The organism is Pseudonocardia sp. OZ21, from assembly GCF_059359135.1.
On the sequence record NZ_JCADBN010000012.1, the window covers coordinates 1 to 56,815 of the forward strand.

The 56,815-nt window shown below is 73.0% G+C and carries 51 protein-coding genes and 2 pseudogenes (1 of these 53 cut by a window edge); 22 read left to right on the forward strand and 31 right to left on the reverse strand.

What is annotated here, in order from left to right:
* A pseudogene (locus AC5L35_RS25175) lies at window positions 1–206 on the forward strand (hypothetical protein); the annotation flags it as partial.
* A 48-nt stretch (window positions 207–254) separates the two neighbouring features.
* Here the strand turns inward: AC5L35_RS25175 and AC5L35_RS25180 are convergent.
* Both AC5L35_RS25180 and AC5L35_RS25185 read right to left on the reverse strand, forming a co-directional pair.
* A complete protein-coding gene (locus AC5L35_RS25180) occupies window positions 255–1,937 on the reverse strand; it encodes a glycoside hydrolase family 13 protein (RefSeq protein ID WP_495062164.1) in 1,683 nt (560 codons plus the stop codon).
* Window positions 1,938–2,074: 137 nt separating this feature from the next.
* Window positions 2,075–2,872 carry an enoyl-CoA hydratase-related protein gene (locus AC5L35_RS25185; protein ID WP_169398856.1) on the reverse strand — a complete coding sequence of 266 codons (798 nt, stop codon included), beginning with the start codon at window positions 2,870–2,872 and terminating at the stop codon, window positions 2,075–2,077.
* Window positions 2,873–2,917: 45 nt separating this feature from the next.
* Between AC5L35_RS25185 and AC5L35_RS25190 the strand changes: the two genes are divergently transcribed.
* A complete protein-coding gene (locus AC5L35_RS25190) occupies window positions 2,918–3,676 on the forward strand; it encodes an SDR family NAD(P)-dependent oxidoreductase (protein WP_495062165.1) in 759 nt (252 codons plus the stop codon).
* 28 nt (window positions 3,677–3,704) lie between these two features.
* Window positions 3,705–4,103, forward strand: coding sequence for a RidA family protein (locus AC5L35_RS25195; protein ID WP_495062389.1), 399 nt, complete (start codon window positions 3,705–3,707; stop codon window positions 4,101–4,103).
* 4 nt (window positions 4,104–4,107) lie between these two features.
* On the opposite strand, the gene AC5L35_RS25200 is transcribed toward AC5L35_RS25195, so the two are convergent.
* Window positions 4,108–4,563 carry a MarR family winged helix-turn-helix transcriptional regulator gene (locus tag AC5L35_RS25200; protein WP_495062166.1) on the reverse strand — a complete coding sequence of 152 codons (456 nt, stop codon included), beginning with the start codon at window positions 4,561–4,563 and terminating at the stop codon, window positions 4,108–4,110.
* A 64-nt stretch (window positions 4,564–4,627) separates the two neighbouring features.
* On the opposite strand from AC5L35_RS25200, the gene AC5L35_RS25205 reads away from it, so the two are divergent.
* Complete coding sequence (locus AC5L35_RS25205; protein ID WP_495062167.1) at window positions 4,628–5,140, forward strand: hypothetical protein; 513 nt, start codon at window positions 4,628–4,630, stop codon at window positions 5,138–5,140.
* A 4-nt stretch (window positions 5,141–5,144) separates the two neighbouring features.
* Here the strand turns inward: AC5L35_RS25205 and AC5L35_RS25210 are convergent, their stop codons facing one another.
* A complete protein-coding gene (locus AC5L35_RS25210) occupies window positions 5,145–6,008 on the reverse strand; it encodes a PaaX family transcriptional regulator (protein ID WP_495062168.1) in 864 nt (287 codons plus the stop codon).
* Window positions 6,009–6,099: 91 nt separating this feature from the next.
* On the opposite strand from AC5L35_RS25210, the gene AC5L35_RS25215 reads away from it, so the two are divergent.
* Window positions 6,100–7,695 carry an AMP-binding protein gene (locus tag AC5L35_RS25215; RefSeq protein WP_495062169.1) on the forward strand — a complete coding sequence of 532 codons (1,596 nt, stop codon included), beginning with the start codon at window positions 6,100–6,102 and terminating at the stop codon, window positions 7,693–7,695.
* Between the two features lie 4 nt (window positions 7,696–7,699).
* On the forward strand, window positions 7,700–10,060 hold the full coding sequence (locus AC5L35_RS25220) for a bifunctional salicylyl-CoA 5-hydroxylase/oxidoreductase (protein WP_495062170.1): 2,361 nt from the start codon (window positions 7,700–7,702) through the stop codon (window positions 10,058–10,060).
* A gap of 13 nt (window positions 10,061–10,073) precedes the next feature.
* Here the strand turns inward: AC5L35_RS25220 and AC5L35_RS25225 are convergent, their stop codons facing one another.
* Window positions 10,074–10,454, reverse strand: a complete 381-nt coding sequence (locus AC5L35_RS25225; RefSeq protein ID WP_495062171.1) for a hypothetical protein — start codon at window positions 10,452–10,454, stop codon at window positions 10,074–10,076.
* 88 nt (window positions 10,455–10,542) lie between these two features.
* Here AC5L35_RS25225 and AC5L35_RS25230 point away from each other — a divergent pair, with 88 nt between their 5' ends.
* From AC5L35_RS25230 to AC5L35_RS25240, 3 genes are all read left to right on the forward strand, one after another.
* Window positions 10,543–10,779: a DUF397 domain-containing protein gene (locus tag AC5L35_RS25230; RefSeq protein WP_495062172.1), complete on the forward strand. Its 237-nt coding sequence runs from the start codon at window positions 10,543–10,545 to the stop codon at window positions 10,777–10,779.
* Window positions 10,780–10,928: 149 nt separating this feature from the next.
* Window positions 10,929–11,876 carry a Sco1979 family transcriptional regulator gene (locus AC5L35_RS25235; protein ID WP_495062173.1) on the forward strand — a complete coding sequence of 316 codons (948 nt, stop codon included), beginning with the start codon at window positions 10,929–10,931 and terminating at the stop codon, window positions 11,874–11,876.
* Between the two features lie 60 nt (window positions 11,877–11,936).
* Complete coding sequence (locus tag AC5L35_RS25240; RefSeq protein ID WP_495062174.1) at window positions 11,937–12,905, forward strand: RluA family pseudouridine synthase; 969 nt, start codon at window positions 11,937–11,939, stop codon at window positions 12,903–12,905.
* Between the two features lie 237 nt (window positions 12,906–13,142).
* Here the strand turns inward: AC5L35_RS25240 and AC5L35_RS25245 are convergent.
* Both AC5L35_RS25245 and AC5L35_RS25250 read right to left on the reverse strand, forming a co-directional pair.
* Window positions 13,143–13,316 (reverse strand): annotated as a pseudogene (locus tag AC5L35_RS25245) (response regulator transcription factor); the annotation flags it as partial.
* Complete coding sequence (locus tag AC5L35_RS25250; RefSeq protein ID WP_495062175.1) at window positions 13,289–14,113, reverse strand: AAA family ATPase; 825 nt, start codon at window positions 14,111–14,113, stop codon at window positions 13,289–13,291. The pseudogene AC5L35_RS25245 and the gene AC5L35_RS25250, both read right to left, overlap by 28 nt.
* A gap of 152 nt (window positions 14,114–14,265) precedes the next feature.
* Between AC5L35_RS25250 and AC5L35_RS25255 the strand changes: the two genes are divergently transcribed.
* The 7 genes from AC5L35_RS25255 (at window position 14,266) to AC5L35_RS25285 (ending at window position 24,146) form a co-directional block, all read left to right on the forward strand.
* Entirely contained in the window at window positions 14,266–15,288 is a 1,023-nt protein-coding gene (locus AC5L35_RS25255; protein ID WP_495062176.1) for a LacI family DNA-binding transcriptional regulator, read from the forward strand.
* 135 nt (window positions 15,289–15,423) lie between these two features.
* Window positions 15,424–16,725, forward strand: a complete 1,302-nt coding sequence (locus AC5L35_RS25260; RefSeq protein WP_495062177.1) for an ABC transporter substrate-binding protein — start codon at window positions 15,424–15,426, stop codon at window positions 16,723–16,725.
* A 329-nt stretch (window positions 16,726–17,054) separates the two neighbouring features.
* The gene (locus tag AC5L35_RS25265) at window positions 17,055–18,362 is read left to right on the forward strand and encodes an extracellular solute-binding protein (protein ID WP_495062178.1); all 1,308 of its coding nucleotides are present in this window, start codon (window positions 17,055–17,057) and stop codon (window positions 18,360–18,362) included.
* Window positions 18,363–18,365: 3 nt separating this feature from the next.
* On the forward strand, window positions 18,366–19,355 hold the full coding sequence (locus AC5L35_RS25270) for a carbohydrate ABC transporter permease (protein ID WP_495062179.1): 990 nt from the start codon (window positions 18,366–18,368) through the stop codon (window positions 19,353–19,355).
* 5 nt (window positions 19,356–19,360) lie between these two features.
* A complete protein-coding gene (locus AC5L35_RS25275; RefSeq protein ID WP_495062390.1) occupies window positions 19,361–20,242 on the forward strand; it encodes a carbohydrate ABC transporter permease in 882 nt (293 codons plus the stop codon).
* Between the two features lie 76 nt (window positions 20,243–20,318).
* A complete protein-coding gene (locus AC5L35_RS25280; RefSeq protein ID WP_495062180.1) occupies window positions 20,319–21,758 on the forward strand; it encodes a GH1 family beta-glucosidase in 1,440 nt (479 codons plus the stop codon).
* Window positions 21,759–21,857: 99 nt separating this feature from the next.
* The gene (locus AC5L35_RS25285; RefSeq protein WP_495062181.1) at window positions 21,858–24,146 is read left to right on the forward strand and encodes a hypothetical protein; all 2,289 of its coding nucleotides are present in this window, start codon (window positions 21,858–21,860) and stop codon (window positions 24,144–24,146) included.
* A 264-nt stretch (window positions 24,147–24,410) separates the two neighbouring features.
* On the opposite strand, the gene AC5L35_RS25290 is transcribed toward AC5L35_RS25285, so the two are convergent.
* The 10 genes from AC5L35_RS25290 to AC5L35_RS25335 form a co-directional block, all read right to left on the reverse strand.
* The gene (locus AC5L35_RS25290; RefSeq protein WP_495062182.1) at window positions 24,411–24,806 is read right to left on the reverse strand and encodes a cupin domain-containing protein; all 396 of its coding nucleotides are present in this window, start codon (window positions 24,804–24,806) and stop codon (window positions 24,411–24,413) included.
* A gap of 43 nt (window positions 24,807–24,849) precedes the next feature.
* Window positions 24,850–26,550: a sodium/solute symporter gene (locus AC5L35_RS25295; RefSeq protein WP_495062183.1), complete on the reverse strand. Its 1,701-nt coding sequence runs from the start codon at window positions 26,548–26,550 to the stop codon at window positions 24,850–24,852.
* Window positions 26,547–26,918: a hypothetical protein gene (locus tag AC5L35_RS25300; protein ID WP_495062184.1), complete on the reverse strand. Its 372-nt coding sequence runs from the start codon at window positions 26,916–26,918 to the stop codon at window positions 26,547–26,549. Before AC5L35_RS25300 ends, AC5L35_RS25295 begins: the two co-directional genes overlap by 4 nt.
* A gap of 13 nt (window positions 26,919–26,931) precedes the next feature.
* Window positions 26,932–27,726 (reverse strand): LytR/AlgR family response regulator transcription factor, encoded by a 795-nt coding sequence (locus tag AC5L35_RS25305; RefSeq protein WP_495062185.1) that lies wholly within the window; start codon window positions 27,724–27,726, stop codon window positions 26,932–26,934.
* Complete coding sequence (locus AC5L35_RS25310) at window positions 27,723–28,730, reverse strand: sensor histidine kinase (RefSeq protein WP_495062391.1); 1,008 nt, start codon at window positions 28,728–28,730, stop codon at window positions 27,723–27,725. Before AC5L35_RS25310 ends, AC5L35_RS25305 begins: the two co-directional genes overlap by 4 nt.
* Before the next feature lie 145 nt (window positions 28,731–28,875).
* Window positions 28,876–29,883, reverse strand: coding sequence for a sugar phosphate isomerase/epimerase family protein (locus AC5L35_RS25315; protein WP_495062186.1), 1,008 nt, complete (start codon window positions 29,881–29,883; stop codon window positions 28,876–28,878).
* A 27-nt stretch (window positions 29,884–29,910) separates the two neighbouring features.
* Window positions 29,911–31,083, reverse strand: coding sequence for a Gfo/Idh/MocA family protein (locus AC5L35_RS25320; RefSeq protein ID WP_495062187.1), 1,173 nt, complete (start codon window positions 31,081–31,083; stop codon window positions 29,911–29,913).
* A 5-nt stretch (window positions 31,084–31,088) separates the two neighbouring features.
* Entirely contained in the window at window positions 31,089–32,159 is a 1,071-nt protein-coding gene (locus AC5L35_RS25325) for a substrate-binding domain-containing protein (RefSeq protein WP_495062188.1), read from the reverse strand.
* A 37-nt stretch (window positions 32,160–32,196) separates the two neighbouring features.
* Complete coding sequence (locus AC5L35_RS25330) at window positions 32,197–33,285, reverse strand: ABC transporter permease (RefSeq protein WP_495062189.1); 1,089 nt, start codon at window positions 33,283–33,285, stop codon at window positions 32,197–32,199.
* Window positions 33,278–34,822, reverse strand: coding sequence for a sugar ABC transporter ATP-binding protein (locus AC5L35_RS25335; protein ID WP_495062190.1), 1,545 nt, complete (start codon window positions 34,820–34,822; stop codon window positions 33,278–33,280). The genes AC5L35_RS25330 and AC5L35_RS25335 overlap by 8 nt, the downstream gene beginning before the upstream one ends.
* Before the next feature lie 113 nt (window positions 34,823–34,935).
* Between AC5L35_RS25335 and AC5L35_RS25340 the strand changes: the two genes are divergently transcribed.
* Window positions 34,936–36,183 (forward strand): ROK family protein, encoded by a 1,248-nt coding sequence (locus AC5L35_RS25340; protein WP_495062392.1) that lies wholly within the window; start codon window positions 34,936–34,938, stop codon window positions 36,181–36,183.
* A 58-nt stretch (window positions 36,184–36,241) separates the two neighbouring features.
* Here AC5L35_RS25340 and AC5L35_RS25345 read toward each other — a convergent pair whose 3' ends face one another.
* On the reverse strand, window positions 36,242–37,396 hold the full coding sequence (locus AC5L35_RS25345; protein ID WP_495062191.1) for a serine hydrolase domain-containing protein: 1,155 nt from the start codon (window positions 37,394–37,396) through the stop codon (window positions 36,242–36,244).
* Between the two features lie 31 nt (window positions 37,397–37,427).
* Window positions 37,428–41,399: an efflux RND transporter permease subunit gene (locus AC5L35_RS25350; protein WP_495062192.1), complete on the reverse strand. Its 3,972-nt coding sequence runs from the start codon at window positions 41,397–41,399 to the stop codon at window positions 37,428–37,430.
* Between the two features lie 103 nt (window positions 41,400–41,502).
* Between AC5L35_RS25350 and AC5L35_RS25355 the strand changes: the two genes are divergently transcribed.
* Window positions 41,503–41,964, forward strand: a complete 462-nt coding sequence (locus tag AC5L35_RS25355) for a MarR family winged helix-turn-helix transcriptional regulator (RefSeq protein ID WP_495062193.1) — start codon at window positions 41,503–41,505, stop codon at window positions 41,962–41,964.
* Between the two features lie 16 nt (window positions 41,965–41,980).
* Here the strand turns inward: AC5L35_RS25355 and AC5L35_RS25360 are convergent, their stop codons facing one another.
* The 9 genes from AC5L35_RS25360 to AC5L35_RS25400 all read right to left on the reverse strand — a co-directional run bounded on the left by AC5L35_RS25360 (window position 41,981) and on the right by AC5L35_RS25400 (window position 51,542).
* A complete protein-coding gene (locus AC5L35_RS25360; RefSeq protein ID WP_495062194.1) occupies window positions 41,981–42,886 on the reverse strand; it encodes a 2-hydroxy-3-oxopropionate reductase in 906 nt (301 codons plus the stop codon).
* Window positions 42,883–43,659 carry a hydroxypyruvate isomerase family protein gene (locus AC5L35_RS25365; protein ID WP_495062195.1) on the reverse strand — a complete coding sequence of 259 codons (777 nt, stop codon included), beginning with the start codon at window positions 43,657–43,659 and terminating at the stop codon, window positions 42,883–42,885. The genes AC5L35_RS25360 and AC5L35_RS25365 overlap by 4 nt, the downstream gene beginning before the upstream one ends.
* 85 nt (window positions 43,660–43,744) lie before the next feature.
* On the reverse strand, window positions 43,745–44,770 hold the full coding sequence (alc, locus tag AC5L35_RS25370; RefSeq protein ID WP_495062196.1) for an allantoicase: 1,026 nt from the start codon (window positions 44,768–44,770) through the stop codon (window positions 43,745–43,747).
* Entirely contained in the window at window positions 44,767–46,080 is a 1,314-nt protein-coding gene (gene allB / locus AC5L35_RS25375; RefSeq protein ID WP_495062197.1) for an allantoinase AllB, read from the reverse strand. Before allB ends, alc begins: the two co-directional genes overlap by 4 nt.
* The gene (locus AC5L35_RS25380; RefSeq protein WP_495062198.1) at window positions 46,077–46,454 is read right to left on the reverse strand and encodes an allophanate hydrolase-related protein; all 378 of its coding nucleotides are present in this window, start codon (window positions 46,452–46,454) and stop codon (window positions 46,077–46,079) included. Before AC5L35_RS25380 ends, allB begins: the two co-directional genes overlap by 4 nt.
* A 69-nt stretch (window positions 46,455–46,523) precedes the next feature.
* Window positions 46,524–48,845 carry a xanthine dehydrogenase subunit D gene (gene pucD / locus AC5L35_RS25385; RefSeq protein WP_495062199.1) on the reverse strand — a complete coding sequence of 774 codons (2,322 nt, stop codon included), beginning with the start codon at window positions 48,843–48,845 and terminating at the stop codon, window positions 46,524–46,526.
* 3 nt (window positions 48,846–48,848) lie between these two features.
* Window positions 48,849–50,198: an 8-oxoguanine deaminase gene (locus AC5L35_RS25390; RefSeq protein WP_495062200.1), complete on the reverse strand. Its 1,350-nt coding sequence runs from the start codon at window positions 50,196–50,198 to the stop codon at window positions 48,849–48,851.
* The gene (locus tag AC5L35_RS25395) at window positions 50,195–50,668 is read right to left on the reverse strand and encodes a (2Fe-2S)-binding protein (RefSeq protein WP_495062201.1); all 474 of its coding nucleotides are present in this window, start codon (window positions 50,666–50,668) and stop codon (window positions 50,195–50,197) included. Before AC5L35_RS25395 ends, AC5L35_RS25390 begins: the two co-directional genes overlap by 4 nt.
* 1 nt (window position 50,669) lies before the next feature.
* Window positions 50,670–51,542, reverse strand: coding sequence for an FAD binding domain-containing protein (locus AC5L35_RS25400; protein WP_495062202.1), 873 nt, complete (start codon window positions 51,540–51,542; stop codon window positions 50,670–50,672).
* 93 nt (window positions 51,543–51,635) lie between these two features.
* Here AC5L35_RS25400 and AC5L35_RS25405 point away from each other — a divergent pair, with 93 nt between their 5' ends.
* The 4 genes from AC5L35_RS25405 (at window position 51,636) to AC5L35_RS25420 (ending at window position 54,867) form a co-directional block, all read left to right on the forward strand.
* Window positions 51,636–53,192 carry a PucR family transcriptional regulator gene (locus tag AC5L35_RS25405; protein ID WP_495062203.1) on the forward strand — a complete coding sequence of 519 codons (1,557 nt, stop codon included), beginning with the start codon at window positions 51,636–51,638 and terminating at the stop codon, window positions 53,190–53,192.
* A 117-nt stretch (window positions 53,193–53,309) separates the two neighbouring features.
* Window positions 53,310–53,906, forward strand: coding sequence for a TetR/AcrR family transcriptional regulator (locus AC5L35_RS25410; RefSeq protein ID WP_495062204.1), 597 nt, complete (start codon window positions 53,310–53,312; stop codon window positions 53,904–53,906).
* Window positions 53,907–53,979: 73 nt separating this feature from the next.
* The gene (locus AC5L35_RS25415; RefSeq protein ID WP_495062205.1) at window positions 53,980–54,519 is read left to right on the forward strand and encodes a GNAT family N-acetyltransferase; all 540 of its coding nucleotides are present in this window, start codon (window positions 53,980–53,982) and stop codon (window positions 54,517–54,519) included.
* A gap of 147 nt (window positions 54,520–54,666) precedes the next feature.
* Entirely contained in the window at window positions 54,667–54,867 is a 201-nt protein-coding gene (locus tag AC5L35_RS25420; RefSeq protein ID WP_495062206.1) for a hypothetical protein, read from the forward strand.
* Window positions 54,868–55,182: 315 nt separating this feature from the next.
* Here AC5L35_RS25420 and pucL read toward each other — a convergent pair whose 3' ends face one another.
* The 3 genes in view from pucL to uraD are tightly spaced (at most 3 nt apart) and all read right to left on the reverse strand, a layout consistent with a single transcriptional unit that may run on beyond the window.
* The gene (gene pucL, locus AC5L35_RS25425) at window positions 55,183–56,055 is read right to left on the reverse strand and encodes a factor-independent urate hydroxylase (RefSeq protein ID WP_495062207.1); all 873 of its coding nucleotides are present in this window, start codon (window positions 56,053–56,055) and stop codon (window positions 55,183–55,185) included.
* A 3-nt stretch (window positions 56,056–56,058) separates the two neighbouring features.
* Complete coding sequence (gene uraH, locus AC5L35_RS25430; protein WP_495062393.1) at window positions 56,059–56,385, reverse strand: hydroxyisourate hydrolase; 327 nt, start codon at window positions 56,383–56,385, stop codon at window positions 56,059–56,061.
* Window positions 56,382–56,815 carry the 3' portion of a 2-oxo-4-hydroxy-4-carboxy-5-ureidoimidazoline decarboxylase gene (uraD, locus tag AC5L35_RS25435; RefSeq protein ID WP_495062208.1) on the reverse strand. It continues 52 nt past the right edge of the window, so only the last 434 of its 486 coding nucleotides appear in the window; its start codon lies beyond the right edge, outside the window — the gene reads right to left on this strand; it ends in the stop codon at window positions 56,382–56,384. Before uraD ends, uraH begins: the two co-directional genes overlap by 4 nt.

The following is a 56,815-nucleotide window of genomic DNA, read 5'->3' on the forward strand; positions in this document are numbered from 1 at the left end:
TGGCCTTCCGGCATCGGGGGTTCTGGCAGCCTGCCGACACGGTCAAGGAGCGCACCGCACTGGAGGCCGCCTACCAGGGCGGCATCCGCCCCTGGATGGTGTGGGAGGACCCGGGCTCGGGAGAGCGCGACCCGCTGCAGGCCAAGATCGCCGAGATGGACGCCGGCGCCGCCGAGGAGACGATCACCATCTCGGTGGCGCGGTAGCCCGCGCCGCGCCCGGCGACCGGTCGGCCGGCCGCCGGGCGTCCCGCGTCAGACGCTGAGCCAGGCCGCCGCGTCCGACGGGAGCTCACTGTCCGTGATGTCCGGGTCGCTCGCGAGCAGCACGGTCGCCCCGGCCGGGAGCGGCACGGGCGCGTCCGACAGGTTCACCACGCACACGAAGCCGGCGCCGCGGGAGAACGTGAGCACGTCCGGCCCGCTCGGCATCCACGTGAACTCCCCCTCGCCGAGAGCCGGGTGCTCGTGGCGCAGTGCCAGCGCCGCCCGGTACAGGCTCAGCATCGACCCGGGATCGCTCTGCTCCGCCTCCACCGTGACGGAGGCGAAGTCGGCGGGCTGGGGCAGCCACGGCGCGGCCTGGGCCCCGGCCGGGCTGAACCCGAACGGCGGGGCCGTCCCGGACCACGGCAGCGGCACCCGGCAGCCGTCGCGCCCGCGGTCGGTGTGCCCGGAGCGCTCCCAGGTGGGGTCCTGCAGCACCTTCTCCGGCAGGTCCTCCACCTCCCACAGCCCGAGCTCGTCGCCCTGGTAGACGTACGCGCCGCCGGGCAGGGCGAACATCAGCAGGGCGGCTGCGCGGGCGCGCCGCCGCCCGAGATCGAGGTCCAGGGTGGTGGCCGGGGCCAGGTCCGACAACGAGTGGCCCGCCCCGTTGGTGGCCGGCCTGCCCAGCCGCGAGACGTGCCGGACCACGTCGTGGTTGGACAGCACCCAGGTGGGCGGCGCACCGACCTCGGCGACGGTGGCGAGCGAGTGGTCGATCGCCTTGCGCAGCGCCGGGGCGTCCCACGGCGTGCGCAGGAAGTCGAAGTTGAACGCGGTGTGCAGCTCGTCGGGCCGCAGGTAGCGCGCGAGCCGTTCGGGCGAGTCCACCCACGCCTCCGCGACGAACACGCGCCCTTCGGGATAGGAGTCGGCGACCCGGCGCCATCCGCGGTAGATCTCGTGCACGCCGTCGCGGTCCCAGTGCGGATGGTCGGTGCGCTCGACAGGGGCCAGCATGTTCTCGTCGTCCCCGCCCAGGTCGGGCAGGCCGTCCGACTTGACCAGGCCGTGCGCCACGTCGATCCGGAACCCGTCGACGCCACGGTCGAACCAGAACCGCAGGATCGACTCGAACTCCTCGCGCACGCGCGGGTCGGCCCAGTTGAGATCGGGCTGCGCCGCGTCGAACAGGTGCAGGTACCACTCCCCCGGTTCGCCGCCGTCCGTCACGCGGGTCCAGGCCGTGCCGCCGAAGACGCTGCGCCAGTCGTTGGGCGGCTCGGCGCCGCCGGGGCCCCGGCCGGGCCGGAAGTGGTAGCGGGCGCGCTCGGGAGAACCCGGGGCCGCGGCCAGCGCCTCCTGGAACCAGACGTGCCGGTCGGAGCTGTGGTTGGGGACGATGTCGAGGATCACCCGCAGCCCGAGCGCGTGCGCCTCGTCCACCAGCGCCGCCGCTTCCTCCTCGGTGCCGAACACCGGCTCGACGGCGCGGTAGTCGGCCACGTCGTAACCGCCGTCGGCCATCGGCGACGGGTACCACGGGTTGATCCACACCGCGTCGACGCCGAGGTCACGCAGATGCCCGAGCCGGGCGCGGATGCCGGCGATGTCGCCGATCCCGTCGCCGTTGCCGTCGGCGAAGCTGCGGATGTAGAGCTGGTAGACCACGGCGTCACGCCACCACGTGCCCACCCCGGTCCGCCTCGTAGCGGCCTCGGCCGTAGCCATGCGTTCTCCCCCCACCTCGCGCGCAGAGCTGCGCCCATCACGTCGGCGTCATCCCACCAGGGACCGCAGCCCGGCACCCGAGGCCCCCGGGTGCGTCCTCGCGGCGTCGCCGTGCTCCCGGCGCGGCGGCGCTCCTCTCAGCGGAAGCGGGAGAAGTCCGGCGGCCGCTTCTCGGCGAACGCTCGTGCGCCCTCCATACCCTCCTCGCCGTGGGCGTACTCCTCGAGCCCGTCGAAGGCGAGGTGGGAGATGCCGCTGATGTGGTCGCTGTCGGCGTTGAACGAGTGCTTGAGGAACTTGAGCGCCGTCGGCGAGTACGAGCCGATCTTGCGGGCCCAGGCCCGTGCCGTGTCGAGCAGTTCGGCGGCCGGCACCACCTCGTTGACCAGGCCCCAGCGCTCGGCGGTGGCGGCGTCGTAGCGGTCGAGCAGGAACCAGATCTGCCGCGCTCGCTTCTCCCCCACCACCCGGGCGAGGTAGGCCGACCCGAAGCCGGCGTCGAAGGAGCCGACGCGCGGCCCCGCCTGCGCGAACGTCGCGTGCTCCGCCGCCACGGTGAGGTCGCAGAGCACGTGCAGCACGTGACCGCCGCCGATCGCGATGCCGTTGACCGCGGCGATCACCGGCTTCGGGATGTCCCGGATGATCCGGTGCAGCCGCTCGATCTCGAAGGTCCCCCACTCGGTCTCGCCGTAGCCGCCGGTCTCCGCGCGCTCCTTCACGTCGCCGCCCGTGCAGAACGCCCGGTCACCGGCGGCGGTGAGGATCACCGCGGCCACCCGCCGGTCCGCCCACGCGTGCTTGAACGCGGAGATCAGCTCGTCCACGGTGCGCCCGCGGAAGGAGTTCATCCGCTCCTGCCGGTCGATGGTGATCACGGCGTGGTTGTCGTCCTCCACCACGTAGCCGATGTCGGTGAACTCGTCGATCCGCATGCTGCGATGTTGACGGCCGTCACCGCCGCTTGACAAGCTCCACCGGTGGACGACCCCCGATGCTGCCTGGTCACCGGAGCCGGCCGCGGGATCGGGGCGGCGGTGGCCAGGCGGCTCTCGGCAGCCGGGCACCGCGTCGCGCTCACCGCCCGCAGCGCGGGCGAGCTGGAGGCGCTGGCCGCCGAGCTGCCGGGGCCCACGCTCGCCGTGCCGGCCGACGTCACCGACCACGACGCCGCCGAGCGCGTGTTCGCCCAGGTGGAGAAGGCCTGGGGGCCGGTGGAGGTGCTCGTGCTCAACGCGGGCGCCGGCACGTCCGCCCCGCTGCACCGCACCACCGACGCCGACTGGCAGCACGCTCTCGACCTCAACCTCACCGCACCGTTCCGGCTGCTGCGCCGGGCCGTGCCCGCCATGGTCGAGCAGGGCTTCGGCCGCGTCGTGGCCGTCGCGTCCATGGCGGCCAAGCGCGGCGACCCCTACATCTCGGCCTACACGGCGAGCAAGCACGGGCTGCTCGGGCTCGTCCGCTCGGCCGCATCGGAGCTCGCCACCACCGGCGTCACGGTCAACGCCGTCTGCCCGGGCTACGTGGACACGCCGATGACCGACGCCACGGTGGCGTCGATCAGCGCGCTCACCGGTCGAAGCCCCGAACAGGCCCGTGCGGCACTGGAAGGCCGACAGCCCATCGGCAGGCTCATCACCCCGGACGAGGTGACCGATGCCGTGCTCCTGTGCGTGGCGAGCGGGGCGATCACGGGGCAGAGCATCAACGTCGACGGTGGAGCCGTGCAGTCATGAAGCACCCGACGAGAGCAGGACAGCCGTGATCGAACGCGTCAACCCGCCCGAGCTGGCGCGACCATCCGGCTTCTCGCACGCCGTGGTGGCCACCGGCCGCACGGTGTTCCTGGCCGGCCAGACCGGTCTCACCGCCGACGGCACCATCGTCGCGGGCGGGCTGGTGGCGCAGTTCGAGCAGGCGCTGACGAACCTGCTCGTCGCGCTGCGGGCCGCGGGCGGCGGCCCGGAACACCTGGCCCAGCTGACGATCTACATCGTCGACATCGACGCCTACCGCGCCCGGGCCCGCGAGATCGGCGGGGTGTGGCGGAGGCTGGTCGGCAGCGCGTACCCGGCCTCGGCGGGCGTGGGCGTCACGCGATTGTGGGACGCCGAGGCGCTGGTGGAGCTGCAGGGCATCGCGGTGCTGCCCGGCGAGGGCTGACCACTCAGCGACCGCCGTCGTCCCCGAGCCGGCGCGTCTGGCGTTCCAGCACGTCGATCGTGTTCTTGACGTAGTCGGCGATCACCGCCAGCTCACGCTCGTCGTACTTCGCCATGACGCTCGCCATGTCCCGGCCCAGCTCGGCGAACGCGTCGCCGGGCTCGAGCCGGCTGCCCGGCACCGGCGAGATGAGGACACGGCGCCGATCGCTCGGGTCGGCGCCGCGCCGGACGTGCCCGGCGCGTTCCAGCCGGTCGACGAGCCCGGTGACGGCGCCGGGGCTCAGCCCGGTCAGCTGCGCGAGCCTGCCCGCGGTGAGCGGCGCCTCCTGCCGAACCAGGGCGAGGGCCCGCTGGTCGACGGCGCTCAGCCCGAGGCGGGCGCCGACCGCCTCGTGGAACATCACGACGGCGGTGCTCAGCCGTCGACCCCACTGCGCAGGGTCGGAGATCTCGCTCATGGGTTCATCCTCCGTGACGTCGACGGGATGGACGAAAGTCTTTCAGCATGCTAAACCTTTCGGCATGCTGAAATACATCCGGACGGCACTGGCGGTGCCTCGCTGGGCACTCGGCTTCTTCGGCCGCCACGTGGTCATGGTCGTGAGCCTCGGTGCGATTCCCGCGATCGAGCGCTTCACGGGCCAACTGGGAGCGCGCGACCCGCTCCTGGGCACCACCCTGGAGGTGACCACCCTGGCCGTGCGGATCGTGTTCGTCGCACTGGTCGTCCGGCTCGCCATCACCCGCGAGCCCGCCATCAGCGCGCTCGACGGAGCCGGGATCGGGCGCAGGCTGCGGGCGTTCGCGGCACACCATCCGCGCAGCCTGCTGCTGCAGGTCATGCTGATCGCCGCGCTGTTCGCGCTGGCCGACCTCGTGCCGGAACAGCTCGTCCCGGCACTGACTCCGGTCGGCCCCCTCTACTGGGCGATCCTGCTCGCGATCAAGAACGTCACGGTCATCCCGTTCACGATGATCTGGCTGGTGGGAACCGTCCGGCAGGCCCTGCTCGCCGAGTCGCCTGCCCGGACCTGAGCAGTCACCGTCCTGCGGTGGCGGTATCACCACCCGCGATGAGCTCACGGGCGTACACGCGCGCCGGTTCGGCCAGGAGATCCGCGAGCTCCGCGAACAGTTCGGCCGCACGCACGCCGTTCCAGCGTGGGGGCAGCAGGTGCGGCGGCAGACCGGGGTCGGCGTAGGGCAGCCGTCGCCAGTCGGTCACCAGCCGCACGTAGTCGGCGAACGCAGCGGCCCCGTCCGGGGTGCGCCGCCGGGCCCAGCGCGCCCGCACCGGGCGGTGCCGGTCGAGGAACGCGGCGTAGAGGTCACGCAGCCCGTCGAGGTCCCACCACTCGCCCACGGTGGCCGACAGGGCCTCGAACGCCAGGTGCTCGCCGCGGAACACCTGGACGTACCCGTCGAGGCCGAGGCGGCGCAGCACGTCGATCACCTCGTCGGCGAGGTGACCCGGGGCGATCCACACACCGGGGGCGGCGGTGCCGAACCCGAGCCGGGAGAGCTGCGAGCGCAGCGCGTGGCGCTTCTCCCGCTCCGACTCCGGCACCGAGAACACCACGAGCACCCAGCCATCGGCCGCGGTGGCCCGGCGCCGCCCGAAGATCCGCGCGTCGCCGTCGTCGAGGATCTGTCGCGCCGCCGGAGTGAGGACGTAGCCCGCGCTGCCGTCGCGACGGTCGGGGGCGAGCAGGCCGCGCCGCTTGAGCCGCGAGATGGACGAGCGCACGGCGGCCTCCTCCACCCCCAGCCCGGCCAGCAGCCGCACGAGCGCCGCCACCGAGAGCCGTCCGCCGTCGTCGCGGGCGTAGAGGCCGTACAGCGTGACGATCAGCTGCCGCGGCTGCACGGCGCCCACAACGGGCGCGTTGTCGACGGCGGTCACGCAAACACGATATCGGCACCGTCACCCGTGCCGCTTGCTTGACTCTCGTCACCGTGCCGCCATACTCGGTCAGGGGGAGGAGGTGCCACCCATGACCGGGGTCAGCAGTGCACTCACGGACCCGTTCTGCCGGGACCACCTGCCACCTCGTGAGCAGTGGCCGCAGCTGCGGTTCGACCTGCCGGAGCTGCAGTACCCCGGCCGCCTGAACGCCGCCAGGGCGCTGCTCACCGGTCCGCCCGACGAGCAGCGCTGCGTCCGCGGCTCCGGTGAGGAGTGGAGCTACGGCGACCTGCGCCGCCACGCCACCGGGATCGCCGCCGTGCTCATCGACGACCTCGGCCTCGTTCCGGGCAACCGCGTGCTGCTGCGCGGGCCGAACGAACCGTGGATCGTGGCCTGCTGGCTCGGGGTGCTGCTCGCAGGCGGCGTCGTGGTCACCACGATGCCGATGCTGCGCGCGGGCGAGCTCGCGACGATCACCGACATGGCCCGGCCCTCGCTGGCGCTGTGCCACCACGCCTACGCCGACGCCCTGCCGCCCGGCCTGCCCGCGGTCTGCTACGCGGGCGACGCCGAGCTGACCGTGCGCAGCGCCGCGAAGGACGGCCGGTTCACCCCCGTCGACACGGCCGCCGACGACGTGGCCCTGCTCGCCTTCACCTCGGGCACCACCGGCCGCCCGAAAGCCACCATGCACTTCCATCGCGACGTCCTCGCCATCGCCGACACGTTCTCCCGCCACGTCATCCGGATGCGCCCCGACGACGTCGTCATCGGCACGCCGCCGGTCGCGTTCACGTTCGGCCTCGGCGGTCTGGTGGTGTTCCCGCTCCATGCCGGGGCGAGCTCGGTGCTGATCGACCGCACCACTCCCGACCAGCTCGCGGAGGCCGTGGCCGCGGAGGGCGCCACGGTGCTGTTCACCGCGCCCACGGCGTACCGGGCGGTGCTCGCCTCCGGCCGGATCCACCAGCTCGCGGGCCTGCGCCGGGCCGTCTCCGCCGGCGAGGCGCTCCCGGCGGCCGTGTGGCACGCGGTCCACGACGCCACCGGTCTCCGGATCATCGACGGGATCGGCTCCACCGAGATGCTGCACGTCTTCATCTCCGCCGCCGACGACGACATCCGCCCGGGCCGGACCGGCCGCGCCGTGCCCGGATTCCGGGCCGCCGTGCTCGACGACGACGGCAACCCCGTACCCGACGGCACGCCGGGCCACCTCGCGGTGCAGGGCCCCACCGGCTGCCGCTATCTCGACGGTGACCGCCAGGAGAACTACGTGCGGCACGGCTGGAACCACACCGGCGACACGTTCGTGCGGGACGCGGACGGCTACTTCACCTATCTCGCCCGCAGCGACGACATGATCGTCTCCGCCGGCTACAACATCTCCGGTCCGGAGGTCGAGCAGGCGCTGCTCGGCCACCCGGACGTCCTCGACTGCGCCGTGATCGGCACGCCGGACCCCCAGCGCGGTGCGGTCGTCACGGCCTACGTGGTGCTGCGCGACGGCGCCACCACGGGCGCCGAAGCGCTGCAGCACTTCGCCAAGCAGGTGATCGCGCCCTACAAGTACCCACGGCTCGTCGAGTTCGTGCCGGTACTGCCGCGGACCAGCACCGGCAAGCTGCAGCGCTTCGTGCTCCGTGAACGCGCCTGGCACGACGACGGCGAAGGACGGTAGGACCATGCGGATCGCGGTGGTGGGCGGCGGACCGGGCGGGCTGTACTGCGCCGCGCTGGCCAAGCAGCTCGACCCGTCCCACGAGGTGACGGTGTGGGAGCGCAACGCGGCGGAGGACACCTTCGGCTTCGGCGTGGTCTTCTCCGACGAGACGCTGGGCGGCATCGAGCACGCCGATCCGGCGGTGTTCGCCGCGATGCAGCGCCACACCGCGCGCTGGGACGACATCGACGTGCACTTCCGGGGCACGGTCACGACGTCGGGCGGTCACGGGTTCTCCGCGATGAGCCGCCGGGAGCTGCTCGCCATCCTGCAGCGCCGGTGCGTCGAGGTGGGTGTCACGGTGCACTTCCGCACCCCCGCTCCCGACCTCGACGTCCTGCGCGCCTCCCATGACCTGGTGATCGCGAGCGACGGGGCCAACTCCGCCGTCCGCGCGGCAGGCGACTTCGGCGCCGCGGTGAGCAGCGGGCGCAGCCGGTACATGTGGCTCGGCACCGACCGCGTGCTCGAGGCGTTCACCTTCGACATCCGCGAGACGCCGCACGGCGTGGTGCAACTGCACGGCTACCCCTACAGCGCCGACGCCAGCACGGTGATCGTCGAGATGCACGAGGACGTCTGGCGGCGGGCGTTCGCCGGCATCTCGGCGCTCGACCTCGCTCCGGGAGAGAACGACACCGCGTCCATCGCCGCCGTCGCCGATCTCTTCGACGACCTGCTCGGCGGCGCGAAGCTCACGGGCAACAACTCGCGCTGGCTCGCCTTCCCGACCGTGACGACCGCGACCTGGCGCAGCGGCAACGTCGTGCTGCTCGGCGACGCGGCGCACACCGCGCACTTCTCCATCGGCTCGGGCACGAAGCTCGCCATGGAGGACGCGCTGGCGCTGGTGGCCTGCCTGCACGAGCACGACGACCTCGACGCGGCGCTGGCGGCCTACGAGGAGGAGCGCCGTCCGGTGGTGCTGTCCACCCAGCGCGCGGCGCAGGCCAGCCGGGAGTGGTTCGAGGACATCGGCCACTACGTGCACCAGGACCCGGCGCAGTTCGCGTTCAACATCGTCACCCGCAGCCGCCGGGTCACCCACGACAACCTGCGGGTACGAGACCCCGACTTCGTGGCCGACACCGAGCGCTGGTTCGCCGGCGACGGGGACCACGCTCCCCCGATGTTCCAGCCGTTCCGCCTGGGCAACCTGCAGCTGCGCAACCGGGTGATCGTCTCGGCGATGGACATGTACCGCGCCGACGACGGGCTCCCCACCGACTTCCACCTCGTCCACCTGGGCAGCAAGGCACTCGGTGGAGCCGGGCTGGTGATGACCGAGATGCTCTGCGTGTCCCCCGAGGGCCGGATCACGCCGGGCTGCAGCGGGATCTACACCCCTGAGCAGGAGGCCGCCTGGGCCCGGGTGGTCGACTTCGTGCACACCGAGACCGACGCGATGATCGGCGTGCAGATCGGCCACTCCGGGCGCAAGGGCTCCACGAAGCTCATGTGGGAGGGCATCGACGTGCCGCTGCCCGAGGGCGGCTGGGACGTCGTCGGCCCGTCCCCCATCCCGTACTCCCCCGCCAACGCGGTGCCGCGCGAGCTCACCACCGCGGAGCTGGACGAGATCCGGGAACAGTTCGCCGCGGCCGCCCGCGCCGCCGCCCGCAGCGGGTTCGACGTGCTGGAGCTGCACTGCGCACACGGCTACCTGCTGTCGTCGTTCCTGTCACCGCTGGCCAACGCCCGCACCGACCGCTACGGCGGGGACCTCGAGGGGCGCCTGCGCTTCCCGCTGGAGGTGTTCGACGCCGTGCGCGCGGCGTGGCCTGCGGAACGTCCGATGACGGTGCGGATCTCGGCGACCGACTGGCACGATGGCGGCGTCGACGTCGACGAGGCGGTGGCGATCGCGCGGGCGTTCGCCGAACACGGCGCCGCCGGGATCGACGTGTCGACCGGGCAGGTGCTGGCCGCGGAGCGTCCCGCGTTCGGGCGCAGCTACCAGACACCGTTCGCCGACCGGATCCGCAACGAGGTGGGCCGCGAGCTCGGCGTGGCGGTGATCGCGGTGGGCGCCATCTCCTCGTGGGACGACGTCAACTCGATCCTGCTGGCCGGGCGGGCCGACCTGTGCGCGCTCGGCAGGCCGCACCTCTACGATCCACAGTGGACGTTGCACGCCGCGGCGGAGCAGGGCTACGCGGGCACAGCCGCCCAGTGGCCGAAACCGTTCGCGGCCGGCAGCCGCATGCCCCGGACCGGTCGCACCGATGGGCCGCGGCCCAGGCTCGAGCTCATCCGCAGGACGACGGCGAGCACCCGGCACCTGCGCTGGCGCCCCCAGGGCACGGGCCTCGGCGAGGGCTAGGCGGGTGCCCCGGCTACGACGACAGGCGGTCCGGACGGCCGGAGCCGTCGAGGTCGGCGTCGTGGCGCCGCCTGGCCATGTCGGCGATCCCGTGGATCGAACAGGGCCACGGGGAGGACGGCAGCCCGGTGCCGCCCTTCGTGCAGGTGCGGCACCGGCCGGCGCCGTCGGGAACGTGGTCGGTGAGCAGGCGCTGCCAGACTTCCACCATGGGCGCAAGCTCCACGGCCACCCGCTGGCGTTCTGCTGCCGCGGTGGTGGGCTGGACGTCCGGCGACGGCGTGACCCGAGTGTCCCGGGCGAGGAGCGGAACGCTGTCCGGCACGGCCTCGAGCGCGGCGCGGCCATGGCGACCGTCGGCTCGGGCCGCGCTCGCCCCCCAGGAGTAACTCATCGCGCTCTCCCGCCTCGCCGACCTCGCGACGTCACCCGGCCGGGTGGCGTCCCCTGACGATCGTGTCTTTTCGGCCTTGCATCCGCAAGTGCCTCTGCACAACCATCTGCACGTGCATCCAGGTTCCCGCCCCACCCATTGGCGCAAGAGCACGGTGAGCAATCCCAGCGGAAACTGCGTTGAGCTGGCCGAACTCTCCGGGGGGATGGTCGCGGTGCGCAACTCGCGGCAGCCGACCGGCCCCGTACTCATCTACACACGAGCCGAGATCGCCGCATTCATCCAAGGCGTGCGCCGCGGAGAGTTCGACGATCTCGCAGGGTGAGCGTAGGGCGTCCGGTTGCCCTGAGGGCGCAGGCTCGGCACAGTTGTTTTCTTCATCAACCTGCGCGGACGCGAGTGGCGGTACTCCTGGGGGGAGCGCGTGCAGATGAACGGTGCAGCACCAGGTTCGGCGACCCAGGTGGGTCGGCCATGAACGCGATGCGCGACGACGCCGGGCCCGAGAGCGCCGGAGCCGACGAGGGAGACGCCGGCACCGGCACGGACGCTCCGGCCGGCAGCATCATCCGGCCCGGGGGCAGCGGACCCACCGTCCTGCGCCTGGGACTCGGCGGCGAGCTGCGCCGCAGGCGCGAGGCCGCCGGTGTCACCCGCGAGATCGCGGGCGATGCGATCCGCGCCTCTCCCGCGAAGATCAGCAGGCTCGAGCTCGGCCGGGTCGGGTTCAAGGAGCGCGACGTCGCGGACCTGCTCACCCTCTACGGCGTGGGCGAGGGTGCCGAGCGCACCCAGTTCCTGGCGCTGGCGCGCCAGGCCAACGCGCCGGGGTGGTGGCACCGCTACGCCGACCTGCTGCCCAGCTGGTTCGAGACCTACATCGGACTGGAACAGGCAGCCTCGCTCATCAGGACCTACGAGCTGCAGTTCGTGCCGGGGCTCCTGCAGACCGCCGAGTACGCACGCGCCGTCACCCGGCTCGGCCACGCCGACCCCGACGAGGTGGAACGGCGCGTCGAGCTGCGGATGCGGCGCCAGGAGCTGCTCACCGCGGCAGGCGCCCCCACGCTCTGGGCGGTGATCGACGAGGCCGCACTGCGCCGGTCGCTGGGCGGTCGGGAGCTCGCCAGCGCCCAGCTCACGCACCTGATCGAGGTGAACGAGCTGCCGAACGTCTCCCTGCAGATCGCGGCGCTGCGCCACGGAGGCCACGCCGCGGCGGGCGGGGCGTTCTCCATCCTGCGGTTCGCCGAACCCGACCTGCCCGACATCGTCTACCTCGAACAGCTCACCAGCGCGCTGTACCTGGACAAACGCGGGGACGTCGACCACTACGCCGCGGTCATGGACCGGCTGTGCGCGCAGATCGACCCGCCCGACCGCACGGTCGGCATCATCTCCCGGATCCGCGCCGAGCTCTGAGAACGGAGCTCGGGTACCGGGACGGAGCTGGGGCCCGGGAGGCCGCCGTAGGCTCGGGCGATGCGGCGCAAGCTCCGGTCCCCACTCCCGCAGCGGCACGGTCTCGACGCCGTGCGGCTGCGGACGCCGGCCGAGGCGTCGTGGGCGACGATGCGCGACCACCTCGTGGAGCGGCTGCCGCGCGTCGCCCCCGCCCGCATCGACGCGATGCTGCGCGAGCAGCGGATCGTCGACCGGGACGGGCCGATCGCCCCCGACGCCCCGTACGTCCCCGAGTCGTTCCTCTGGTTCCACCGGGATCTGCCCACCGAGGTGCCCGTCCCCTTCGAGATCACCCCCGTGTATCGCGACGAGGACCTCGTCGTGGTGGACAAGCCGCACTTCCTGGCCACCATCCCGCGCGGGCAGCACGTCGTGGAGACCGCGCTCGTCCGGCTGCGCCGTCAGCTCGACCTGCCCACGCTCAGCCCGGCCCACCGGCTGGACCGCGTGACGGCCGGCCTGCTCATGTTCGTGGTGCGGCCCGAACGGCGCGGGGCGTACCAGACGCTGTTCCGGGACCGGCTGGTCCGCAAGACCTACGAGGCGATCGCGCCGTACGACCCGCAGCTGACGCTCCCCCGCACCGTGCGCAGCCGCATCGTCAAGGAGCGGGGGATCATCTGCGCCCGCGAGGAGCCCGGCCCGGTCAACGCCGAGACCGTGGTCGAGCTGCTGGAGCACCGCGACGGGCCCGACGGGGTGCGGCTGGGCCGCTACCGGCTCACCCCGCACACCGGCCGCACCCACCAGCTGCGCCTGCACATGAGCGGGCTGGGTGTGCCGATCCTGGGCGACGACTTCTACCCCGTGCTCACCGAGAAGCCCCTCGGCGACTTCAGCCGCCCCCTGCAGCTGCTCGCCTCCACCCTGGAGTTCACCGACCCCGTCAGCGGGCGGGAGCACCGGTTCCGCACCGGACTCACGCTGCGGTCCTTCACCTCCTACGCCGCGTGGGCCGAACCGGAGCCGGCCCCGGCCCCCACATGAGTCCGGCTCCGCGAGTCGCCCACTCCAGACCCGCGAGTCGCCCGTTTCGGACCCGCGAGTCGCCCGCTTCAGGTCCGCGAGACGCCCGCTTTCGCCGGCCGGTCCGGCAGGTCCGGTCGGTCGCGCGGCTCGTACGCCCGGCTCGCGCCGGGATCGTTGATCGTTGCGATCCACGGCTCGGCCCTGCCGGGGGCGGAGACCCGGATCTCGCGGTGATCACCGCCGCGGACGGGCCGGTCAGCCGTCGGGCGGGGCGTTCGCGGCGTCCAGCGCGTCGCGCAGTGCGGCACGCGAGGTGATACCGAGCTTGGGATAGATCCGGTAGAGGTGCGCACCCACGGTCCGGTGGGACAGGTAGAGCCGCTCCGCGATCTGCTTGTTGCTCAGCCCCGACGCCGCCAGGTCCGCGATCGCGCTCCTGCGAGGTGAGCGTGGACCCCCCGATGTCCGCCTGACGTGGCCCGTAGCCGCCCGCGCGCAAGCGGCTCGAGCTCGTACACGGGAAGTCCCGCCGGCTCGAAGAAGCCTCCGGCATCCGGCCGCACCGCAGCCAGGAAACCGACCCTGGTCCCCTCGACCCGGCGGGCGACGGACCCCAGCACCGAGGCGCTCGCCCGGTCGAGCCACTGCAGGTCGTCCAGGATCACGACGACCGGATCGCAGCCGGCGACCTGGCGCAGCAGCGAGAGCGTGGCCTCGACGACCACCCGCCGCTGCGGGGACGGACCCTCGCCGGACCCCATCGCCACGGAGAGCGCGGCACGGTGCATCACGGAGAGCCCGTCCAGCCCCTCCAGCAGCGGAAGCAGCGTCTGGTGCAGGCCGGCGAAGCTCACATCGGCCTCGAACTGCACGCCGGCGGCCCGCAGCACCCGCATCCCCGCCGCCGACGCCATCTCGGCGGCCGCGTCGAGCAAGGTCGTCTTGCTCAGGCCCGGCTCCCCGAGGAGAAGCAGGGAACGCCCGTCGACCGCCACGTCGGGCAGGAACGAACGGATGACGTCGGGCTCCGCGTCTCGTCCGACCAGACCGGCGCCCGGTCCGTCCGACCGACCGGTCGCGTCGCTCATCCGGCGACCTCCGCTACTCCTGTGAAAGGCCGGGGTGGACCGTGAGCAGGGCCTCGAACCCAACCCATCGGACCCGGCACCGGGCAACGAGCGTGGAGACGGTTCGGCGCGCCGCCATGACGAGCCGAATGTGATCATCGCGGCCGGTCAGGCCCTGTTTCCTCGAGCGCCGGCCCGAGCATCTCGCACCGCCGCGCCGGCGGCTCGCGACGGCCCCGGCAACGGGCGCGCACCGGCACTTCCGGGGAAGCGGATTCGCAGAACCGCCCCCACCTGCCATTCTCTTCGGCATGACGGCGAGACCTGTGGGACGAGCGGCACCGACTCTGGAGTCGGTGGCGGCACGCGCGGGCGTGTCGCGGGCGACCGCGGGGCGGGTGCTCGCAGGCTCCACCACGGTCGGCCACGACGCGCGCGAAGCAGTGCTGCGGGCCGCCGCCGAGCTGTCGTATGTGACCAACCGCGCCGCGCGCTCGCTGATGACCCGCCGGAGCGACTCGATCGCCTTCGTCGTGGCCGAGTCGGAGGAACGGTTCTTCGGCGACCCGCACTTCGCCCTCGTCCTGCGGGGCGCCCACGCCGTGCTCGCCGCGCACGACGTCCAACTCGTGTTCAGCATCCTGAGCACGGAGGCCGACCGGGACCGCTTCGAGCGCTTCGCCAGGGGCGGCCACCTCGACGGCGTCATCATCGTGTCCCTGCACGGCGACGACCCCCTGCCCAGGAGACTGCAGGAGGCCGGGGTCCCGGTGATCCTGTCCGGCCGCCCGTACACCGAGATCGACGGCCTGACCTATGTGGACGCCGACAACGTGGGTGGCGCCCGCGCGGCCGTGCGGCTGCTGGTCGACCGCGGACGGCGGCGGCTGGCGACCATCACCGGACCGCTCGACATGACGGCGGCCATCGACCGGCGCGCCGGGTTCGACGCCGAGGTCGCGGCCAGTGGCCTGTGCAGTCACGGCATCCGGGACGGCGACTGGTCGGTGGCGGGGGGACGGCGCGCGATGCTGGACCTCCTGGCCGCCGAGCCACGTCTCGACGGGGTGTTCGCGGCCAACGACCTGATGGCCTTCGGGGCACTGCAGGCCGTGGCCGAGACGGGCCGCAGCGTTCCGGGCGACATCGCGATCGTCGGCTTCGACGACTCCCCCACGGCCTCGGCGACCCATCCCGCCATCACCACCGTGCGCCAGCCCATCATCGCGATGGGAGAGGCGCTGGCCACCCGGCTGCTCACGCTGATCGAGCGGGGCGAGCCCTTGGAACCGATGGTGATGGGCACCGAACTCGTGCTCCGCGAGACGGCCTAGACGCCCGTACGGGTGGCCGCGGGCCGTTTCGGCACAGTTCGGTCACGCAGCAGGACACTGCATTGACAACTCGTCACCCGACCGAGACCCTCCTGTGCACGGTGTGAGAGCGCTCTCACACGATCTGGAGGATCAATGCAGACCCCACGGAGGACGCCGGTCGCGATCGCGGCGCTCGCGGCGTGCAGCGTTCTCGTGCTCAGCGCCTGCGGTGGCTCGGGCGACACGGACGCGCCTGCCGCGGGCGGGCCCGTCGACCTGAAGGTCAACCTCTTCGGCACCTTCGGCTACCAGGAGCTGAGCCTGTTCGAGGAGTACGAGAAGGCGCACCCCGGCGTCACGATCAGCTACGAGTCCACGCAGGACGAGGACAAGTACTGGCCCGCGCTCCAGACCCGCATGGCGTCCGGCGCCGGTGTGGCCGACGTCCAGGGCATCGAGGTCTCGCGCATCGCCGACGTCGTGGCCAACCAGCCCGACCAGTGGACCGACCTGCGCGACACCCCCGCTGCCGACGCGATCAGCCGCTACATCGACTGGAAGGAGCCGGCCGCCACCACGCCCGACGGCGCGGTACTCGGTCTCGGCACCGACATCGGCCCGATGGGTATGTGTTACCGCTCCGATCTACTGCAGCAGGCCGGCCTCCCCACCGACCCCACCCAGCTGGCCGCGCAGATTCCCACCTGGGACGCCTACCTGGCTCTCGGTGAGACCTTCAAGGCCAAGGCCCCGGCCGGCACCGCATGGGCGGACGCCGCCGGCGGGATCTACGACGCGATGACCTCGCAGCTGGCGGTGAAGAACTACGACAAGGACGGGAAGCTGATCTTCGACTCGAACCCCGACCTGCGCTCGCGGTTCGACACGGCGGCGAAGGCGGCCCAGGCCGGCCTGACCGCGAAGCTCGAGCAGTTCGCCGACCCGGGCTGGGACCAGGGCTTCTCCTCCGGCAGCTACGCCACGATCGCCTGCCCCTCCTGGATGATCGGCTACATCAAGGGCAAGGCCGGTGACGGCGGCTCCGGCAAGTGGAACATCACCTCCCTGCCGGGCGGTGCCGGCGGCAACTGGGGTGGCTCCTACCTGGCCGTCCCCGAGTCCAGCCAGCACAAGACCGAAGCCGCCGAGCTGATCTCGTGGCTCACGGCGCCCGAGCAGCAGGCCAGGCTCTTCGAGAAGGTCGGCAACTTCCCCTCCACGAAGGACGGGATCGCGAAGGTCTCCGGCACCACGGACCCGTACTTCAACAACGCCCCCATCGGCAAGATCTTCTCGGACTCGGCCAACGCCGCGCCCGTCCAGATCCTCGGCGCGCAGGACGGCGTGATCAAGAACGAGGTGTCGCAGGCGCTGCTGTCGGTGGAGACGGCCGGGGTCACCCCTGACGCCGCATGGGCCACCGCCGTCAACAACGTGAAGAACCAGGCCGGCTGACGGACGACCGGACATCGCGGCCGTCCGGTCCGTGGGTAGCCCCCAGCGACCGGACCGGACGGCCGCCTGCGCCGGTGCCCAGCACCGGCGGGCTCTACCGGCGGACGCCGGGCTCGTCCCGCAGAGCGGGGCGATGGCCGGGTCCGCCTCGGCCCGGCGGGGACCCGCGCCCGCCGGCGACCGCGTTGCGCACTGTCGGGACCCGCACGACCACGCGGTACGACCGTGGCCCGGTCGAAGCGGGAGAGCGCTCTCTTGACAAAGTCATCTCGCAACGAAGACGCTCACACAGGATCGTGAGAGCGCTCTCAGATCACTATGGAGGATCAATGCAGACCCCACGGAGAACGGCAGTCGCGCTGGCAGCCGCCGCCATGAGCGGAGTGCTGCTGCTCAGCGCCTGTGGTGGCTCGGGCGGTTCGAGCGCCGACACCGCCGCCTCCGGTGGCCCCGTCGAGCTCACGGTCGGCCTGTTCGGCACCTTCGGCTTCGACGAGGTCGGGCTGTTCAAGGAGTACGAGTCCCAGAACCCGGGCGTCACGATCAAGTACGAGTCCACCCAGGGTGAGGACAAGTACTGGCCCGCCCTGCAGACGCGGCTCGCCTCCGGCAGCGGAGTGGCCGACGTCCAGGGCATCGAAGTCGCCCGCATCTCCGACGTCGTCACCAACCAGCCCGACCAGTGGACCGACCTGCGCGACACCCCTGCCGCCGACGCGATCAGCCGCTACATCAGCTGGAAGGAACCGGCCGCCACCACCCCCGACGGCGCGGTGCTCGGCCTCGGCACCGACATCGGCCCGATGGGCATCTGCTACCGCAGCGACCTTCTCCAGCAGGCCGGGCTGCCCACCGACCCCGCCGCACTCTCCGCCGAGATGCCGGACTGGAACGCCTTCCTCGCCCTCGGCGAGCGCTTCAAGGCATCCGCGCCGGCCGGCACGTCGTGGCACGACTCCGCCGGTGGCCTCTACAACGCGATCGTCTCCCAGCAGAAGGAGATCTACTACGGCCAGTCCGGCGACCTGGTCTTCGACAGCAACCCCGCGGTCCGGTCGGCCTTCGACACCGCGTCGCGCGCCGGCCAGTCCGGGCTCACCGCCAAGCTCGAGCAGTTCGTCGACCCCGGCTGGGACCAGGGCTTCTCCTCCGGCAGCTTCGCCACGATCGCCTGCCCGTCCTGGATGATCGGCTACATCAAGGGCAAGGCCGGTGACGGCGGCTCCGGCAAGTGGAACGTGACCTCGCTGCCCGGCGGCTCCGGCGGCAACTGGGGCGGGGCCTACCTGGGCATCCCGCAGGCCAGCCAGCACAAGGACGAGGCCGCCAAGCTGATCTCCTGGCTCACCGCTCCCGAGCAGCAGGCCCGGGTCTTCCGCGAGGTCGGCAACTTCCCGTCCACCACGCAGGCCATCGCGTCGGTCACCGACACCACCGACCCGTACTTCAACAACGCCCCCATCGGCAAGATCTTCTCCGACTCGGCGCAGCACGCCCCGGTGCAGATCCTCGGCCCGCAGGACGGCGTGATCAAGAACGCGATGGTGCAGGCACTGCTGTCCGTCGAGACCACGGGTGCCACGCCGGACGCCGCATGGGGCACGGCGGTGGGCAACGTCAAGAACCAGGTCGGCTGACGCATGACCATGCAGGTAGATCGTCCGGTCGCCGGGGAGCGCGGGACGCCCCCGGCGACCGGGACACCGAGCCGGCCCTCCTGGCGCTCGCGTCTCTACGCGTTCGAGGGCCGCTCGGCGCCCTATGCCTTCATCGCGCCGTTCTTCCTGGTGTTCTTCGCCTTCGGGCTGTTCCCGCTGGTGTACACCGCCTGGATCAGCCTGCACTCCTACCGGCTCGGCGGCCGGATGCGGTGGATCGGCTTCGACAACTACGTCTGGCTGTTCTCCAACCCCAGCTTCTACAACTCCCTGTGGAAGACGATCACGATCGGCATCCTGTCGACCGTGCCGCAACTGCTGCTGGCGCTGGGCCTGGCCCACCTGCTCAACTACCGGCTGCGCGGCCGCACCTTCCTGCGCGTCGCGATGCTCATGCCCTACGCCACCTCGGTGGCGGCGGCCACGCTCGTGTTCGCGCTGATCTTCGGCCGCGACGGCGGCATCGTGAACGGGCTGCTCGGCGTGGTCGGCATCGAGCCGGTGGACTGGCGCAACGGCAACTGGACGGCGCAGATCGCCATCTCGGTGATCGTGATCTGGCACTGGACCGGCTACAACGCCCTGATCTACCTCGCTGGCATGCAGTCGATCTCGAAGGACCTGTACGAGGCCGCCGCCATCGACGGCGCGAACCGGTGGGAGCAGTTCCTGCACGTCACGATCCCGGGACTGCGCCCCACCATCATGTTCACGATCATCGTGTCCACGATCGGGGCGAGTCAGCTGTTCGGCGAGCCGCTGCTGTTCGGCGGCGGGCAGCCCAACGGCGGCTCGGTGAACCAGTACCAGACCGTGGGGCTGTTCATGTACCAGCAGGGCTGGCAGTACAGCCAGCTCGGCCGGGCGGCGACGGTCGCCTGGGTCATGTTCATCCTGATCATCGGGCTGGTGTTGCTCAACTCCTGGTTGGCCCGCAGGCGCCGCCCCGCTACCGAGGGGACTCTCTCGTGACCACCGTGGACGTGCATCACATCGCGTCGCCACTCGCGCCGCCGACGCCGAGGCGGGGCCGGGGACGGCCGCAGGACGCCGCGGGATGGCTGACCTACGGCATCCTCACCGTCACCACCCTGCTGTTCGTGGCGCCGTTCTACTACATGATCGTGGCTGCGAGCCGGCCGATGTCGGAGATGAACACCTTCCCGCCGCCGCTGGTGCCCGGCGGGGACCTGTTCAGCAACATCGGAACGGCCATCCACCAGCAGAACATCGGGCTGGCGCTGTGGAACTCGCTGGTGGTCTCGACGGTCGTCACCGTCTCGACCGTACTGTTCTGCACCCTCGCCGGCTTCGCGTTCGGGAAGCTCCGCTTCCGGGGACGCAACCTGCTGTTCGCGATCACGCTCGGCACGATGATGATCCCGCCGAGCCTCTCGGTCGTCCCGCTCTACTCGGTGATGGCCGAGCTCGGGCTGGCCGGCACGCTGAGCTCGGTGATCCTGCCGTCGCTGTGCGCGGCGTTCGGCGTGTTCTTCATGCGGCAGTACCTGATCCAGGCGCTGCCCGACGAGCTGCTCGAGGCGGCCAGGGTCGACGGCGCGACGACGCTGCGCACCTTCTGGAGCATCGTCCTTCCGATCGCGCGGCCCGGCGCCGCCGTGCTCGGCATGCTCACCTTCATGACGGCCTGGAACGACTTCTTCTGGCCGATCATCACGCTGAACTCCTCGAACCCCACCGTCCAGGTGGCGCTCAACAACCTCGGCAGCGGCTACGTCCCGGACACGGCCGTGATCATGGCCGGCACGCTCATCGGCACGCTGCCGGTGCTCGTGGTGTTCGTGCTGCTGGGACGCCAGATCGTCGGCGGCATCATGGCCGGGGCGGTCAAGGGCTGATGGGCGAGACCTCGATCACCACCATCTCGATCAGTGCCATTTCGACCAGGGCCGCAACCCGATGTGAGAGGACCAATTGACCACCACGCAGACCGCCTCGTCAACCGACGCACTGCAGTTCCCCGCGGGGTTCCTGTGGGGCTCCGCCACCGCCTCGTACCAGATCGAGGGGGCTGTCAACGAGGGCGGGCGCACCCCGTCGATCTGGGACACGTTCTCCCACACCCCGGGGCGGGTGGAGCGCGGCGACACCGGTGACGTGGCCGACGACCACTACCACCGCTTCCGCGAGGACGTCGCGATGATGAAGCGGCTGGGGCTCACCACCTACCGGTTCTCCGTCGCGTGGCCGCGGATCACCCCGCAGGTCACCGCCGACTCACTGGGGCCGGTCAACCCCGAGGGCATCGGGTTCTACTCCGACCTCGTCGACGAACTGCTCGCCGCGGGCATCTCACCGTCGATCACGCTCTACCACTGGGACCTGCCGCAGGCCCTCCAGGACGCGGGCGGTTGGACGTCGCGCACCACCGCGGAGCGGTTCGGCGAGTACGCGGAGGTCGTCGCGGCCGCGCTGGGTGACCGGGTGCCCCTGTTCATCACGCTCAACGAGCCGTGGTGCAGCGCCTATCTCGGCTACGCGAGCGGCGTGCACGCGCCGGGCCACACCGACGACGCCGAGGCGCTCTCGGCCGTGCACCACCTGAACCTGGCCCACGGCCTGGCCGCCGCGTCGATCCGGCGCGCCGCCCCCACGTCGCGGGTGGCGCTCACGCTCAACCTGGCGTGGGTCTGCCCGGAGACCGACTCGGAGCAGGACGCCGAGGCGGCACGGCGGGTGGACGGCCTGCAGAACCGGGTGTTCCTCGACCCCGTCCTGCGCGGCAGCTACCCCGCCGACGTGCAGGCCGACACCGCAGCCGTCACCGACTGGTCGTTCGTCCAGCCCGGCGACCTGGAGATCATCTCCGCGCCGCTGGACGTGCTGGGCGTCAACTACTACTCCCCCACGCGGGTGCGGCACTGGACGCGCGAGCGCCCCAAGGAGCACGCCGACGGCCACGGTGAGGGCCACGCCAGCCCGTGGATCGCGTGCGAGGACGTGGAGTTCCCGTTCCAGCACGACCGCAAGACGGACATGGGCTGGAGCATCGACCCGCGCGGCATGACCGAGCTGCTCCTGCGCATCACCCGTGAGGCGCCGGGCCTGGAGATCATGGTCACCGAGAACGGGGCGGCCTTCCCCGACGTGGTGAACGAGGACGGCCGCGTCGTCGACACCGACCGCATCGACTACCTCAAGAGCCACCTCGCGGCGGTGCACGAGGCGATCGAGGGCGGGGCCCCGGTGACGGGCTACTACCTCTGGTCCCTGCTCGACAACTTCGAGTGGGCCTGGGGCTACGCGAAGCGTTTCGGGATCGTCCACGTGGACTACGACACGCAGGTCCGGACCCCCAAGGACAGCGCTCTCTTCTATGCCGACGTGATTCGGGGAAACGCCTTGCCGAGTTGAGACGACTCCCCCTGGGACACCCCGGTCGTGTGAGCGGCCGGGGTAGTCTTGCCGCCGGTGGCTCACCGGCCGGCAGTAGCCTCAGGAACGGAGGTCGGGGTGCGGCTCGGCGACGAGGACGATCTCCGCAAGGGACCTGATCCCGAGGACCGCGACCCCATGGACAGCAACGACCACGACAGCGACGCCGAGGGCCACCCGATCGATCTCGCCGCCCTCCGGGAGGACGACGCGCTGGTCGAGGAGCTGGCTGCGGGACTTGTGGCTCTCGGCGAGCTGCCGCGCGAGTCCCACGGTACCGACGACGAGCTGGTGGCCATGCTCGCCGCCTGGGTGGCCGAGGTCCGGCCGGACGCCGAGTCCCAGGCGGCCGCCGTCACCGCCGTCACGGCCGCGGCCGGATCGGCCGACGAGAAGTCCGACTCCGCGAGCACGGTGTCCGCGCTGCGTCCCTCGTCGGGCCGCGGGAAGCACCGGGCCGTCGTGCCGTACGCCCGCCGCCTGGCCGCCGCCGCCGCACTGCTGATGCTGGGCACCTCGGGGGTGGCGGTCGGGGCGTCCGAAGCGTCACCGGGCGAGGTCCTGTGGCCTGTCTCGAAGGTCTTCTACGCCGAGCGCGCCCGGTCCGTCGAGGCCGCGGCGGAGGTCAACACCGGGCTCGAGGCAGCCCGCTCCGCTCTTCGACAGGGGCGTCGCTCCGAGGCCGCGCGCGCGATCGCCACCGCCACCTCCCGCCTCGACGAGGTGCGCCCCGCCGAGGGCCGCGCCAAGCTCGCCCAGGAGCAGGAGAGCCTGCTGGCCGACCTGAGCAGGGCCCCTTCCGCCCCGCCCGCCACGCGCACGCCCTCCGCCCCGTCCGCCGACCGGACCGAGGGGTCGGGCCCGGGCACGGCCTCACCCACACCCACCCCGTCCGGCACCACCGATCTGGCCTCCCCGCCCCCGCCCGGCGGCACGTCCGTCCCGCGCGGAGTCCTCCCGCCCGGCGCGCCGGGTAGCTCGCAGGGCTCCACCTCCCCCACCGGGCCCACCTCCCCCACCAGGTCCACGTCCCCCACCAGGTCCACGAGCCCCGGCGCGGTCCCTGCCGTTCCGCCGTCCGGCAGCGAAACCCCGGACACGGGTACGCCCTCCTCCGCCCCCGAGACCCGGCCCCAGTCGGGGCCGACCCAGCCGGAGTCACAGCCCGAGTCGGAGCCTGATTCGGAGTCGCCCCAGCCGGAGTCGGAGCCCGAGTCGCAGCCGGAGTCGCAGCCGGAGTCGGAGTCACCCCAGCCGGAGTCCCAGCCGGAGTCGGCCCAGCCGGAGTCGCAGCCTCAGGTCGCCCCGGGTCCTCCGCCCCAGTCCGAGCAGCCGCCTTCTCAGCCCGAGTCGCAGCCGGAGCAGCAGCCACAGCCTCCCGCGGTTCAGGACGAGCCCGAGTCGGGGCCTGCTGCCACCGACGGCGCCACCCCAGAGGGTGAGCAGCCGGGGGACGTCCCCGCCGACGCCGAAGAGAACGGCGGCAACCCCGGAGAGTCCCCCGCCGAAGACTCCACCTCCGATGACGGCTCCGGGCAGGACCAGTCCGGCCCGCCTGCGGCGGGCGAGCCCGGCGACAACGCCCCAGCGGACAACGGTGCCACCGCTGACGACAGCGGCTCGAACGACGGCGGCTCGAACGACAGCGGCCCGGACAACAGCGGCTCGGTCGGCGGCTCCGACGAGGGCGGTTCGGACGACAGCAACGCCGACAACGGCAGCGCGGGCAACCCCGACCCGGAGAGCGGCGGCGTCCCCGACAACGGCGGCGGGTCCGACAACAGCGACTCGGACAACAACAGCGGCCCGGACAACGGGGGCTCGGGCTCGGACAATGCCGGCTCCGGCAACAGCGGGTCCGACAACGGCAGCGAGGCCGACGAGGGCAGCTCCGGCAATGGGGGCTCCGGCTCGGACAACGCCGGCTCCGACAACGACGGCAACTCCGACAACGACGGCAGTCGCGGCGACAACGGCGGGTCCGACAACGGGGGCGGGTCTGACAACGGCGGCGGGCCCGGCGACAACAGCGGGTCCGACAGTGGCGGGTCCGACAACGGCGGCGGGCGCGACAACGGCGGCAGCTCCGACAACGACGGTGGGCGCGACAATGGCGGGTCCGACAATGGCGGGTCCGACAACGGCGGCAACTCCGACAACGACGGCAGTCGCGGCGACAACAGCGGGTCCGACAACGGCGGCGGCCGCGGCGACAACGGTGGCGGCCGCGGCGACAACGGTGGCTCGGACAACGGGTCCTCGGACAGCGGCGGCTCCGACAGAGGCGGCTCCGACTCGGGCGGGGGCGGCCGGTCCCTGCTCTCGACGGTGACCGACCTCGTCTCCACAGGCATCGAGAGCCTCTAACCCCACCCCGGCGTACGAGGGTTCCGCGCGCCCAACCTGGTCTTCACAGACCCCACAAGCCCTGCGAGGACCACACCCAGCGCGCAGAACGCGGCCAGGTGGGCGGACCGGGGGCCCCGGCCGGGGTCGAGCGCGCCCGACGGTCGCACCCCCCGACCCACCCCGTGGAGCGGTTCCGCGCGCCCACCCTGGTCCTCACAGACCCCACCGGCCCTGCGAAGACCACACCCAGCGCGCAGAACGTGCAGCCAGGCGCGCCGGGCCCTAGCCCCCTGCGGGGGGTCGGCGGGACACCGCCACCAGCACCGCGGGCTCGGCGCCCACGCTGTGCAGGGCGCGCAGGCCGAGCCCTGTCATGAACAGGACGGCGCCGGGGCGGAAGCGGCGGCGGCCGCCCGCCCCGCACTCCAGGTCGATCTCGCCGGACTCGACGGTGACCAGCGCGTCGCGCCATTCCGCCTCGTCGTAGGGCCGGGTGGTGCCGGACTCCAGGGTGATGACGGTGGTCCGGAAGCCGGGGCCCGGTGGCCGGGCGAGAAACGAGAGCGGTTCGCTGTCGAGGGGGAGCAGTACCCGGCGGCGCACGGGCGCGGGCTCGCCGGGCGCGGGCGCGGGCGCCGCGTCGGCGCCGACGTCCGGCTCGGGCGGCTCAGCGTCCACCGGTCCCTCCCAGCGTCGGGTGGACCGTCCGAGCCCACTGCCCTTATGACGACCGGGGTGGGCAGAAGTCATCGGTCGCGGCGGATCCGGACCGGTTCTCGTCGAGGTGCAGCCGCAGCATCGCCGCCGCCGCCCAGGCCGGTGGGGTGCCGCGCAAGGACACGAGCACCATCGTGGCGAACGCCAACGGCACCGACCACAGGGCGGGCTGCCCGAGCACGATCGCCGGGAGGCCGGGTGGGGCCCCGAGGATCAGGTCGACGCCGATCACGCCTGCCGAGGAGATCAACCCGACCACCATGCCCACGATGGCGCCGCGGGCCGTCAGCCGCGGCCACCAGATCCCGAGCACGAGCAGCGGGCAGAAGGTGGACGCCGCCACCGCGAACGCCGACGTCACCAGCACCCCGACGTCGATCCGCTCCGCCCGCAGCGCGAGCAGCACCACCACCAGCGCCGCGGCGATCGGGGTGAAGCGCAGCCGCCGCAGCGTGCCCGGCACCAGGTCGTGTGCGAGCGCCCCCGACACGACGAGCAGCAGCCCGAGCGACGTGGCGAGGAACGCGGCGAAGGCGCCCGCGGTGAGCAGCGCGGTGAACATCGTCCCGACCCAGCTCTGGTCGACGGTGGCCGGCAGCGCCACCACCACGGTGTCCGTCCCGCCCGACAGGTACAGCTCGGGGAGCAGTACCGCCCCGAGCAGCCCGTAGATCGCGGGGAAGAGGTAGAACATCCCGAGCAGCCCGACCGTGATCGCCGCGGTCCGCCGGGCGCCGCGGCCGTCGGCGCTCGTGTGGAACCGGACGAGGATGTGCGGCAGGCCCATCGTGCCGAGCACGGTGGCCACGAGCATCGACCAGGTCGCGAGTACCGGGTACCCGCCCGGGTCGAGCAGCGGCCGTGCCCACTCCTCACCTCCCGGCGGCCGTCCGCTTCCCACCTGCGGAACGGGCTCCCCGGCGGCGAACACCCAGGTGGTGCCGCCCTCCGCCGCGTACCGCCCCGGGCTGAGCAGCTGCTGGGGGTGGCCCGCGATGGCCGCATGGGTGGGCGCGGTGATCGTCAGTTCCGTGTCGAGGCGGAACTCCACCGGGGTGGCGACGGGGAACCGGGTGAACTCGACCGGGTCGAGGGCGGCGGCGCGGGTGGCCGGGCCGACCTGCAGCACCAGCCAGATCGCCGGGACGATGAACAGCACGAGCTTGAGCGCGAACTGGAACGCCTGGACGTAGGTGGCCGCGCGCATCCCACCGAGGGCCAGCGTGCTGCTGACGGCGGCGCCGGCGATCACCACGCCCACCCAGTACGGGCTGCCGCTGACCACAGCGAGCACCTGTCCGGCGGCGGTGAACTGCGGCACCAGGTAGAGGAACGCGATCACCAGCACCACCACGGCCGACAGCCTGCGCAGCCTGCTGGACCCCAGCCGGGCCTCGGCGAAGTCCGGCACGGTGAGCGCACCGGTGCGGCGCAGCGGCGCGGCCACGAGCGCGAGCATCACGATGTACCCCGCCGCGAACCCGACGGGGTACCAGAGCGAGCCCACCCCGTCCTTGACGACGAGACCGGCGACGCCGAGGAACGACGCCGCGGAGAGGTACTCCCCCGAGACGGCGGCCGCGTTGACGGTGGGGGAGATCCGGCGCGACGCCACCAGGAAGTCCGAGGTGGTGCGCATCGCCGCCACCCCGCGCGCTCCGATCAGCAAGGTGATCAGCAGCACGGGGACGATGGCGAGGATCACTCGCGGACTCCCGGCGGCCCGTCCGGCCGTTCGGTGCGCTCGGCCCGCCGCAGCTGCCACCTGGCCAGCAGCACGAGCACCGGGTAGGGCAGCACGGCAACGGCGAGCCAGGACACGGGGATGCCGCCGAGCCGCATGTCGTCCAGCCCGGGGGCGGCCACGAGCAGCAGCGGCAGGCCCAGCAGCAGCGCAGCCAGCAACCCGAGCACGGTCAGCGCGTACCGCAACTGCTGCCGGTGGATGCGCCGCGCCCGCTCGGCATCGGCCGGGGCGAGGTGCGGCGGGACGGCCGGAACGCCCGTCCGTCGGCCCGCGAGTGCGAGCCTGGTCTGGGGGCTCGTGACGGCGACCCGGCGCTGGCGGGTCATCGGGGGCGCCCCGTCAACGCAGCTGCCGGTTCGGCACGTCGAAGGCCCCGCGCCGAGCCGCCTCCAGCAGGTGCTCCCGCAGGTCGCGCGCGTGGCGGCGGCTCACGGGCACGTCACCGAGGTCGGTGTGGGCGAGCAGGCCGCCCGCGAGGTCGCTGCGCAGCTCCCGGACGGAGTGGACAGCCAGCAGGAAGCTGCGGTGCACCCGGACGAAGCCCGCCGCCTGCCAGTGCTGTTCGAGACGGGAGATCGGGATGCGCACCAGGTGCGCTCCCGTCGGGGTGTGCAGCCGGACGTAGTCGCCCTGGGCCTCGACGAACCGGACGTCGTCGCGGCGCACGAAACGGGTGGAGCCCGCCAGCTCCACGGGTAGCGCGGCGAGCGCGTCGATCGGTGGTGACGTCGCCGCGTCGACGCCGGCAGCGGCGGCGGCACCGAAGCGGCGCACCCTGGTGAGCGCCGCGGCGAGCCGTTCCGCGCGCACCGGCTTGAGCAGGTAGTCGACGGCGCCGATGCCGTAGGCCGCTGCCGCGTGCTCCTCGTAGGCGGTGACGAACACGACCGCGGGCGGGTCGGTCATGCGGGCCAGCAGCGACGCCAGCTCCATCCCGTTCATCGCGGGCATGGAGATGTCGAGGAACACCGCGTCGATCGGGCCGGCCTGCAGCAGCCGCAACGCCGTGATCGGATCGCCCGCCACCGCGACGGCGGCCACCCCTGGGGACTCCGTCAGCATCCTGCGCAGCTCTTCCAGCGCAGGGGCGACGTCGTCCACCGCGAGCACACGCAGACCCGGTCCCCCGGTCACGACACCACCACCCCCGGCTGGAAACGCGGCAGGCGCAGCAACACCCGGGTGCCCTCACCCACGGCCGTCTCGATCACCAGGCCGTAGCCGGCTCCGAACACAGTGCGCAGTCTGCGGTCGGCGTTCACCAACCCGAGGCTCCCTGGCGTACCGCACCCCGCCAGAACGGCGGCAGCGTACTCCGGGTCCATCCCGGGCCCGTCGTCCTCCACGGTGATCACGCAGTCGGTGCCGTCGGCTTCTCCGCTGACCTGCACGAGCCCGCTGGAGCCCGGCAGCTCCACCCCGTGCCGTACCGCGTTCTCCACGAGTGGCTGCAGCACCAGGTACGGGAGCGCGACGGGCAGGATCTCCGGCGCGATCCGCACCTGCACCCGCAGCCGGTCGCCGAGCACGGCGCGGGCGAGCGCGAGGTAGGCCTCGATGGCGCGGAACTCCCCCGCGATCGTCGTGTACTCGCCGTGCCGGGCGAGGCTGTGGCGCGTGTACTCGGCGAAGTCGAGCATCAGGTCGCGCGACCGCTCCGGGTCGGACCGGACGAAGGACGCGATCGTCGTGAGGCTGTTGTAGACGAAGTGCGGCGAGATCTCCGCCCGCAGCGCCCGCAGCTCGGCCTGGCGGGCGACGTGGGCGGACTCCTCCAGCAGAGCCCGCTCCAGCGCCTCCCCCACCCACAGCGCCGCCTCCCGCACGGCACCCGCGGGCACGGGCCCCGCCACGACCAGCACGCCGGCCAGCTCGTCACGGGCGTGGACGGGCAGCGCGACCGCGCCACCGCCCGTCGCGCGTGCGTCGCTGCGCAGCGCGCTGTCGGCGAGCTGCGCGGCGGCGGTGAGGTCGACGGGGTGACCCGCCCAGGTCAGCTCGCCGTGCAGGCCCCCGATCGCCACGGCGTCCGCGTCGAGCAGCCGGCGCAGGCCCCGGGCGGCCGCACCTGCACCAGAGCCGGTGATGCCACCGCGGAGGTCGGCGGCGATGCGCCGACCTGCCGCCAGCGCGTCCATCTCCTGCGCACCCCGGCGGGGACCGCGCCAGCGGCGAGGCCGGTCACCACCGGGAGCCAGCACAGCATCGACCTCCACCCTGCAGCCTCCGTCCGCGCAACAGCGCGACCGTAGGTCACAACCGGCCCCCTGAACCAGCCGCGGGTCAGCTGCTGCTGCTGAAAGCCGCGTCGAAGGCAGCCGACGGCGGGTCGAACGCCAGCCTGCGCACGAACTCCAGCGCCTCCGGTGCCCCGACGAGCCGGTCCATCCCCGCGTCCTCCCACTCGACGGAGATCGGGCCGGTGTAGCCGATGCTGTTGAGCATCCGGAAGCAGGCCTCCCACGGGACGTCGCCGTGGCCGGTGGAGACGAAGTCCCAGCCGCGCCGCGGGTCGGCCCACGCCAGGTGCGAGCCCATCCGGCCGTTGCGGCCGTTGCCGACCTGACGCTTCGCGTCCTTGCAGTCGACGTGGTAGATCCGGTCCTTGAAGTCCCACAGGAACCCGACGGGGTCGAGGTCCTGCCAGACGAAGTGGCTCGGGTCCCAGTTCAGGCCGAACGCCGTGCGGTGCCCGACGGCTTCGAGCGCCGCCACGGTGGTCCAGTAGTCGTAGGCGATCTCCGACGGGTGCACCTCGTGGGCGAAGCGGACGCCGACCTCGTCGAACACGTCGAGGATCGGGTTCCAGCGGTCGGCGAAGTCGCGGTAGCCGTCGTCCACCATGGACTGCGGTACCGGCGGGAACATCGCCACGGTCTTCCAGATCTTGGATCCGGTGAATCCGATGACGGTGTCGACGCCGAGCTTCGCGGCAGCGCGGGCGGTGGTCTTCATGGCCTCGGCCGCGCGCTGCCGCACCCCCTCCGGCTCGCCGTCGCCCCACACCCGCGAGGGCAGGATGTCGTGGTGGCGCTGGTCGATCGGGTCGTCACAGACGGCCTGGCCCGTGAGGTGGTTGGAGATCGCGTAGACCTCCAGCCCGTGCTTGGCCAGGATGTCGCGACGGCCCTGTACGTAGCTGTCGTCCTCGACCGCGGCCCACGGGTCGAAGTGATCGCCCCAGCAGGCGATCTCCAGCCCGTCGTAGCCCCACTCCCCGGCCAGCCGGGCGACCTCCTCGAACGGCAGGTCGGCCCACTGGCCGGTGAACAGCGTGATCGGTCGCGCCATCGCGCGGTGCCCCTTTCGCGAGCGTGATCAGGATGGGATCGGGTGCCAGCTGCCACTCTGCGCGGAGCGGACGACGGCGTCGAGCACGAGTTGCACCTGCAGGCCGTCGGCGAACGACGGAGTGGGATCGGTGCCTGCCGCGAGGTCGCGCAGCAGATCGACGACCTCGTGGGTGAACGAGTGCTCGTAGCCGAGCAGGTGGCCGGGCGGCCACCACGCGCCCGCGTACGGGTGCGTGGGCTCGGTGACGAGGATCCGGCGGAAGCCTGCCGTCTCCGGGTCCTCCGTGCCGTCGTAGAAGGACAGCTCGTTCATCGACTCGAAGTCGAACGCCAGGGAACCCGCGCTGCCGTTGATCTCCAACCGGATCGCGTTCTTGCGTCCGGTGGCGAACCGGGTGGCCTCGAAGCTCGCCACCGCCCCGCTCGCGAACCGGCCGATGAACAGGGCGGCGTCGTCGACGGTGACGGGGCCCCGCTCGTCGGAGCCCGATGCGGTGAGCCCGCTCGACGCCCCGGGCAGCGGCCGCTCCGTGATGAACGTCTCCGTCATGGCGGTGACGTCCGTGAGCAGGTCACCGGTGACGAACTGCGCCATGTCGACGATGTGGGCGCCGATGTCGCCCAGCGCCCCGGACCCCGCCCGTTCGGCCTGCAGCCGCCAGACCAGCGGGAACTCCGGGTCGACGATCCAGTCCTGCAGGTACTGGGCGCGGACGTGGCGTATCTGCCCGATCCGCCCCTGCTCCACCAGCTTGCGGGCCAGCGCGATGGCCGGCACCCGCCGGTAGTTGAAGCCCACCATGCTGCGCACGCCCTTGGCCCGTGCCCGCTCCGCGGCGGCCACCATGGCCCGCGCCTCGTCGACGGTGTTGGCCAGTGGCTTCTCGCACAGCACGTGCTTGCCGGCCTCCAGCGCGGCGATCGCGATCTCCGCGTGCGTGTCGCCCGGCGTGCAGACGTCCACGAGTTGGACATCGTCGCGGCCGAGCAACGCCTTCCAGTCCGTCTCGGTGCTGCGCCACCCCATCCGTTTCGCCGCCGCCGCTGCTGCCTCGGCATTGCGGCCGCACAGCACCGCCATGTCCGGCTGCAACGGAAGGTCGAAGAACCTCCCTGCCGTCCGCCACGCCTGTGAGTGGGCCGCACCCATGAAGGCGTAGCCCACCAGCCCGACCCCGAGAACCTGCTCGCTGCCCACGGCGCTCAGGACTCGAAGCCGAGCGGCATGTAGGTGGCGACGTTCTCCCGTGTGATCGTCGCCGACGCCAGCGTGATCGAGGCCGGCACCTCCTGCTCCGCAAGATCGCCCATCCCCCGACCCTGCGCCACAAGACGCGCGAGCGCAACGGCGGACGAGGCCATCGACGGGCTGTAGGTGACCGTCGCCTTGAGAACCGTGTTGTCGGCCTGGATGTCGCGCATCGCGTTGGCCGAGCCGGCGCCGCCCACCATGAAGAACTCGTTGCGGCCGGCTTGGTTGATCGCGGCGAGCACGCCGATGCCCTGGTCGTCGTCGTGGTTCCAGACGGCGTCGAGGCGCGGTGCGGCCTGCAGGAGGTTGGCGGTGACGCGCTGGCCGCCCTGTGCGGTGAAGTCGGCCGCCTGCCGCGGGCCCACCTGGAAGCCGTAGGTGCCCAGTGCGTCGGCGAAGCCCTGGCTGCGGGACTGGGTCAGCGGGAGGTTGTCGATGCCCGCGATCTCGCCGATCACCGGGTTGGCCACGCCCGCGGCCTTCAGGCGCTCCCCGATGTAGTTGCCCGCGCTCACGCCCATGCCGTAGTTGTCGCCGCCGATCCAGGTGCGGTAGGCCAGCGGCGAGTCGAAGATCCGGTCGAGGTTGATCACCGGGATCCCGGCCTGCATCGCCGCGCGGCCCACGGACGTCAGCTGGCTGCCGTCGTTGGGCAGGATCACCAGTGCGTCCACGTTCCTGTTGATCAGGGTCTGGACGGCGGCGATCTGCTGGGTGATGTCGTTGGTCGGGTTCACGGCCTCGAACGTCACGTCGGAGTAGGCCTGCGCCTGCGCCTGCGCGTTGTTGGCGATGGCGGCGATCCAGCCGTGGTCGGCGGCGGGCGCGGAGAAGCCGATGGTCACCGGCGTGCCGGGCGCGGCGTTGTCGCCCCCGGCCGAGGCGGCAGGCGCGTTGGCGGGCGCCGCCGGGGCCGCGTTGCTCGTGCAGGCGGTGAGCGCGGCACCGGCACCGACGCCGAGGGCGCCGGCGAGGAAGCCGCGCCGCCGCAGGGCACCGGGGAGGTTGCGGGGGTCGGGCATGGTGGACTCCTTCATTGGGGTCGGTCGTCCTGCGGGGTCAACCAGCAGCCGACGAGCGCTGCGCACGGGCCTGGATCAGCACGGCGACGACGATGATCACGCCCTTGGCGATGTTCTGGACTTCGGTCGCCAGGTTGTTGAGCACGAACAGGTTGGTGATCGTCGTGAAGACGAGCACCCCGAGGATCGAACCGATCAGCGTGCCGCGGCCGCCGGAGAGCAGCGTGCCGCCGATGATCACCGCGGCGATCGCGTCGAGCTCGTAGAGCGTGCCGTGGGTGCTCGACCCCGTGGTGGTGAGCGACGCGATCATGATCGCCGCGATGCCGGCGCACAGCCCGGACACCGCGTAGAGCAGCACGGTGTGCCGCCGCACGTCGACGCCGGCCAGGCGGGCGGCCTCGGAGTTGCCGCCGATGGCGAACGTCCGGCGGCCGAACGTGGTGCGGTTGAGCACCACCCAGCCCACGGCCACCACCGCCGCGAAGATGTAGACGAGCAGGGGGATCCCGAGCACGCGGGTGTTCGCGATGCCCGCGATCACCGGGTCGGTGACGATCTGGCTGCGCCGCCCGGAGATGCGCTCGGCCAGACCCTGCGCGGTGATCAGCATCGCCAGGGTGACGATGAACGGCACGATCCGGCCGTAGGCGATGAGCAGCCCGTTGACCAGCCCGGCGCCGGTCCCGACGGCCAGCGCGCAGAACACCATGATCAGCGGCCCGTAGGACTGGGTGGCGAGGGTCGTGGCCCACACCGAGGCCAGTGCCATCACCTTGCCGACCGACAGGTCGATGCCGCCGCCGATGATCACGAACGTGACCCCGACGGTCAGCACCCCGATGATCGAGGCCGAGGTGAGGATCGTCAGGAGGTTGGAGGTGGTGAGGAACGTGTCGGCGGTGACGATGCCGACCACGCACAGCAGCGCGAGCACCGCCACGAGCCCGAGGTTGCGGCCCGCGCCGCTGTCGAGCAGCCTGCCGAGCGGGGACCGGGCGGGCTCGGCCGTGCGCGCGGCCTGCTCCACGCGGCTGCGCTCGTCGGCGGCCGGTGGCTCGGTCGTCGCAGGCGGCACCGGTGCTGCGGCGGGTGCTGTGCCCGTCTGCGCGCCTTCGTCACTCATGGCCGGCACTCTCCTTCTCTGACTGCACGAGCGCTTCCATGACGAGGTCGAGGACGCGGCCCTCGTCGAGCTCGGCGCTCGGCGCCTCGTGGACGACCCGGCCCTCGCGGACCACCAGCACCCGGTCGGCGAGGCCGAGCACCTCGGGCACCTCGCTGGACACCAGCACGATCGCCGCGCCCTCGGCGGAGAGTCTGCGGATCAGCGCGTAGATCTCGCTGCGCGCACCGACGTCGACGCCGCGGGTGGGCTCGTCGAGCAGTAGCACCGAGCACCCCTGCAGCAGCCACCGGGCCAGCACGACCTTCTGCTGGTTGCCGCCCGACAGTGTCCGGACCGGGCGCGTGGCGTCGGGGGGCCGGACGTCGAGCTGGGCGGTGATCGCGCCGGCGGCGCCGAGCTCGGCGTCGCGGCCGAGGAAACCGAACCGGGCGAAGCGGGCGAGCGCGGGCAGCGAGACGTTGCGGTACACCGGCTCGGCCATCAGCAGGCCCTGGCTCTTGCGCTCCTCGGGGGCCAGCCCCATCCCGGCCCGGACGGCGGCGGGCACCGAGCCTGCGCGCAGGGCCTTGCCCCGCACGCGCACCGAGCCCGCGGTCGCCTTGCGCGCGCCGTAGACGGTCTCGATGATCTCCGAGCGGCCCGACCCCACCAGGCCGGCCAGGCCGATGACCTCCCCCGCGCGGACGGTGAACGAGACGTCGGCGAACTCCCCGCTGCGGGCGAGCCCCTCGACCTCCAGCACGACGTCGCCCGGCGGCGTGGCCGGGCGCTCCGGGAAGACGTACTCGATCGTCCGGCCGGTCATCAGCCGGATGACGTCGGCGGTCGGCGTGGTGCGGGCCGGCAGGTTCCGGGCCACGGTGCGGCCGTCCTTGAGGACGGTGACGCGGTCGCCGATCTCGCGGATCTCCTCGAGCCGGTGGGAGATGTAGACCACGGCCACGCCGTCGGCGGTGAGCTCCCGGATCACCCGGAACAGGTTGCGCACCTCCTCCGGGTCGAGCACGGCCGACGGCTCGTCCATGACGATCAGGCGCGCGTCCCTGGCGAGTGCACGGGCCATGCTCACCATCTGCTGGCCCGCGGCCGACAGGCGCCCCAGCTCGCGGCCGGGCGGGATCTCGGGGTGGCCGAGGCGGCGCAGCAGCGCCCTCGCGACGTTCTCGGCGTCGCGCGGGCGGGTGAAGCCCAGGCGTGCGGGCTCGTGGCCGAGCACCACGTTCTCGGCGACACTCAGCCCGGGCACCAGGTCGAGCTCCTGGTAGATCGTGGCGATCCCGGCGGCGTCGGCGGCGTGCGGCGACCCGAACGACGCGGGCTCGCCCGCCCAGACGATCTCCCCCGAGTCCGGCCGGTGCGCACCCGCCAGCACCTTGATCAGTGTCGACTTGCCGGCACCGTTCTGCCCGAGCAAGCAGTGCACCTCCCCCGCGGCCACGTCGAGGTCCACCCCGTCCAGGGCGCGTACGCCCGGGAACTGCTTCACGATGCCCCGCATCGTGAGCAGCGGTTCCTCCGCCATCGTGGCTGTCATCCTCCACCTCGGTGTGGTCTGCTGGCGGACCGAACCGTAGGAGCATTGACCAGTGCCGTACAACGACCGAATAATGCGTCTTTGCGCTGTTTTTCCGACGAAATCGGACCGTGATGCTCCCGCCCCCACCACTGCCGTTGCTGCCACCGCTGCGCCTGAGCACACCCGCGCTCTCGGGCCGGATCGAGTCCGCCGTCACCCTCAGCACCGTGGCCCGGCTGGTGGCCTCCGGAACCGCCGTCAGCAAGGCCGATCTCGTGCCCGCCGCGGGCCTCGCGCGCACCACGGTGAGCACCGCCGTCGACGAACTGCTGGCCCGCGGCGTGCTCCGCCTGGACGGGACCCGTCCCACGTCGGGGCGCGGCAGGCCGGCCGACCGGCTCGCGCTGTCCCCCCGCGGCGGCCACGTCCTGCTGGCCGACGTCGGTGCGAGCGCCGCCCACCTCGCCGTCGTCGACCTCAGCCAGCGCGTGCTCGGCCACACCCAGGTCGCGGTGGACGTCACCGACGGACCCGAGGCCGTCCTGCGCACCGTCGAGTCGCACCTCACGGCACTGCTGACCCAGGCACCGCAGGACGTCCCGGTCCGCGCCGTCGTGATCGGCCTGCCCGGCCCGGTCGACGGCCAGCTCGGCGTCCCGGTGCGCCCGCCGATCATGCCCGGCTGGCACGCCTATCCCGTCTCGGCGCGGCTGCAGCACACCTACCGCTGCCCCGCGGTCCTCGAGAACGACGTCAACCTGCGCGCACTCGGTGAGGCGCGGGCGCTACCCGCCGACCAGGTGCCGCTGCTGTTCGTGAAGGTCGGCACCGGCATCGGCGGCGGCCTCGTCACCGGGGAGGGCGTGCTGCACCACGGCGCCGACGGCGCGGCGGGCGACATCGGGCACGTGCGCGTGCGCGGTGCCCCCGACGACGCCTGCGTCTGCGGCAACGTCGGCTGCATCGAGGCGGTGGCCTCGGCCGGGGCCATCGCACGCAGGCTCGGCCTCCCGCACGGGGACGGCGCGGAGACCGTCTCGATCGCCGACGTCCGCGCGCTGGTGAGCCGCGGCGACCCCGCCGCGGTCGGCGCCGTCCGCGAGGCAGCCGGGCTGATCGGCGAGCTCGTGGCCACCCTCGTGCACTTCTACAACCCGGCCCGGGTGACGATCGGCGGGTCCCTCACCGCGGCCAGCGACGAACTGCTCGCCGGCGTGCGCAGCGTCGTCTACCAGCGGGCGCTGCCGCTGGCCACCCGCAACCTCGTGCTCACCAACAGCGTGCTGGGCGAGTACGCCGGCCTGGCCGGGGCCGCCGTGCTCGGGATCGAGCGCGTGCTCTCGGCCGAACAGATCGGCGTGCTGACCAGCACGCGGTGATCGGGGCGAGATCCGGGTGTCCGCCCTCTGTAGGGCCAACAGCCGGATCTCGCACTGATCAAACCGCTCCGAGGGCCTCGTAGACCGCCCGTACGTAGGCCTCGCTGCGTGCGGAGCCGACGACGCCCGGCGCCATCTTGTTCATCATGTAGGAGATCGTCATGCGCCGGCCGAGGTCCATGATGATCAGCGAACCCCCCCAGCCGCCCCAGAAGCAGATCTTCTCGTCCGGGATGTAGGGGACGGTCTCGAGCAGGGGCAGCCCGTAACCCATGCCCCAGCGCAGCGGCACGCGCAGGACCACGTCCACGCCGTTCGCCTGCTCGTCGAAGATCATCTCGATGGTCCTGGACGAGAGCAGGCGGACGCCGTCGACCACGCCGCCGCAGGAGATGACCGACAGGGCGCGAGCCATCGCACGGGCGTTGGCATGACCGTTCAACGCGCCGAGGTCGGCGCGGCGCCACGCGGGTGTGTTGGCCACGGCCGCGTCGAGGGCCGGTGCCGAGAAGGTCTTGAACACGGGGCTGTTCTCGTCGATCGAGCCGGGGTCGATCGGGAACGACGGAGGCGGGATCACCTCGGCGACCCGCGCCCAGTCGCGCTCGAGCGCCCCGATCTGGACGTCGGCTCCCAGCGGACCGGCGATCTCCTCGGCGACGAAGCGCTTGAGGGACTTCCCGCTCACCCGCCGCACCACCTCACCGACCAGGTGACCCTGGTTGTTCGCGTGATAACCCGACACGGTGCCCGGCTCCCACCACGGGGCCTGCGCGGCGAGCCGGGACGTGGACAGCTCCCAGTCGTACATGTCCTCCGTGGTGAAGGGCTGGTCCCAGCCTGACACCCCGGAGGTGTGAGCGAGCAGGTGCCGCACCTCGATGTCCTGCTTCCCGTTGGCGGCGAACTCCGGCCAGTAAGCGGCCACCGGGGCGCGGAGGTCGAGCTCTCCACGGTCTGCCAGCACCAACGCGGCGAGGGTGGTGAGGGTCTTCGTCGAGGACCACACGTTGACGATCGTGTCCTGCGCCCACGACACCGTCCGCGCCCCGTCCGCGAAGCCGCCCCATAGGTCGACCACGACGTCGCCGTCGATGTCGACCGCGATCGAGGCTCCGAGCTCGTCACCGGACTCGAGGTTCTTCCCCAGCGCCGTCCGGACAGCGTCGAAGCGGTCGCTGCACACACCGTTGACCAAAGCCATGTCGCTCATTGTCGTCGACGGTGAGATCAGCCCGGCGGTTCTACCGGGATGTGTGGCCGTTGCCCGTGTGCTCGCCGGGGGGCTGCTCGCCGAGTTCGAGATCCGCGGAGGTGATCGAACCGTCCCGCACCCGGACGGCGGTGACGGCCGGGGCGCCCACCGTGGCCGTGACCGTGTAGATGCCCTCCGGCAGCCCCGACAGCCGGAACGAGCCGTCCGCCGCGGTACGGCCGGTGGCGACCACCGCGCCCGCCCCGTCGGTCACGGTGGCGATCGCGTCGCTCACGGCGTGACCCCGCCGGGAGCGGACCGTGCCGGCGAGCATCCCGGTGGGCGGGAGGACGACGTCGTGCCGGAGGGTCCCGGAGAGCGGGACGCTCACCCGCTGCGAGGTCGACGCGCCGTTCGGCGGGGAGACCAGCAGGTGGTGCTCGCCAGGGGGGATGTGGATCATCAGGTAGTGGCCGGTGTCGTCGCCGCGGGTGCCCGACAGCAGCTCTCCCGTCCCGTCCACCACCGTGACGATCGCCGGGACGCCCGCGCCCGCCGCGTGGCGGACCTGGCCCGCGATGGAGGCCGGGCCCTCCACCCGCAGGTCGTGGCCGGCAGGCTCGGAGCCGATCTGCACCCAGTCCGCGGTGGGCTCGCGGCCCTCGTGCTGCCCCACCAGCACGTACTCCCCCGGACCGGGCAGCGGCACCGCGTACCGCCCGCCCCCGGCGGAGACCGTGGCGGCGATCCGGGTGCCCCGGCCGTCGAACACGGTGATCGCCGCACCCGCCAGCGCGATCCCGTCCCGGTCGGCGATGACCCCGCGCACGCCCGGCCCGGTGAGCACCGGCTCCCGGGCCGGCACCGCGGCCGGGACCACGGGCGGCACCGGCAGGGTGGCCGACACGTCGCCGGGACCCCCGTCGGGCCCTCCGCCGGGGACGGCTGCCTGCTCGTCGTCGGGGCGCCGCCTGTCCCGCACGCGCTCCACCAGCACGTACAGCACCGGGACGAGCACCAACGTCAGCAGGGTGGACGAGACCAGGCCGCCGATCACGACCACGGCGAGCGGCTGGGAGATGAACCCGCCGCCGCCGGTGAGCCCGAAGGCCATCGGGAGCAACGCGAAGATCGTGGCGACCGCGGTCATGAGGATCGGCCGCAGCCGTTGCGCGGCACCCTCGGTGACCGCGTCGGCCAGGCTCCGGCCACTGCGCCGGTACTGGTTCACCAGGTCGATCAGCACGATCGCGTTCGTCACCACGATGCCGATCAGCATCAGCATGCCGATCAGTGCCGGGACACCCAGCGGGGTGTCGGTGAGCAGCAGCAGCCCGAGCGCTCCGGTGGCGGCGAACGGGATCGCCACGAGCAGCAGCACGGGCTGCAGCAGGCTCCGGAAGGTGATGACCATGACCAGGTAGACCACCGCGATGGCCACCAGCAGGGCGAGGCCGAGCTGGGCGAAGGCGTCGCTCTGCTGCTCGCTGACGCCGCCGATCTCGGCGGTCGCTCCGGCCGGCAGCGTGAGCTCGTCGAGGGTGGTGCGCAGGTCGGTGGTGACCGCGCCCAGGTCGTCGGCCGCGGGCCGCGCGGTGATCTGTGCGCTGCGGGAGCCGTCGGTGTGGCTGATGCTCGGGGCCGTGCTGTTCTGCGTGACGGTGGCGACGTCGCCCAGCGTGACCGGCGCACCGCGGCCGGCCAGTGGCAGCGCCCGCAGCGCGTCGACGTCGGCAGGCGCGTCCCCGGTGCGCAGCAGCACGTCCTGGTCGACGCCGTCGATCGTCAGGGTGCCGACGGTCGACCCGCGCAGCGCGGTGGCGACCGCCTGACCGATCTGGGCCTCCGTCAGGCCGGACGCCGCGGCCCGCTGCCGGTCCACCGCCACGTCGACCACGGGCTGGGCCGCGGCGAGGTCGTTGCGTACGTCGCTGGCCCCCGGGATGGCCGCGACGGCCCGCTCCACCTGGTCGGCGGCCTGCGCGAGCACGGCCGGATCCTCGGCACGCACGTCCACGGCGAGCTGGTCGCCGCCGGAGGCGCCCTGCCCGGCCTGCACGGTGAGCGTCCCGACCTGCCCCGACGTCCCCAGGCTCGCGAGCCGGTCCCGCAGGGAGTCCGCGACCGCGGTGGCGTCGGCGTCGTCGGCGAGGGTGACCGAGAACCGGGTGGCCGTGCCGCCGCCGCCGGGGAACCCGAACCGGCCGGACGCGCCGTCGGGCGAGCCGACGGTGACCTGGTAGCTCTCCACCCCCTCCGTGTCGCCGAGCACCTGCTCCACCCGCTTGGCGGCCGCGTCGGCCTCGGGGAGGCCCGTGCCGGGGGCGAGCTCCTGGCTCACCGACAGGGTGTCGCCACCGGCGTCACCGAGGAAGTTGGTCTGCAGCAGCGGGACCAGCGCCGCCGTGCCGGCCAGGATCGCGACGGCGACACCGAGCGCGATCACCGGCCGCCGGATCGCCGCGTGCAGCACGGGCAGGTAGCCGCGCTGCAGGCGCGTGCGGACGGGCTCGGCGTCCGCCGCCGGCTCCGGCTCCGGCGTGGCGGGGCTGCGCAGCAGCAGTGACGCCAGCACCGGCACCACGGTCAGCGACACGAGCAACGACGCCAGCAGCGCGGCCGTGACCGTGACGGCGAAGGGCCGGAACAGCTCCCCGACCTGGCCGCCGACCAGCCCGATCGGCGCGAACACCGCCACCGTCGTGATCGTCGACGCGGTGATCGCCCCGGCCACCTCCCGCACGGCGGTGAGGATCGCGGCGCGGCGCGGGCCGCCGTAGCCGAGATGGCGCTTGATGTTCTCGATGACGACGATCGAGTCGTCGACGACGCGGCCGATCGCCACGGTGAGCGCGCCGAGGGTGAGGATGTTGAGCGTGTAGTCGCCGACGTACAGCACGATCATCGCGATCAGCACGGACAGCGGGATCGACACGGCCGTCACCAGCGTGGCCCGCACCGAGAGCAGGAACCCGAGGATCACCAGCACCGCGAACAGCAGGCCGAGCAGGCCTTCGGTGGTGAGGTCCTCCACCGACTGCTCGATGAAGGGGGCCTGGTCGAACACCACGGTGGCGGCGGCGTCGCGGGCGCTCCCGCCCAGCGCGTCGACCACCTGCGGGAGCGCGTCGCTCACCGCGTGCGACACCGCGACGGTGTTGGCGTCCTCCTGCTTGGTGACGCCGATGCCGATGCTCGGCGCGCCGTCGGTGCGGGTGTAGCCGGTGGCGGGCGCAGGCTCCTCGGTGATCGTCGCGATGTCGCCGAGACGCACCGGCGCACCGCGGGTGGACGTCACGTAGAGGTCCCCGAGCTGCGCCACCGATGTGATCGGGCTGCCGACCTCGACGGTCAGCGGGGAGGTGTCCGGCGTGAGCTGCCCCGCCGGTACGCGCACGCCGTTCTGCTGCAGGAGGCTCGTGATCGCGGTGGGCGCGACCCCCCGTGACGCCGCGGCGGCCGGGTCGAGGTCGATGGTGATCCGCGGGTCGACGATGCCCGAGAGCGACACGTCCGCCACCCCGGGCAGCCCCGCCAGCAGGGGCTGCACCTGGTCGCGCAGCACCGAGGCGACCTGGTCGGGCGACAGGTCCGAGGAGACCGCGAGCTGCACCACGGGGAGGCTGTCGGTGCTGCCGCTCACCACGGTCGGCGTGAGGTCGGCCGGGAGGCGCACCCCCTGCACCGCGCGCTCGGCCTGCGTGGCGAACTCCGTGAGGTCGGTGCCGTAGGCGAGGTCGAGCCGCACCACCGAGCTGCTGCCGGTGCTGGTGGAGCTCGTGCCGGTGACCCCGCGCAGGCTCGCCACCGCATCCTCGACGGGCGTGGTGACCTGCTGCTCCACCACGTCGGGCGAGGCCCCCGGGTAGGGCGTCACGACGCTGACGATCGGCAGGTCCAGCGACGGCAGCAGCTCCTGCCGCAGGGAGGTGGTGCTGACCACCCCGAACGCGATGACGAGAACCGTCACGAGTCCGACGATGGCGCGGTTGGCCACGCTGAGGCGGGCGAGCCAGGTCATGGAAACCAGTGAATACTACGTCTCGGACAAACCATCTGTCGGCGGCTGAGACTTCGCTGAGCACTTACACCGGGACGGGTGTAGCGAAAAGGAGGGAGCTGCGATGAGCGGGAACCCTGCCGCCGACGAGCGCGCCGAGCTCGTCGCGGCGATCGCGGCGCACGAGGCCGTGCTGCGGCGCAGCGCCGCGCGCAGGCCCAACCCGCTGTTCGACAGCGGGCTGACGATGCAGCAGCTGCGGGTGCTCGTGGTGCTCGGCGCGGACGGCCCCCTCCCCCAGGGCGACCTCGCGCACGCGCTGGGGGTCGGGCTCGCCACCGTCACCGGGCTCGTCGACCGGCTGACGGCGCGGGGGTTGGTCGAGCGCACCGAGGACCCCCGGGACCGCCGCGTGCGCCACGCCGCGCTCTCGGCAGAGGGCACGGCGCTGCTGGACCGGATCGAGAGCGCCGGGCAGGAACTGCGCGCCCGGCTGCTCGCCCGCATCGACCTCGACGCGCTGCGCGGCCTGGAACGCGGCCTGGCCGCCCTGCACGAAGCCCTGGCCGAGCTCCCGTCAGCGTGACGGCGCGGCCGCCCCGTCAGTCGCTGGTTCCGGCCCGCCCCGACAGCTGCTCCACCAGCAACAGCAGCGCGCTGTGGTCGAGCCCGCCGTGGCCCTGCGCGCGCAGGGCCCCGACCAGCTGGGCCACGTGCGCGCCGAGCGGGATCGCGACACCCGCCTCCCGCGCCGCTGCCGTGACGATCCCCAGGTCCTTGTGGTGCAGGTCGATCCGGAAACCCGGGGCGAACTCGCGGGCCCGCATGCCGGCCGCCTTGCGGTCCAGCACGGCACTGCCCGCGAGACCGCCCGCCAGCACCGTGGTGGCGGACTCGGTGTCCACGTCCTGGGCCTCCAGGAACACCAGCGCCTCGGCGACCAGCTGGATGTTGCCGGCGACGATGAGCTGGTTCGCGGCCTTCACGGTCTGACCGGCCCCGGCGGGACCGACGTGCACGACGGTGCTGCCCACGACGTCCAGATAGGGCCGGGCGGCCTCGACGTCGGCGTCCTCGCCACCCACCATGATCGACAGGGTGCCCTCGACGGCGCCGGACTCGCCCCCGCTGACCGGGGCGTCCACCACCCGGACCCCGTGCTCGGCCCCGGCGGCGGCGACCCGGCGGGCCACGTCGGGACGGATCGTGGAGCAGTCGATGTGCAGCGTGCCCGGTGCGGCGGTGGCGTAGATCCCGTCCTCACCCAGGGCCAGCGCCTCGACGTCGGGGCTGTCGGGGACCATCGTGATCACCACGTCGGCGTCGCGGACGGCCTCGGCGGCGCTCTCCGCAGCGCGTCCGCCCGCCTCGACCAGCCGGTCGACGGCGGGGCGCGACCGGTTGTACCCGACCACGTCGTAACCGGCGGCCACCAGGTTGGCGGCCATCGGGCCGCCCATGATGCCGAGTCCGATCACGGCGACGGTGGGCTTCTCCGCCGGGTTCATCGGCTCAGCCAGTCGAACGCCCGGTCGCTCGACGTCGACGGCACGTACTCCAGGCCGACCAGGCCCGTGTAGCCGGCACGCGTGAGGGCGTCGAGGTGCTGGTCGAACGGGATCTTGCCGGTGCCCGGCTCGTGGCGGCCCGGCGCATCGGCGAACTGGACGTGGCCGATCCGCCTGCCGTTCTCGGCGATGACCGTGTCGACGTCCTCGCCGTTGACGGTCAGGTGGTAGACGTCGGCGAGCAGCAGGACGTTCGGGGCGCCCACCCGGTCGGCCACCGCGAGCGCGTCGGCCGCCGTACGCAGCGGGTAGCGCTCGGCGCCGCTGAGCGGTTCCAGGACCACCGCGCCGTCGAGGCGCTCGGCGGCGAACGTGAGGTTCTCGGTGGCCAGGTCGTCCTGGTCCGCCGGGTCGACGCCGTCGAGCCGGTTGCCGTACAGCGCGTTGAACACGGCGGTGCCCAGCCGCTGCGCGATCCCCGCCGCGACCTCCACGCCGGTGCGGAACTCCTCGGTGCGTCCCGTCCACGAGACGAGCCCGCGATCACCGCCGCCCATGTCACCAGCAGGCAGGTTGAGCCCGGTCAGCTGCACACCGGCGCCCTCGATCGCCCGCACGAACTCGTCCACCTCAGCGGTGGACGGAGTGGCGGTGGGGAACGGCCACCAGAACTCGACGGCGTCGAACCCGGCGGCCCGGGCTGCGGCAGGGCGCTCCAGGAGCGGCAGCTCGGTGAAGATGATGGAGCAGTTGACGGCATAGCGGGTGGTCATACCCAGATCCTGACTGTCGAAGGGGTGGCGCCGCGAGCGGGCCGGGCCGGTTGCAGCAAAGCCACTTTCATGCAATCTCGTTGCGTCAAAGTGGCTTTGCTGCAACTCGGGCGCCGGCCCACCGGCGGTCGAGGGCGTCTTGGCCCCCGGCGGTGAGGTGGCCGTGCAGCCGCAGCCGGGCCATCCCGCCGTCGGGGAAGATGTCCAGGCGGACGTGGGTGGCCGCGGGTTCGGCGTCGAGCACGAACCGGTGGCGGGTGTCGGGCTGCAGCGGCGTGCGGGGCACGAGGTCGAACCACTCGCCGTCCCCGGCCCGGCCGCGCAGCGTGGCCCACCCGGGCGCGTTGTGCAGGAAGTAGCTGGTGTCGACCTCCGCCACCGTGACCACCGACTCGGCGGCGAGCGCCACCTCCACCCAGTCGTTGCCGTCGTCGCGGCGGCGGGCGGTCTCCCAGCCCTCGCCCATGGAACGGGGCGGGCCGGGCACGAGCAGGTTGTTCGGCGAGCTGTAGAAGATGTTGGAGCAGCCGACCACCCGGCCGCCGTTCTCGATCGCCGCGAGGTCGACGGTGCCGAGCGCGTCGAGCAGCGCCGGGTCCGGCAACGCCTCCCCGTGCACCCGCAGCCGGGCCACACCGCCGTCCGGGAAGATCCGCAGCCGCACGTGCGTGACGCGCCGGTCGCTCGTCACCTCGAACTCGTTCTCGGTGTTGCCCGCGACCCCGGTGCGCGCCAGCAGCGGGGTCCAGCCGTCGTCGGCGAGGAGGTCGGCGACCGTCGGGTGCCCCTCGACCTCGAGCCCGTCGACCGCCACCTCCGGCGGGTAGTTGCCGGTGAACCAGGACGTGTCGACCACCACGCCGCGGACGATCCCCGGGGCGCCCAGCCGGACGATCGCCTCGTCGTGCCCCGGCTCGCGGCGGCGGCGGGTCTCCCAGCCGTCGTAGACCTTGCCCTTGTGCCCGAACGAGCCGGCGTCGAACACCGAGGGGCCGGGGGTGATGAGGTTCTCGCGCGCGGCGAAGGCCTCGTCGTTGGCCCACACCACGCCCCCGCCGAGGGTGCGCAGGGCCAGGTCGGGCAGCTGCCGGAAGTCGCGCTGGTCGGTCATCGCAGGTCCTCTCGCCGCAGGAACCGGCCCCGGGGCGGCTCGTGCTCCTCCACGGGTGCACCCCGGAGCCACGTCTGGCGCACCTGGCCGTACAGCTCCCGCCCGGCGTACGGGGTGATCGGGTTGCGGTGGTGCAGCCTGCCCACCACGAACGTCGCGTCGGGGGCGAACACCGTCAGGTCGGCGTCCTGCCCCGCGGCGATCCGGCCCTTGAGGGAGAGCCCGACCAGCGCAGCGGACCGCTCCGCCATCCACGTGACGACATCGGCGAGGCCGTGGCCCCGGCGGCGCGCCTCGGTCCACACCACCGGCAGCCCGAGCTGCAGCGACGCGATCCCGCCCCACGCCTCGCCGAAGTCGCCCGTCTCCAGGTGCTTGAGGTCGGCGGTGCAGGGCGAGTGGTCGGAGACGACGATGTCGATCGTCCCGTCGGCGAGGCCCTGCCACAGCGCGTCCCGGTTGCCGGCCTCGCGGACGGGCGGGCAACACTTGAAGCGGGTGTCGCCGTCGGGCACCTCCTCGGCGGTGAGCGCGAGGTAGTGGGGGCAGGTCTCCACCGTGACGCGGACGCCGTCGGCTCGGGCGGCCGCGAGCTGCGGCAGCGCGTCGGCCGACGACAGGTGCACCACGTGCACCCGCGCCCCGGTCTCGCGCGCGGCCGCCAGCAGGCCGGCGATCGCGCTGTCCTCGGCGGCCCGCGGCCGCGACGCGACGAAGTCGAGGTAGCGCCGCCCCGCCGCCTCCCCGATCAGCTCGCCGTCCTCGGCGTGCACGATCATCAGCCCGTCGAACTCCGCGACCGCACGCAGGGCCGTGGTGAGGTCCTCCCCCAGCAGCGGCGGGAACTCCGGCACGCCGCTGTCGAGCAGGAAGCACTTCACCCCGAACACGCCGGCCTCGTGCAGCGCCCGCAGCTCGCCGGCGTTGCCCGGCACCGCCCCGCCCCAGAACCCGACGTCCACGGCGCACTGGCCGTCGGCCGCCTTGCGCTTGATCTCCAGCGCCGCCACGTCGACGGTGGGCGGCAGCGCGTTGAGCGGCATGTCGACGATCGTGGTGACGCCACCGGCGGCCGCGGCCCGGGTGGCCGTGGCGAAACCCTCCCACTCGGTGCGCCCCGGCTCGTTGACGTGCACGTGGGTGTCGACCAGGCCGGGCAGCAGCACCTCGTCGGCGGCGAGCACCACCTCGCGCGCGTCGACCGCGGCGTCGAACGGCAGCACGGCCTCGATCCGCTCGCCCGCAACCAGCACCGCAGCGGGGCGTTCGGCGCCGTCGACCACGGCGCGTGGCGCCCGGACGACGATCACGCCCGCTCCTGGTAGGTGCGCCAGCTCGCCAGCTCCGAGATGTCGGTGAGCGGCGGCAGCGTCGCGTACTCCCGGCGCAGCACCATGGCCAGCGACCCGCTGCCGTCGGCGAGCTCGATCACGCCGAGCTCCAGCCCGTCGGGCTCACCGGGCAGCAGTACCTCGCGCAGCTGCTCGTAGGACAGGTCGTAGACCTCGCCCTGCACCGCGGCACCCCCGTCCCCGACGTCCTCCAGCGCCGGATAGCGCCCGCCGACGGCGTGGAAGCGGTAGCGCGGCGCCGTGGTGGTGCGTCCGACCAGCGTCGCGTCGCCGACGAGATGGTGGTCGGCGCCGCCGGACATGGCTGTGCCGTTGAGGAACATCAAGGGCATCGTGCACTCCTTCGTCGTGCGGATGTGCCGGCGAGTGACCCATCACTCGGGCCGGCGCACACGCCCCCGTCAGGCGCCGGTGATGTGCTCGGGCCGCACGGGAACGCGCCGCAGCGCCTTGCCCGTGGCCGCCCTGATCGCGGCCGCGACGGCGGGGCCGCTCGAGATCGTCGGGGGTTCACCGACCCCACGGACACCGTAGGGCGCGTGCGGGTCGGCGTACTCCAGAACCTCGATCCGCATCGGCGGCGTGTCGAGGATCGTCGGGATGAGGTAGTCGGTGAACGACGGGTTGCGCACCCTCCCGTCGGTCACCACGACCTCCTCCATCAGGGCCAGTCCCATGCCCTGCGCACTGCCGCCCTGGATCTGGCCGAGCACCGCGTCCGGGTTGACCGCCCGGCCGACGTCCTGCGCGGTGTCCAGGGCCACCACCTTCACCAGCCCCAGCTCGACGTCGACGTCCACCACGGCACGGTGGGCGGAGAACGCGAACTGCACGTGGGCGTCGCCCGCACCGGTCTCCCTGTCGAGCGGGGCCGTCGGGCGGTGGCGCCATTCGAGGGTCTCCTCCACGACCTCGTCGCCGAGCACGTCCGCGATTCCCGTGAGCACCTCGCCGCTGACGTCGACGATCTTGTCGCCGTCGAGCCGCAGGTCGGCCGCGGCTCGTTGCAGCATCCCGGCCGCCCGCGCCAGCACGGTGTCCCGGACGGCCTCGCAGGCGGCCTTGACCGCACCGCCGGTGACGTAGGTCTGCCGGGACGCCGACGTCGACCCGGCGGAGCCGACCGTGGTGTCCGCGGGGTGCACCACCACCCGCTCGACGCCGAGCTCGGTGCGGGCGATCTGCTGCTCGACGGTGATCAGCCCCTGGCCCACCTCCGCGGCGGCGGTGTGGACCGTGGCCACGGGCTCGCCGGCACTGACCTCGAGGCGGACCCGCGCGGTCGAGTAGTCGTCGTAGCCCTCGGAGAACCCGACGTTCTTGTACGTGACGGCGTACCCGATCCCCCGCACCACGCCCTCGCCGTGGGTGGTGTTGCCGACCCCGCCGGGCAGGTCGCGCAGGTCCGGCTCGGGATGGGACTCGGGCGGCAGCGGCATGTCCCGCACGATCCGGATCAGCTCCGCGACGGGGGCGGCCGAGTCGATCACCTGGCCGGTGATGTTCCTGTCGCCCTCACGCATCCCGTTCCGCGCCCGGATCTCCACGCGGTCGACCCCCACGGCGTCGGCGAGCTCGTCCATGAGCGCCTCGTGGGCGAACGCCGCCTGTACGCAGCCGAAGCCGCGCATCGCACCGCACGGCGGGTTGTTCGTGTACACCCCGCGCGCGTCGACGTGGACGTTCGGGATGCGGTACGGCCCCAGCCCGAGCGAGCCGCCGTTGCCGACCACCGCGCCCGTGGAGGACGCGTAGGCGCCGCCGTCGAAGAGGATGTCGGCACGGGCGTAGACCAGGGTGCCGTCGCGCTCGGCCCCGAACTCGTAGCGCAGCCAGGCCGGATGGCGGTGCACGTGCCCGAAGAACGACTCCTCACGCGAGTAGCTCATCTTGACGGGCCGGCCGGTGCGCAGGGCGAGCAGGCAGGCGTGGGCGTGTATCGAGAGGTCCTCGCGGCCGCCGAACGCCCCGCCGACACCCGCCAGGTGCAACCGCACCTTCTCGGGTGGCAGGCCGAGCACGTGGCAGACCTGCCGCTGGTCCACGTGCAGCCACTGCGTGGCCACGTGGAGGTCCACGCCGCCGTCCGCGCCGGGCACGGCCAGCCCGGACTCGGGCCCGAGGAAGGCCTGGTCCTGCATGCCGACCTCGAAGTCCAGCGCCACGACCACGGGCGCGGTGGGCGCGGGGTCGCCCCGGCGCATCCGCACCTCCCGGACGAGGTTGCCGCCGGCACCCTGCCGCGCGGGGTGCACCAGCGCGGCGCCGGCCTCCAGCGCGCGCCGCGGGTCGGTGACCGCGGGCAGCTCCTCGTACTCGACGACGATCCGCGCCGCGGCGCGCCGGGCCGTCTCCGGGTGCTCGGCCGCCACCAGCGCCACGGCCTCGCCCTGGTAGCGCACGACACCCGCGGCGAGCGCGGGCTGGTCGAGGTGCTCCAGCCCGACGGCGTTCTCGCCTGGCACGTCGGCCGCCGTGAGCACCGCGTGCACGCCGGGCACGGCGAGCGCCGCGGTCGTGTCGATCGCGACGATCCGCGCGTGCGGGTGCGGGCTGCGCAGCGTGGCGCCCCAGAGCATGTCCTCGCGCGAGAGGTCGCTGGCGTAGGCGAACGCGCCCGTGACCTTGAGCGTCCCGTCCGGCCGCAGCGGGCTGTCGCCCACGCGGCCGCGACTGGCGGTCGTCTCGCTCGCCCCGGCAGGGCTCGGTACCGCGGACGTCATGGGTCAGCCGGCCTTCTCGAGCAGGGACCGGTGGACGGCCACGCACCCGCGCGTCAGCGCCTCCACGTCGACGGTGCGGACGTGGCCCCGCTCCACCACCGTGCGGCCGTTCACGAGCAGGAGCTCCATGGGCGGCGGCGCCCCGAGCACGAGCGCGGCCACCGGGTCGGCGACGTCGGCGTGCGGCAGGCCGTCGATGCGCCACAGCGCGAGGTCCGCGAGCTTGCCGACCTCCACGGAGCCGATCTCGTCGGTCCGCCCGACCACGGCGGCGCCGCCGAGCGTGGCCAGTTCCAGGACGTCGCGGACGGTGAGTGCCTGCGGGCCGCCCACCGCGCGGGCGAACAGGAGCGCGTGCCGCACCTCCTCCAGCAGGCTCCCGGCCTCGTTGCTCGCGGCTCCGTCGACGCCGAGCGACACGCGGGCACCCGCGGCGCGCAGGTCACGGGTGCGGGCGATCCCCGCCCCCAACCGCGCGTTGGACGACGGGCAGTGCGCCACGCCGGTGCCACTCTCCCCGATCTTCTTCACCGCGGTGTCGTCGAGGTGCACGGCGTGGGCGAACCAGACGTCCTCGCCGGTCCAGCCGAACCGCTCGACGTACTCCAGCGGGGAGCAGCCGAACCGTTCGCGGCAGAACGCCTCCTCGTCGACGGTCTCGGCGAGGTGCGTGTGCAGCATGACCCCGCGCTGACGCGCGAGCTCCGCCGACTCGCGCATGAGCTCCCCGGTGACACTGAACGGCGAGCACGGCGCGAGCGCGACCCGCAGCATCGCGCCCGGCGCCGGGTCGTGCCAGCGGTCGATGGCGGCCTCGGAGGCGGCGAGGATGGTGTCGCGGTCCTCCACGACGTCGTCGGGAGGCAGGCCGCCGTCGCTCCGGCCGAGGTCCATCGAGCCACGGCACGGGTGGAACCGCAGCCCGACGTCCTGGGCGGCCCGGATCTCCGCGGCGAACACGTCCCCGCCGTCGGACGGGAAGACGTAGTGGTGGTCGGTGGTGGTGGTGCAGCCGGTGAGCGCGAGCTGGGCCAGCGCGGCACTGGCGGAGGTGTGCACGGCGTGCTCGTCGATGCCGGCCCACACGGGGTAGAGCGTGGTGAGCCATTCGAACAGCGTGGAGTCCACGGCGAGCCCGCGGGTGACCCACTGGTAGAGGTGGTTGTGGGTGTTGACGAACCCGGGCGTGAGCAGGCAGCCCCGCCCGTCGACGACCGTGGCGCCCTCGACGAGGGGCGCGGGCCCGGCACCGACCGCGGTGATCCGGTTGCCCTCCACCACGACGTGGCCGCCGGGGAACTCGGCTCCGGAGACGGTGACGATGTGGGCGCCCTCGATGACCGTTGTCGTCACGACGCACGCTCCGGCGCACGGGCGGCGAGCCGCACCGCGTCCATGATCTTCTCGTAGCCGGTGCACCGGCACAGGTTCCCGGCGAGCGCCTCGCGGATCTCCGGGTCGGACGGCTGCGGGTTGCGCTCCAGCAGGTCGTGGGTGGACACGATCAGCCCGGGCGTGCAGAAGCCGCACTGCACGGCACCGCACGCGAGGAACGCCTGCTGCACGGGGTGCAGCTCGCCATCGGCCGAGAGGCCCTCCACGGTGGTGACCTCACGTCCGGCGGCCTGACCGGCGGCGACGAGGCAGGAGCACACCGCCACCCCGTCCAGGTAGACGGTGCAGGACCCGCACTCCCCCTGCTCGCAGGCGTTCTTCGAGCCGGGTAGCCCCATCCGCTCGCGCAGCGCGTAGAGCAGGCTCTCGCCTTCCCACACGTCGTCCACCTCGTGCCGCGCACCGTTCACGGTGAGCGTGATCCGCATGTCAGGCCGCCTTCCGGTAGTCGTTCCAGGCCCACGTCGCGGCGCGGCGCGCCATCACCGAGAGCGAGTGCAGGCGGTAGGCGGCGCTACCCCGGACGTCGTCGATCGGGGCGGCAGCGGCGCTCACGCGGTGGCCGAACTCGCGCGCCAGCCCGTCGGGCAGCTCCCCCCGGGACTCCCACAGCCCGGCCGCGTCCAGCTCACCCGCGAGGAACTCGGCCGCCGCCTCGGCCCGGCGCGGGGTGGGTGCCGCCGAACCGATCCCGGTGCCCACGGCCCGCCGGTCCGGATGCAGCGCGAAGCCGAAGGCCGACACGGCGATCACCATCGCGTTGCGGGTACCGATCTTGCAGAACTGCTGCGGCCCGCTGGGCGGCGCGACCAGCACCGCGGCGATGAGCTCGTCGGGCGCGAGGGCGTTGGTCTTCACTCCGGTATAGAACTGCGCCACCGGCACCTCCCGCACCCCCCGCGCCGCCGAGGCCACCTCCACCACGGCGTCGGCCGCCAGCAGCGGCGGGTGGCTGTCGCCCGCGGGCGACGCGGCGCCGAGGTTGCCCCCCACCGTGCCGCGGTTGCGGATCTGCGGCGATCCGATCGTGCGCGCGGCCATCGCGAGGCCGGGAAGAGCGGTGGCGAGCTCGTCGATCACGCGGGCGTACGTGACGGCGGCACCGAGCCGGATCCGGCCCCGGTCCGGGGCCCACTCGCGCAGCTCCGCCAACCCGGTCAGGTCGAGCAGGGCGGGTGGACGGCGCCGGTCGAAGTTGATCTCCACCATGACGTCGGTGCCACCCGTCACGGGCAGCGCGCCGGGACACGCGGCCTTCGCCGCGAGGGCTTCGGCCCACGTCGTCGGTGCGAGGAACTCCATGACGGAAAGTACATCCCTACCCGGGTCCACACAGAAGTCACCGCCGTGATGAAACGTGCCCCAAACGGTCGTCGCCGCTTGTAGGTTCCTCCAATGCAGCTGCGGGACCTGGTCGCCCACGCCGGGCTCGGCCTGCGGCTGCTGCACGGCGACGAGGCCGCGCTGGACCGGCCGGTGCGGTGGGTCTACACGACCGACCTGATCGACCCGGCCCGCTACCTGTCCGGCGGTGAACTGGTGCTGAGCGGGCTCGTGTGGCGCCGCGACCCCGGCAACAGTGAGCGCTTCGTCGCGGCACTGGCCCGCTCGGGGGCCGCCGCGCTCGCGGCCGGGGCGGCAGTGTTCCACGGCATCCCCTACGACGTCGTCGAGGCGTGCCGTCGCCATGACCTGCCGCTGATCGCCGTGCCGGAGGAGCTGTCGTTCGCCACGGTCACCGAGTTGGTGATCACGTCGTTGACCGCGGCGCGGGGCGACCGGCTCGCGGTCACGGTGGGCCGCCAGCGCAGGCTGCTCTCGGCCGTCGCGGCCGGGCTGGGCCTCGACCAGCTGGCCACGCAGGTGTCGGCGGCCACCGGGACGATCTGCCGGGTGGTCAGCACCACCGGCCGCGAGATCGCCGCCGGCCCGCAGCCCCTGCCCGAGGACGTCCTCGACCGGGTCGTGGCGGCGTTCCTCACGGCCGACCAGCTACCCGCCACCCCGAGCGGCGGCGACTTCACCGTGCTCCCCGTCGGACCGGCCTCCGAGCAGCGGCTGACGTCCTGGTTCGTCGTGGCGGAGGGCGACGCGGCCCGCTGGGACACCGAGACCACCGACACCGTCGGTGAGCTGGTCGCCATCGCGTCGCTGGACCGGGCCAGGCGCAGCGAGGGGCTCCGCGTGGCCCGCGCGATCGCCGACGACGCGGTCGCGCTCATCGCGGGCGGCACCGCAGCCGTGTCGGAGACGTCGGTGCGGCTGCGGCACGCCGGCCTCGACCCGGGCGGCCCGCTGGTCGTAGCGGTGGCGGGGTTCGTCGGGGCCCCCGAGCGGGTGGAGATCGCACGCGCGGTGCTGCTCGACGCCGCGGCGCACCGGGGACCGCCCGTGGTCGGGGTGTACGACGGCCAGGCGGTGGCGCTGCTGCCGGACACCGGCGGGGGTGACGCCGCCGGTTCCGCGCTGAGCCGGGTGCTGGGCCGGCTCGTCCCCGGGCTGGCGGGCGAGCCGCTGGCCGTCGGCGTGAGCCGCCCGGCGCGTCCCGATGCCCTGTCCGGTGCGCTGCAGGAGGCCCGCCACGCCCGTGACGTCGCCGCGCTGCGCCCCGGAGCGCTGCAGGTGGTCACCGACGAGGAGACCACCTCGCACGTGTCGCTGCTCGCCGCCGTCCCCGACGAGGTGCGCCGCGCCTTCGCCGCGCGGGTGCTCGGCAGCGTGCTCGACCACGACGCCCGTACCGGCGCCGGCCTGCAGCAGACCTTGCAGGCGTTCCTCGACTGCTCCGGTTCGTGGACCCGCGCCGCCGACCGGCTCCACCTGCACGTCAACACCGTGCGCTACCGCATCCGCCGGGTGGAGGAGCTCACCGGCCGCGACCTCGGCCGGCTCCCGGACCGCGTGGACGTCTTCCTCGCCCTGCAATCGCTCCAGGGCCGCGCGAGGGGCTGAGCGACCCGCCCTGGTTGCAGCAAAGCCACGTTCATGCAACCTCGTTGCCGCAACGTGGCTTTGCTGCAACTCCCGGCGGCGTGGCATCTCACGAACGATCGTGCTAAAAAGGACGGCATGGGCAAGGGGGACGCGACGCGGGAGATCATCCTCGACGAGGCGGCCGGCCTCGCGCGCCAGGTCGGCCTCGGCGGGCTGACGATCGGCTCCCTCGCCACCCGCACCGGCATGTCGAAGAGCGGCCTGTTCGCCCACTTCGGCTCGAAGGAGTCGATGCAGCTACGGGTGCTCGACCACGAGACGGACCGGTTCACCAGCGAGGTGGTACGGCCTGCGCTCGCCGCGCCGAGAGGCGAGCCACGGGTCCGCGCGTTGTTCGAACGGTGGCTGGCGTGGGACTCCGCCGAAGGCGGCTGCCCGCTCGTCGCCGCCGCGTTCGAGCTGGACGACCAGCCCGGTCCGGTGCGCGACCGCCTGCTCCACAACCAGCGCGACTGGTTCGACACCCTCGCCACCATCGCCTCCACCGGGATCGCCGAGGGGCATTTCCGGCCCGACGCCGACCCGCGACAGTTCGCCCAGGACATCGAGGGGGTGATGCTGGCCTACCACGTGGCCAGCCGCCTCCTGTCCGATCCCGACGCCGCCGCGAGGGCCCACTGCGGGCTCGACGCACTGCTGGCCGCCGTCGCCCCGGTGGCGGCCACCCCCTGACCCTCTGCCCAACCAGGAGCCCTCGATGCCGTGCGTCTACCAGAACGATCGTTCGTACTATTCCGAGGTTCTGGTGAGCCCCGCGGCGGTCCACATCCGCCCGCTGGACCGGCAGACCGCAGGGCACGCCGTCGACACGGTCTTCGAGCAGCTCTCGCCGCGCAGCCGCTACCTGCGCTTCCACAGCGCCGTCCCGCGCCTGCCCGGCCCGGTCCGGACCCCCCTCGTCGACCTCGACGGCCGGACCCGCGCGGCCCTCGTCGCCGAGACCTGCGGGCCGGACGGCCCCGCACCGGTGGGCATCGCCCGCATCGCCCGCGCGGGGCCCGGGACGGCCGAGATCGCCGTCGCCGTGGTGGACGCCTGGCAGCGCCGCGGCATTGGACGCCGCCTCCTCACCGCCGTCACCGCGCTCGCCGACGAACTCGGATACGCGACACTCCAGGGCGGTGTGCTGCCGGAGAACGTCGCCATGCTCGGCCTGGCGCGGTCGGCCTTCCCGCTGGCCACGCGGCACTTCGACGGCGACGTGATCCAGCTGGCCGTCCCCCTCGGCACGGCGGCGTGGACCGTGACCGACGAGGACGTGCTGGCCGACCTGGTGAGTCGCTGACCGTCGAGATCGACACGGGAGTGGTGGAGACCCGGGCCAGACCACTCTCACGTCGAGCTCGGCGCCGGGCCCAGCGACCGCAGGCGGCGTTCCCGTCGGCTGCGCACCAGGTCCGGCGGTTCGGCGCGGGGTGATCAGGACGTCGGCGTGGCCGAAGCGCATCGTGTGCCGGCCCCGGTCGCCGGTGACGTTGTCGCGGCGGCGGTCGTCGTAGGTCAGCTCGGGCAGCTGGTGGCCCGGCCCGTCGTACTCGATCGCGAGAAGCGCCTCCGGATAGGCGAGGTCGAACCGGGCGACCACGAACCCGCGGTGATCGCGCAGTTCGTGCTGGACGACCGGAGCAGGTAGGGCGGCGTGAACAGGGGCATCCCCGGCATCCGCAGCGCGGCGAGTGCATCGACCGCCACCACCGCGTCGACCAGGTCGGACCGGCGCGCGAGGTCCCACGCCGTGCGTTCCGCAGACGTCACGCGGCACCCGCGTCCGAGCCACCCGTCCTTGTCGGTGATCGGGCCGCGCGCGACGCGCAGCCGCGGGTGCGCCCGGGAGAACACGCACCGAACAATCCCCGACGGGCCCGCCGCGGGCTCGATTCGGCGAACTCGACGTGAGAGTGGTGCCCGCACGCTTCCCACCACTCTCACGTCGATCTCGGCGGGTCGGTCAGCTGCGGGTGACCGTGGCCTCGATCAGGCCGTAGGGCCGGTCCGCCGCGTAGAACACCTCGTTGTTGTTCTCGACGTCGAACGGGGACAGGTCGACGGCGAAGTGGTGCTTGTTCGGTGCCTGCAGGGTGATCTCCGCGATCCGCGGGTGCGCCTCCAGCACGGCCCGGCCCATCTCCCACAACGTCTGCTGCAGTGCGAGGGAGTGCACGGTGGCGAACTTCTCGAGCATGATCCGGCGGACGTCGGTGAAGCTCTTGCCCCAGTCGACGTCCCGGAAGCCGTCCCAGCCGCCGTCGGGCGCCGGGTCGTGGCGCCACTGCGCCACGAGTGCGGTGGCCATGATCCGGTCGTGCGTCTCGGGGAGGGTGGTGTAGCGGTCCTTCAGGAAGCCCGCGAACTCCGAGCCGGTGGACTTGAGCAGAACGAGGTCGCGCAGACCCGAGACCACCTGCGCCTGCCCGTCCTCCACCTCGGCGACGGCGGTGCGCACCTCCTGGCCGCGGCGCACCCACGTGTGGTCGTGGCCGGTGCCGCCCACCTGCACCCGGTCCCAGCCGAACTCGTCCACGGTGATCCGGGCGCTGCTGACCGGTTCCACCGTGGCCACGAAGTGGCGGGCGAGGGTGAGCGCGTAGTCCTCGATCTCGCCCAGACCCTTCTCCTTGGCGAAGGCGTAGGCCGTGTTCTTCTGCGAGTCGGTGGGCAGGACCGCGTGCTGGTCACCGTGCAGGTACGCGTCCTCGAAAGCGCCGCGCAGCGTCGTGGTGACCGTGACGTCGCGGATCTCGTGGCGGGAGGTCTCCCGGTAGATGCGGACCAGGCGGTTCTCCGCCTTCCCGTACTGGTGGCCTCCGAGCACGATTCCCATGTGTCAGCTCCCGCGGTAGGTCGAATAGGCGAACGGGGACAGCAACAGCGGTACGTGGTGGTGCTCCCCCGCGTCGGTGACGGCGAACGTGACGGCCACCTCGGGGTAGAACCCCTGCCGGCCGGTGGCGGCGAAGTAGCCGCCGGTGTCGAAGGTGATCCGGTAGGTGCCCGCCGGCAGGTCGGCCGCCAGGTCGCGGACGCGGCCGTCGGCGTCGGTGCGCGCCTCCGCCAGCAGCTCACCACCGGGCAGGGCGTCGAGCCGGACCCCCACGTCAACCGCGGGCCGGCCGAGCGCTGCATCGAGCACGTGTGTCGAGATGCTCATCAGACCCTCTCGGCAGGGGCCAGGAGCCGGTCGAGCCGGATCCGGTTGATGGCGGCAAGCTCGGTGAGCGCGACGGCCCGCTCGGTGGCGAGGTCGTTGGCCAGCCGGGCGTGCAGCGTGGCGAGCAGGTCCTCGGCACTGCGGCCCGTGGCGCAGACCAGGTAGACGTGGCCGAACCGGTCCTCGTAGGCCCGGTTGCCCTCGGCCAGCGCGGCCAGCACGTCGGCCGCGGCGGCGCCCACGCCGCTCTGCTCGCGGCGGGACTGCCCACCGGCCTGCCGGTCACCGATGCGGGGGTGGCCCGCCAGTGCGGCGTCGAGGTCGGCGTCGTCCAGCGCCGCTGCGGCGGCGGTGTGCAGGGCGGGGATCGAGGGGTACGGGCGGCCCGCCGCCACCGCGTGGGCCCAGCGCGGCGCCGAGCAGCAGGTCAGCA

Bases quoted from the DNA above. Each gene is read 5' to 3' on its own strand.
- pucD (WP_495062199.1), bottom strand. From the start codon at position 48,845: ATGACGTCCGCGGTACCGAGCCCTGCCGGGGCGAGCGAGACGACCGCC.
- AC5L35_RS25270 (WP_495062179.1), top strand. From the start codon at position 18,366: ATGACCATGCAGGTAGATCGTCCGGTCGCCGGGGAGCGCGGGACGCCC.
- AC5L35_RS25335 (WP_495062190.1), bottom strand. From the start codon at position 34,822: ATGACAGCCACGATGGCGGAGGAACCGCTGCTCACGATGCGGGGCATC.
- AC5L35_RS25255 (WP_495062176.1), top strand. From the start codon at position 14,266: ATGACGGCGAGACCTGTGGGACGAGCGGCACCGACTCTGGAGTCGGTG.
- AC5L35_RS25350 (WP_495062192.1), bottom strand. From the start codon at position 41,399: ATGACCTGGCTCGCCCGCCTCAGCGTGGCCAACCGCGCCATCGTCGGA.
- AC5L35_RS25395 (WP_495062201.1), bottom strand. From the start codon at position 50,668: ATGCGGATCACGCTCACCGTGAACGGTGCGCGGCACGAGGTGGACGAC.
- AC5L35_RS25215 (WP_495062169.1), top strand. From the start codon at position 6,100: ATGACCGGGGTCAGCAGTGCACTCACGGACCCGTTCTGCCGGGACCAC.
- AC5L35_RS25200 (WP_495062166.1), bottom strand. From the start codon at position 4,563: ATGAGCGAGATCTCCGACCCTGCGCAGTGGGGTCGACGGCTGAGCACC.
- AC5L35_RS25235 (WP_495062173.1), top strand. From the start codon at position 10,929: ATGAACGCGATGCGCGACGACGCCGGGCCCGAGAGCGCCGGAGCCGAC.
- AC5L35_RS25300 (WP_495062184.1), bottom strand. From the start codon at position 26,918: ATGACCCGCCAGCGCCGGGTCGCCGTCACGAGCCCCCAGACCAGGCTC.
- AC5L35_RS25330 (WP_495062189.1), bottom strand. From the start codon at position 33,285: ATGAGTGACGAAGGCGCGCAGACGGGCACAGCACCCGCCGCAGCACCG.
- AC5L35_RS25315 (WP_495062186.1), bottom strand. From the start codon at position 29,883: ATGGCGCGACCGATCACGCTGTTCACCGGCCAGTGGGCCGACCTGCCG.
- AC5L35_RS25240 (WP_495062174.1), top strand. From the start codon at position 11,937: ATGCGGCGCAAGCTCCGGTCCCCACTCCCGCAGCGGCACGGTCTCGAC.
- AC5L35_RS25250 (WP_495062175.1), bottom strand. From the start codon at position 14,113: ATGATCACATTCGGCTCGTCATGGCGGCGCGCCGAACCGTCTCCACGC.
- AC5L35_RS25345 (WP_495062191.1), bottom strand. From the start codon at position 37,396: ATGAGCGACATGGCTTTGGTCAACGGTGTGTGCAGCGACCGCTTCGAC.
- AC5L35_RS25340 (WP_495062392.1), top strand. From the start codon at position 34,936: ATGCTCCCGCCCCCACCACTGCCGTTGCTGCCACCGCTGCGCCTGAGC.
- AC5L35_RS25355 (WP_495062193.1), top strand. From the start codon at position 41,503: ATGAGCGGGAACCCTGCCGCCGACGAGCGCGCCGAGCTCGTCGCGGCG.
- AC5L35_RS25365 (WP_495062195.1), bottom strand. From the start codon at position 43,659: ATGACCACCCGCTATGCCGTCAACTGCTCCATCATCTTCACCGAGCTG.
- AC5L35_RS25260 (WP_495062177.1), top strand. From the start codon at position 15,424: ATGCAGACCCCACGGAGGACGCCGGTCGCGATCGCGGCGCTCGCGGCG.
- AC5L35_RS25380 (WP_495062198.1), bottom strand. From the start codon at position 46,454: ATGCCCTTGATGTTCCTCAACGGCACAGCCATGTCCGGCGGCGCCGAC.
- AC5L35_RS25325 (WP_495062188.1), bottom strand. From the start codon at position 32,159: ATGCCCGACCCCCGCAACCTCCCCGGTGCCCTGCGGCGGCGCGGCTTC.
- pucL (WP_495062207.1), bottom strand. From the start codon at position 56,055: ATGGGAATCGTGCTCGGAGGCCACCAGTACGGGAAGGCGGAGAACCGC.
- AC5L35_RS25205 (WP_495062167.1), top strand. From the start codon at position 4,628: ATGCTGAAATACATCCGGACGGCACTGGCGGTGCCTCGCTGGGCACTC.
- AC5L35_RS25410 (WP_495062204.1), top strand. From the start codon at position 53,310: ATGGGCAAGGGGGACGCGACGCGGGAGATCATCCTCGACGAGGCGGCC.
- AC5L35_RS25220 (WP_495062170.1), top strand. From the start codon at position 7,700: ATGCGGATCGCGGTGGTGGGCGGCGGACCGGGCGGGCTGTACTGCGCC.
- AC5L35_RS25180 (WP_495062164.1), bottom strand. From the start codon at position 1,937: ATGGCTACGGCCGAGGCCGCTACGAGGCGGACCGGGGTGGGCACGTGG.
- AC5L35_RS25225 (WP_495062171.1), bottom strand. From the start codon at position 10,454: ATGAGTTACTCCTGGGGGGCGAGCGCGGCCCGAGCCGACGGTCGCCAT.
- AC5L35_RS25185 (WP_169398856.1), bottom strand. From the start codon at position 2,872: ATGCGGATCGACGAGTTCACCGACATCGGCTACGTGGTGGAGGACGAC.
- AC5L35_RS25400 (WP_495062202.1), bottom strand. From the start codon at position 51,542: ATGGAGTTCCTCGCACCGACGACGTGGGCCGAAGCCCTCGCGGCGAAG.
- AC5L35_RS25405 (WP_495062203.1), top strand. From the start codon at position 51,636: ATGCAGCTGCGGGACCTGGTCGCCCACGCCGGGCTCGGCCTGCGGCTG.
- AC5L35_RS25360 (WP_495062194.1), bottom strand. From the start codon at position 42,886: ATGAACCCGGCGGAGAAGCCCACCGTCGCCGTGATCGGACTCGGCATC.
- alc (WP_495062196.1), bottom strand. From the start codon at position 44,770: ATGACCGACCAGCGCGACTTCCGGCAGCTGCCCGACCTGGCCCTGCGC.
- AC5L35_RS25310 (WP_495062391.1), bottom strand. From the start codon at position 28,730: ATGGACGCGCTGGCGGCAGGTCGGCGCATCGCCGCCGACCTCCGCGGT.
- AC5L35_RS25265 (WP_495062178.1), top strand. From the start codon at position 17,055: ATGCAGACCCCACGGAGAACGGCAGTCGCGCTGGCAGCCGCCGCCATG.